Source organism: Pseudomonas ficuserectae (assembly GCF_024584585.1).
Lineage (GTDB): Bacteria > Pseudomonadota > Gammaproteobacteria > Pseudomonadales > Pseudomonadaceae > Aquipseudomonas > Aquipseudomonas amygdali.
In genome coordinates this window covers 3,622,945-3,680,615 of the sequence record NZ_CP085684.1, presented here as the reverse complement: position 1 = coordinate 3,680,615, position 57,671 = coordinate 3,622,945, and the positions used below count along the sequence as shown (strand labels likewise).

Here is a 57,671-nt window from a genome sequence, read left to right as displayed (position 1 = left end):
ATGCCACCGCCTGAAGGTTTTTCGGTAGGGCCTGCGACCATCGCCACCTTGTCCGATGTGCTGAACCTGCTGGAGTTTCGCTTGAGCCTGGAAGTCGAGGCAGCAGGGCTGGCTGCGCAACGACGCAGCCCTGAAGCGTTGCTTGAGCTCAAGCGGGCGTTCGATGCGCTGCTCGAAGGCCCGCAGAAATCCGGAACCACCATCAATGCCGATTTTCAATTTCACCTCAAGATCGCCAAGGCGTCAGGCAATGCCTACCTGATCGACATCATGAAACATCTGGGCACCAAGCTTATTCCCCGCACGCGGATGAACTCGGCCTACACAGGGCAGAGCGATCGCAACGCCTACCTGGCCGGAATCAACACCGAACACCGGCAAATCTACAACGCCATCGCCGAAGGCAACGTCGACGCAGCGCGCTCGGCGATGTACCTGCACCTCAACGGCAGCCGCATGCGCCTGCGTCGCACTCAGGCGCTGTACAGCGACTGAGCGATTCAGGGCCGGATGCGGAGTTTCTGCCAGACAAAGAGGACGCAGAGCGTCCAGAACTGCATGCGACGCGGAGCGTCGCACGATGGTGAGATTATCGCGCGCTACAGGAAGTTGTACTGCACGCCTACGCGCAATCTCAGCTGGCGCTTGTCATCTTCGGAATCGACCTTGATGTCGCCGACTTCAAAGAATGGCACCCAGTGCTTGTCCCATTTGTATTTGAAGGCCGCATTCTGTTCGTAGTCGGTCTTGCCGCTGTCATAGCGAATGTAGTCGGCGTCGAAGTAGGTGAACTGATACTCGTACGCCCACGGGCCTTTGCTGGCGTAGTTGACCCAGACGTCGTAACGATTGATCGACTGATCATCCATCTGGTTGTCAGGCATTTCATGGTTGACCTTGTCCCTGTCCAGCTTGATCGAGTCGTAGCGGTAACGGCCTGATACGCTCAACTGATCGTTTACTTTGTAGCCCAGCTTGAGGCCCATTTTATAGGCCGTCGATTTCTCGATACTTTCCAGTGCAAACGAAGGCGTCAGCAGCCATTTTTCATCGAGGCGGTATTGATAGCTGACCGTCAATTCGTGGCCGTTGCCGACGGTGTTGTCGAACGCTACGTCCTGGCGGTCGCCTGCGGTCTTGTATTTGAGCTCGCCTTCGAAGCCCCAGCCGCTGTCCAGCCGGCTGCCGAATTTGACTCGGTCAGCATGCATACGGGTGCTTTCTGCATATTGGTGACGGTAGTTGATGTACGCGCTGTCGGCATGCGCCCAGGCGCCGGGGAACAGAGCAGTCAGAGAGATCAGTGCGAGTTGTTTTTTCATTTTTTTATTCTTGTTTGATGGCTGTTTTGGGTGTGTTCAGGTAAATCGCAGGCAGCCGGATCCCTTGGCCGAGAGGGCCGGGGATCACAGTGTCGGCAGGGTTCCGGGCTCAGCGCTCATGAGCCCGGCGGCGGGTCATCCTGTCGGGCGCAGGTCCATGTCGCGGCTGGCCTGAATCAGCAGTCGCGAATACTCGTGCCGAGCCTGGTTGTTGATCAACTGGCTGCTATCGAGGGTTTCCAGCACCTGGCCTTGCTGCATGACCGCAACCCGGTCACACAAGTGCGCCACTACGCCGAGATCGTGGGTCACCATGAGGTAGGTCAGGCCTTGCTGATGACGCAAGTCGGCCAGCAGGTTGAGAATTTCGGCCTGCACCGAAACGTCCAGTGCCGAGGTGGGTTCGTCGAGCAGTAGTACGCGCGGTTCGAGAATCAGCGCCCTTGCAATAGCGACGCGCTGGCGCTGGCCGCCGGACAGCTGATGCGGATAACGGAAACGAAAGCTCTCGTTGAGACCGACCTTGTTCAGCACTTCACAGGCGCGACGGTCGCGGTCACCGATCCGGTGGATGCTTAATGGCTCCTTGAGCGCCGCGTCGATGGTGTGGCGCGGATGCAGCGAGGCATAGGGGTCCTGAAAGACCATCTGCACGGTGCGGTAGTGACTGGCATCGAGCTTGCGCTGCATGGTCTGGCCGGCCACGCTCAGTGCGCCGCTCCAGTGATGATATTGTCCTGCCAGGCAGCGCAGCACGGTGGTCTTGCCCGAGCCGGATTCGCCGACCAGGCCGAACGACTGGCCTTGCTCGACCTGCAGGTTGACGTCACGCAGCACCTGATTCAGCGCTGGGCCAGTGCCGAAGCTCAAGTTCAGTGAATCGACTGTGATCATTGCCATGGGAGCATTCTCAGTGAGTGAGCCAAAGGGGATCGCGTTGCAGAACCGGCAGGCTGGCACGCGGGTGATCCAGGCTGCGCAGGGCGGCCAACAGGCCCTGCGTGTAGGGATGACGCGCCTGATCCAGTTCGCTGGCGTTCAGCGATTCCACGACTCGTCCGGCGTACATCACCAGCACCCGGTCGCAGAAGTGACGGACCATATTCAGGTCGTGGCTGATGAAGATCAGGCCCAGATCGCGCTCGCTGACCAGCTCTTTCAGCACGTTGAGCACCTGACGGCGCACCGACACATCCAGTGCGGAAGTCGGCTCGTCGGCGATGATCACTTGCGGGTCGGTGATCACCATCATCGCGATCATGATCCGCTGGCCCATACCGCCCGAAACTTCATGGGGATACAGTTCGTAGACCCGCGCCGGTTCGCGGATGTGCACCTTGGCGAGCATGTCCAGCGTGCGTTCGCGGGCTTCCTTTTTCGAAACCCTGTGATGCGCCAGATAGGCCTCGGCGATCTGTTCGCCTACCTTGATCACCGGGTTCAGCGAGTATTTCGGGTCCTGCATGATCATCGACATGCGCCGCCCGCGAATGCTCTGCATCTGTTTTTCGCTGCATTCAAGCAAGTCGATATCGCCGAAACGCAGGGTTTTTGCCGTCACCCTGGCTGTTGCCGGATGCAGACGCAACAGGCTGCGACCGACCGTGGATTTGCCCGATCCCGATTCGCCAACAATCGCCAGCTTTTCCCGGCCAAGGCTGAATGACACGTCGCGAACGGCTGCCGTGACCTTGCCCGCATGACTGAACTCGACGCGTAAATCTTCTACTGCCAGCTTTATCTGTGGCATGGCTGTCTGTGACATGGTGTTAGCCCCTTTTATTATTGTTCGATGCGTGTCATTCGCTGCGTGGGTCAAGTACATCGCGTAATCCGTCGCCCAACAGGTTGAACGCCAGACTGACCAGCATGATGGTGGCGCCGGGTGCCGCCACCAGCCACCAGCTTTCCAGCATGTAACGACGGCCGCTGGAGATCATCGCACCCCATTCCGGCAACTGCGCCTGTGCGCCCAGGCCGAGAAAGCCCAGTGCGGCGGCGGAGAGAATGATGCTGGCCATGTTCATGGTCAGGCGGATGATCACCGAAGACAGGCACATCGGAATGATGTGACGGCCGATCACCCGCACTGCCGAGGCACCTTGCAGCTTCACCGCGACAACGAAGTCGGCGTTGCGCAGCGACAGGGTTTCGGCCCGCGCCAGGCGGGCGATCGGTGGCCACGCAGTCAGGGCGATGGCGATCACTGCGTGTTCCAGGCCAGGGCCCAGGGCGGCGATGAAGGCCAGTGCCAGCACCAGGCTGGGGAACGAGATGAAGATGTCGGTGATGCGCATGAACAGGCTGTCGACCCAGCCGCCGAAATAACCGGACACAGTGCCGATCAGCAGGCCGATCGGGCCGACGATCACCGTCACCAGCATCACGATGTACAGCGTGATGCGCGAGCCGTAGACCAATCGGCTGAACACGTCGCGGCCGTATTCATCGGTGCCGAACCAGTTCTGTGCACCGGGCATGCGCAGCGCGGCCGACAGGTCCTGAGCCAGCGGGTCATGAGTTGCGATCCATGGCGCGAACAGCGCGACGATCATCAGCGTGCCGATGACGATCAGCCCCGCCAGCGTCATCGGGTTGCGCAACAGAAAACGCATCAGGCGCGCACTGCTGGCGGCCAATGCTGCGAGGCTGGAGGTTGGCGCCTGAACCATGGGCGTGGCGCTGCTTGCAATGGAAGTCGTCATCAGCGGGTTCTCGGGTCGAAGACTTTATAAAGGGCGTCACTGATCTGATTGAGGATCACGAAGATCAACCCGATCAGCAGGACGCAGGCCATTACGGCATTCATGTCGCCCAGCAGCAGGCTGCTGGTCAGGTACTGGCCAAAACCGGGCCAGGCGAACACGGTTTCTATGAGCACCGCGCCCTCCAGCAGGCCGCCGTAGGCAAGGGCAACGATGGTCAGCAGTTGCACGCGAATGTTGCGGAACGCGTGGCCCCAGACGATGCGTCGCTGCGACAGGCCCTTGACCCGGGCGGTGATGATGTATTCCTGCGAGAGCTGTTCGAGCATGAAGCTGCGGGTCATGCGGCTGATATACGCCACCGAATTGAAACTGAGGATTACCGCAGGCAGGAGGATGTGGCGCAGTGCGCTGCGAAAGGCCTCCCAGTCGCCGGACAGCGCGGTATCGATCAGCAACAGGCCGGTGCGGGTTTCGATCAGGCCGTCATAAGCCAGACCGATGCGTCCAACCCCTCCGGCCCAGCCCAGCCAGGCGTAGAACACCAGAAAAGCCATCATGCCCAGCCAGAAGATCGGCGTGGAATAGCCAAACAGGGTAATGACCCGGGCAATATGGTCGCCGCTGCGGCCCTGATGGGTGGCGGCATACACCCCCAATGGCAAGCCCAGCAATACTCCGAACAGGATTGCCAGGGTGGCCAGCTCCAGTGTGGCGGGGAAGACCCGCGCGATGTCGTCTATCACCGGGTGTCCGGTCAGCAGGGCTTTGCCCAGATCACCGTGCAGCAGGTCACTGAGGTACATGACGAACTGGGTGGTCAGCGGCTTGTCCAGGCCCAGTTCCTGATACGCCTGAGCGTAGGCGGCCGCATCTGCGTCAGGGCCGACGATGGCCAGTACCGGGTCCAGCGGCATGACCCGGCCAATGAAGAAAGTGAGCAACAGCAGGCCGAACAGGGTCGCCGCCACTGATCCGCTGCGACGGGTGCCGTGGGCAACCCGACTGCTCCAAATTGAAATCGATGCACTCGACATGGTTATTCCTGCCTTGGCTTGAGCGATTGAACGCATGGGTTCAGCGTTGCTTGTAGACGTCACGCAGGCGCGTGGTCGCGGCGCTGTGACCCAGGTAATCCTGGACATCGGCGTGAATGACCACTTCATCGGTCATCTGCGAAATCGGCATGATCGGCCCGGCTTTCTGGTCATACAGGGTCTGGATGCGTTGGTAGTCGGCCAGTTGCTTACTGGCGTCACGCTCGCGTTCGGCCTGCTCGATCAGTTGGTTGATCTCGGCGTTGTAGAATGAGGTACGCCAGCCCTGAAAGTTGCTCAACCTGGCTTCTTCGCGGTTGTCCGGGTTGTAAATGAGCGCTCGCAGGCTGGAGTGCGGATGGCGCTCGGCACCGCCACCGCCACGCCCGACCAGAATGTCGAAGCGCCGGTCACGCATTGCGCCGTAGATCTGATTGCCGGTGCCGGTAATGATCGACGCCTGAATACCTGCCTGGGCGAGGGTCGATTGCAGGCTGGTGGCGATGTTGATGAAGGGCGAATCGGTCAGCGAACGAATGGTGATCTTGAAGCCATTCGGGTGCCCGGCTTCGGCGAGCAGGCGCCTGGCCTCGGCGACGTTGAGTGCATAGCCCGGATCATCCAGTCTGGCCGCCAGCCCCAGTTGCAGCGGGCGCTGGTTGATCAGCCCGTAATGCGGCATGACCACGGAGTTGATGCCTTGATAGTCGATCAGCGCACGAATCGCCTGGCGCACCCGGATATCCTGAAACAGTGGCTGCTCCATGCTCAGTGCGATGTAGTACAGAGTGCCGCGCGGGATGGTCTGCACATTGACGTCTTTCGAGCGGGTCAGTGCCTTTATATCGGTGGCCGCCATACCGCGCGCCACGTCCAGGTCTCCGCGCTCCACCATCAGGCGCAGCGCCTGGGATTCGGTCATGTTGCGCATGATCACCCGGCGCAGTCTGGCCGGGCCGCGCCAGTATTGCTCGAAGCGGCTCATCAGAATCACGTCGTTGGCACGCCAGATGTCCAGCTTGAATGCGCCGGAGCCCGCTGTGTTGGTGGTCAGCCAGGCGGCGCCCAGATCATCACCCCTGGCATGTTGCAACGCGGTCAGCCGATCAATGACGAAGGCGCTGGGCGAGGTTGCCAGCGTGTTGAGCACCAGCATGGGGTCGGTGGCTTTGGGCAGGTCAAGCACGAAGGTCGATGGTCCTTCGGCGCGCATCAGTTTGCTGACGTTGTCAGCGGTGTAACCGTAGGCTTTCCAGGTGGAAGCCAGGGCCTTGTTGAGTGTGACCACACGTTGCAGCGACCAGGCAACGTCCTGGGCAGTAAGCGGGTTGCCGGAGTGAAATGTCACGCCCGGGCGTAGGTGGAAGGTAAGGCGCATGCGGTCGGAGCTGATTTCCCAGCGCTCGGCCAGTGCCGGAATCAGCTGGTCGGGGCGGGCAGCGTCCTGTTCCAGCAGCATGTCATAGACATTGGCGTTGACCTCGGACACCTCAAGGCCGGTGGCACCTGCCGGGTCCAGGGAAAGCAGGTTGATCATGCTCATGCCGACCACCAGTTGATCGACCGGTGTTTCACCGCGCGCCAGAGCGGGCGGGGTGTGCACGAGTGTCGCCGTCAGGGCGAGGCATAGCAGCCAGGGCAGGCGCTTGAGCCAGAGCTTCATGGGGGCAGTCCTTTTTTATATTTATAAGACGCTGTGTCGGGATGTCGAGCGAAGGGCGCTCGGCGTGCCCTTCGCGATGCTGCCAGTCAGTAACGCTGTTCGGTATGTGTCTCGATATAGCTGAAGTTGATGTCTTCGCCCAGTCCCGGTTGCCCGGAAAGGTGCACGAAACCGTCGCTGTCCATTGGGTCGACCAGCGTATTGAGGTAGGCCGGTACATCGTCGTATTCAAGAAACGGGTGCAGCAGGCCGCGTTCGTACCAGCGGCAGTTGCTGATCGCGCCGACCACGGCGAGGTTGGCAGCGCCGTTGCCGTGGACTTCGCAGTCCATGCCGAACGACTCGGCCAGATGCGCGACTTTCAGGCACGGTCCGATGCCGCCGACGCCAGCCACGCCAGCGCGGAGGATGTCGCAGGCCTTGTTGGTCACCCAGCTGGCGCGGCTGTGGTACTTGCCGGCAATGCTTTCCGGGCCAAGCACCGGAATGTCCAGGTTGGCCGCCAGCCAAGCGTAGGATTCGGCAGAGTCTTCCATCATTGGCTCTTCGAACCAGGCAAAGTCGAGCTTTTGCAGTTCACGCCCGATGTATAGCGCGTCGGTGCGGCTATACCAGTGATACCCGTCGAGCATCAGGGCAACGTCCGGGCCGACCGCTTCACGAACCGCAGCGCAGGCTTGTACATCCATACGCGGGTCAGGCGCGAACGAGATCGGCGGCATCCAGGTGTGCAGTTTGATGCCTTTGTAACCGCGCTTTACCAGCTTTTCGGCAAACTGGCCGTATTCGTCCGGAGTGGACAGGCCGCCGGGCAAGTCGTCACCGCACATGGTCGAGCCGTAGGCCAGTACCTTGTCGCGATAGCCGCCCAACAGTTTGTGCACGGGCAGTTTCAAGGCGCGTCCGGCAAGGTCCCACAGCGCCTGCTCTACCAGTGCCAGCGCACGGTCGGTGAACTGGCTGGCGCTACCGCGTTGCCAGTGGGCCAGTTCCTGCCAGATTTTTTCACGATTCATCGGGTTCTGGCCGATCAGCACCTTTTTCACGAACGACTCGATGATGTGTGGCCGAATCAGTTCGGGCGAGCCAAAGGAAAATCCTTCGCTGCCCTCGTCACAGGCGATACGCAGCATGGCCATTTTGACCGATTTTTCTTCGCCTGGATGGGCATGACCTGCGCTGTCCACAGCGCGGCGTGAAGGGAAGGAAAAAACGTCGACACTGACCGAGGTGATTTTCATGAGGACCTTCATGGATATTGTTGTTATCAGGTTATTAGTATGTCGTCATACAACATTGAGGTGATTATTCGCAGCCTTGTAGGACGATGTCAATAGTCGTATGACGACTATTTCCTGTATTGACGGGCGTTATAGGCAGGTATGAGCGAGTAGCGGTGCCTGCTGTGGGATGTTTGAGCGGCATGACCGCGCTTAAGTCGTTATACCTTTAGCCCCTTAATAGCATTGAGGCCTGCACGGAACCTGTCGTCGCGCCAGGAATGCCGCGTGCAGGGCAGGGCAACGCGCTGAATTTTTCGCAAAACGCTTAAATTATCTTCATGTTCAAATCAGAAAAGCTGCAAACACCCGTTTTCAGGGCGCTTGCAGAAAAACATGGCGCTGGGCCACAACACGTTTTTCACATCTTCTTCACTGCGTCAGCACGATGCTGAACCTATCTTGCCTGCACGGGAGCGGTGAAGACATCGGGCACCTCCCGAGTCAACACCACACATAGGTTCATGGCAGGAGTGGTCACTTGGCTGACACGACAATAAACAAGAATGTGCTTGCCGATTCGGGCATTCAGCAGCGCCACAAAGTGCATCAGCACATCGTCTCGATAACGGTGACTGTCGTATTACTGGCGATCTGCGTCTGGTTTTATACGGCGTTCTCAAGCGTGCATGTAGTGGATCTGGGCGTTGGCAGCAACCTGAAGGTTTCCGGTCTTCGCGAGCATTGGCGGCAAGGTGATGTGGTGGTGATGGTTCGGCACGCCGAACGCTGCGACCGCTCGACCAACCCTTGCATGGGTGATGCTGACGGCATTACTTCCAACGGGCGGGATGCGGCGCTGGCAGTGGGCGCCGGTTTGCAAAAAATGGGCATGGACCATGTGCGCATGATCGCCAGCACCAAGACCCGTACTCAACAGACTGCACAACTTCTGGCAGGCCATTCCGTGGCCGCTCAGGACTGGATCAACGACTGCGACGGCAGTTTCATGAAGGTCGTCGAAGACCACAAGGTCAGTGGCGAGAACCTGGTGCTGGTAACGCACAGCGGCTGTATCGACCAGTTTGAACGCAAGGTCGGCGTGATCGGCGGCGAGCGTTCAAGTGAATACGCTCAGGCATTTTTCGTGCAGATGGATGGTACCCACCGTCCTAAAATTCTCGGCTCCCTGACCTCCGGGCAATGGGCCAACCTCAGCAGCGAGCAATTCAATTGATGACATCCTCCAGCCCCAGGCTGCGGTTTTACGCCGTCAATCTGGGTGTACCCGTTTTTTTCGCTCTACTGGTCTTCGTGACATTCGACCTGACCAGTATTGACCGACAGTTGAGTAATCTGTTTTTTGATTCGGCAGCCGGTGTATTTCCCATCGGGCAGATGCATCTGTTCGAGACCATCACGCACAAGTGGGCGCGAATCATCCCGGACTGGACCGGCGAGTTGGCGATCATTGGAGCAATGCTGTCGTTTGTCTGGCCTTTACTGGAAAAAAAGGCCGGTTCGCGCTTCGTGAGGCGCCTGTCGGGGTCCCGGACAGAGGCGTTTCTGCGCTTTACGCGCAGGCATCGGCTGGACTTCTTTTTCGTGATCGTTGCCTTTGCGTTAAGCACCGGCGTGATCCATTACCTGAAAAGCCACACCAGTGTGTACTGCCCCGTTGAAACCACCTTGTATGGTGGCAGCGAGGCGCACATCGAGTGGTTCCGAAACTTCAATTTTCTGCATGAGGCCGGTGCCGGGCGTTGCTGGCCGGGTGGTCATGCGTCAAGCGCATTCAGTCTGCTGGCCTTGTACTTCGTGGCTCGGCGCTACTGCTGGAAACATACCAACGCCCTGCTGGCGGGCATTCTTGTGCTCGGCATGATCTACGGCACTACGCGGGTGCTGCAAGGCTGGCACTTTATGTCGCACACGTTCTGGGCGGGTATCGTGGTGTGGCTGAGCACGCTGCTGGTCGCACTGTGCTTCTATGGACGATCCAGGTTGCAACAGCCAATTCGTAACGCAGCGGTTTCCGGTCGGCGTGATGAATTTTTTACTCAACCTGCCGATTCAATGGCAACAGGGTCCCGCTCGGCCGGGTAGAAAAACAAGAAGGCGCTGCAATGAACATTCTGGTTATTGAAGATCACCGTGACATTCACGATAACCTGCTGGAATTCTTCGAACTCAGGGGGCACGCGGTCGAAGGTGCGCTGGACGGCCTGAGCGGGCTGCACCTGGCCGCCTCGAAGCGCTTCGATGCAATCATTCTCGACATCATGTTGCCGGGCATTGATGGCAACCAGATCTGCCGCAGTCTGCGCCAGTATTCGAAGTCCGAAGTCGCCATTGTGATGCTCAGTGCGCGGGATGAGCTGGATGACCGTCTCACTGGCTTCAAGGTGGGTGCCGATGATTACATCACCAAGCCGTTTGCAATGTCCGAGGTGCTCGCCCGGGTCGAGGCGGTGGTGGGCCGACGCCAGCGCAAGGATAACCGGGTGATGGTGGTCGCTGACCTGCACTTCGATCTGGATACCCTTGAGATAACCCGCAACGGTGTGCCTTTGAAGCTCAACCCGACCAACATGAAACTGTTGGAATTGCTGATGCGCAAAAGTCCCCATATCGTGAAGCGATCCGAGCTGGAAGAAGTGCTTTGGGGGCGTGATGCCCCGAACAGCAGTAGCCTGCGCAGCAACATTCATATCCTCAGGCGGGTACTGGACGGCGATCACGAGACGCCGTTGCTGCATACCGCTCACTGCCTGGGTTACAAGTTGTGTGTCCAGCGCTGAGGCCTGCTCAGTCGAAATTGAACAGGCGCTGGATCAAGGTCGGTGTACTGCCGGTCCAGCGTTTGAACGAGCGGCGGAAGTTGGCCGGATCGTTGAAGTTCAGGTAGTCCGCCACAGCCTCGTTGCTCAGCCCCTTGATCTGATACAGGTACAGCGCGACATGCTTGCGCGCCAGGTCGTGCTGGGCCTGAAAGCTGGTGCCGTGTTTGTGTAACTTGCGCTTCAGCGTAGCCGGGCTCATGGCGAAGGCATTTGCAACCTGTTCCAGGCTGGTAGCCTGGCGCACGTTATCACGCAGGTGCTGGTGCAACCGGTCCAGCAGGCTGAATGGCATACCCAGCGCAGCGAGTTGCCCGGCGGCTTCCTGTTGTGCGACCTGTACGGCGATGGGTGATGCGCCTGGCCACGCGCGGGTGAGGTAATGCCGGGGCAGACGCATCATGTCCAGCGGGCGCCCAAATGCCGTGTTCTCGCCCAGATGCACCCAGTATTGTTCGATGTAGCGCGGTTCCTCGTGACAGAAACTGCATTCCCACGGCAGCCGTTCCCCGCTGAGCAACTGACTCATCGCGACCAGTGCAGTCATACCGGCCTCCAGCAGGAAGCGTTGCTGTTCGCCAGCGCCGCAACTGTCCAGCCAGTAAAGGTAGGCAAAATGCTCATCCAGCTCCAGACGCGGCGTCAGCAGCGGGCTGAGCAGCGCATGCTGGTGGATCAGGATTTCCAGCGCCTGATGCAGGTTTTGCGCATGACGCAGCGCATGGCTTGCGGCGCCGTAATGGCCGGGAAACAGTCGCTGGCCGAACAGGAAACTGGTGTCGTCGGCTTCCATCTGGCGTTGCGCGTTACCGATCAGAACGAAGAATTGCTGCGCACTGAGCCGCGTCTTGCCCGCAACGATGTCTTCGTAGAACAGGCCTGTGCCTTTGAGCAGGCGATGGCTGTCGATCCCGCGCGACAAGGCCAGATCAATCAGCGTAGCCGGCTGGTAATGGCCGGGGATGAAGCGGCTGTCGGCTTCGTACCAGTCACTTTTGAGAGTCACGGCAGTCGCTCAGGCAGTACGGGTCAGGGGACGTCGGGCGCGGGCCAGCGACAGGTTGAGGCGACGCAGCAGGTTGTCCGGCGTTTCATTGAGGGCCATGACCACCGCCACGCTGGCCGACAGTTGAATGCGTTCACCTTGTTGCCGAGTCTTGTGCGCCAGGCTGGCAACCGCCTGTTGCAGCTCCAGCGCCAGCAGTTTCGCCTGACTCTCTCCAGTATTGGGCAACAACACCACAAACCGGTCGCCCGCCAGACGGCAGAGCAGGTCCTGGCGGCGCAAATTGAGTACCAGCAGATGGCTGAGCGCCGATAGAACCTCATCGCCCTCGGCATGACCGAATGCGTTATTGATCGCGCTGAAGTCATCCACATCCAGTGCCAGCAGCGACAACGGTTGCTGCTGGCAGAGGCTTTCTTCAAGGCTGACGACCAGTTGGCGTTTCAGATAGTCGGCGCTGCCCAGCGGTGTGAGCTTGTCGTAAAGCCGATGCTCACGAAAGCCACGCTCGCGCTTTTCCATCTGCGCGCTGATCGCCAGTTGCTCGCGATGCCAGTGATAGATACCGAGGGTCAGCAGGATAAGGCCGATTGGCATCGGTCCGGATTCCAGCCAGTGACCCCACTGGATGTGGCTGGGCAGGCGAATGAACTCGTCCAGCGCGTCGATCCACCAGGAAAAGAACACACAGCTGAGGCCTGTCGACAGGTAATTGGTGACCCGACCGGCTGGTCGGCTCTTGAACACCAGAAACAGCCAGACCAGCGACAGCAGCGCGGAGCCGCCTTCGCCGACGATGTCCAGCCATTGCCATTCGCTGACCTGTTTGACGTTGCCAAATGCCAGAAAGGCCAGCAGGCCCAGGTTGGAAGCGACCATCAGCGCAGCGAGTTTCCAGCGATGGGGTTGGATGATCCTGAACATGAAAAGACGGCTCCCGAGCTGCTGGTTATCGGCCAGCAGAACAGATGTACATGACACTTCGGTGACGGGTAACGCGGACCGCGAAAGGTCGAATCAGCTCACGTGTGTTGCAGGTTTTTTCTACGCGCCTGACCGCCACCCGGCTGGTTCGCCTGCCAAGCGCATGCGGTTCGTGACGCTTTGCGTCACAAGTCTCCGGAGCTGCACAATGTCATGCTGCGTCTGCAGGAGGTTGCCATACGTGCTTCTCGATCACGGCGGCACTGGCGACGCAGAGCGTCACGAACTGCATTCCAACGCGGAGCGTTGGAACGAGAGTCATACGCACATCGGCTTTTGATTCCGGCCAGCCCCGCCTGAAAGTCAAATCAGCTCATTTGCCTGCCAAATCACCCTCAAACCCGCTGTTTCCAGCCCCTGCGCCCGTTACCTGTCACAGAACGGTCACTGCACGACTCTAGCTTGCGCCTCCAGTTGCCGGGTTATTTGCCTGGCCTGTCGGGATTATGGGGGAGTAATTAACATGCACAGGCGTCGCAGCAGGGCTCAACTGGTCGGCTTCACACTCAGCGCGCTGGCATTTGCCATTGCCAGCGAACGCTTACAGGCGGCCGAAGCCGATACCACCGAGCACGTGCAAGTGGTCGGGCAGGCGGCGAGTATCGACAACGCGCTCAAGGAGCAACGCAGCTCCGACAGCATCAAGAGCGTGGTGCATGCCGACGGTGTTGCGCAGCTACCGGACCAGAACGTCGCCGAAGCAGTGCAACGCATGCCGGGCGTCAGCGTCGAGCGCGATCAGGGCGAGGGGCGCTTTGTCACCGTCAGGGGACTGGCGCCTGACCTCAACAGCGTGACCATCAACGGCACGCTGGTGCCTGCCCCGGAAAGTGGCCGACGCGCCGTGGCGCTGGATGTGCTGCCTGCCGAACTGGTGCAGTCACTGTCAGTGATCAAAACCCTGACCCCGGACATGGACGCCAACTCGCTGGGCGGTACAGTCGATGTCGAAAGCCTCTCTGCCTTCGACCACAAAGGGCTGTTCTACACCGGCAGCAGCGAAGCCAGCTACGACAAGAACACCCACCAGACCAGCCCCAAGTTTTCCGGCGCGGCGAGCAATCGTTTCAGCCTTGGCGACGGCATCGACAACTTCGGTGTGGCGGCAGCACTGAGCTGGCAGAAGCGTGATTTCGGCTCCGACAACGTCGAGACCGGCGGAGACTGGGACGGCTCGCGACTGCAATCGTTTGAACAACGCGACTACGACATCAGCCGCGAGCGCACCGGGGGTGGTCTTAACTTCGATTACAAACCCGATGACCTCAGCAAATACTACCTGCGCACCCTGTACAGCCGTTTCAAGGATGATGAGGTGCGCACCACCAACGGTTTCGAATTTGCCAATGCCCAAAGCGCAGGGCAGACCGGCGATGCCGAAGGCACGCGCAAGCTCAAGGCGCGCACCGAAACTCAGGAAATCCAGTCCTACGTGTTTGGTGGCGAACGTATGGTCGGCCTGTGGACGCTCAGCGGCCAGGCCGGTTACAGCGAGTCCAGTGAAGACAGCCCTAGCCATATTGCCGGGGCCACATTCGTGGGCAACGATGATTTTGCCGACACCGGTTTCTACGACCGCGACAAGCCAAGGCCCATCGTCGATCCCTCGTTCTACGACAATTCGAACTTTACTCTGGACAAGGTCGACCGGGAAAAGCAGTACACCAAAGACACCGAGAAGAACGTGCGCCTCGACCTGGCCCGCGATTACGACTTCAAGGGCTATGCCTCGCAGTTCAAGTTTGGCGGCAAGGTCAGCCGACGCGACAAAAGCAACGATCTGGAAGTCTGGAAATACGACAATTTCGATGACCAGGGTTTCAGCGATCAGCAACTCAACCTGACACAGTTCCAGAAAGGCACCATCGACTATCGACTGGGCAATTTCGGCAGCGGTATCAGTCCCACTGCGGTCAAGGGCCTGATCGGCGGCCTGAACGCCGCCGACGCCTACGACGCGTCGGAAAGCCGGGCCAATGACTTCAAGATCAACGAAGACATCAATGCCGGTTACTTCATGAATACGCTGGATGTCGATAAATGGCGCTTCATCGCCGGTCTGCGTTACGAGGGCACGGAGATGGACGCCAAAGGAACTGGCGTGCGCGATGGGGCATTCGAGTCCAGTACCACCAACCGCCGCTATCACCACTGGTTACCAGGTCTGCATGCCCGTTATCAGATCGACAAGAGCACCCAGTTACGCGCCGCCTGGACCAAAACCGTGGTGCGCCCGACGTTCGGGCAACTGGCGCCGGGCTTTGTGATCGACGATGACGAAGCCTCTTTCGGTAACCCGAATCTGAAGCCGCTGGAGTCGAGCAACCTTGACCTGGGCATCGAACACTTCATGGGCCGAGCGGGGACGGTGTCGGCGTTCGTGTTCTACAAGGACATCCAGAATTTCGTCTACAACACCGACCTGGCGGGCACCGGGCAGTGGGCGAACTTCTCCGAAGCCAACACCTACGCCAACGGCGACAAGGCCAAGCTCTATGGCCTGGAACTGGCCTATTCGCAAAAGCTCGACTGGCTGCCATCGCCATGGAACGGTCTGCTGCTGGGCGCCAACGCCACGTTGAGCCGTTCCGACGCGAGCATCAACGGTTTCGACCAGAGCACCGGCACCAACCGCAAGCGCGACATCGACCTGCCCAGCCAGTCGAAAACCGTCGGTAACGTCATGCTCGGCTGGGAGAACGACAAGCTGAGTCTGCGTCTGTCCGCCAACTACAAATCGGCCTATCTCTACGAGTTGGCGTCGATCGGCGACAAGGACCACGACCAGTACGTGGATGCGCAGACTTTCGTCGATTTCAGCGCCCGCTATTCACTGACCAAGAACCTCAAGGTCAGCTTCGAGGCGCAGAACCTCACCGATCAGCCGTATTTCGTCTACAGCGGTCATCGCGCCTACAACGGCCAGTACGAAGAATACGGCCCGACCTACAAAGTCGGCCTGACCTTCACTCACTTCTGATCGACCTGACGCGCTCATTCAAAGGATTCAACCGTTCATGATCATTTCGTTATCACCCAAGCCAGCGTGCCTGGCGCTACTGCTTTGTCTTGCGGCCGGGGCTGCGCACGCTTCGCCGCCGATGGACCTGAACCTGACACGCTGGGCTGAAAATGCTTCGTTCAAGGCTCAATCGGCGAGCTTTCTGCCGGGCAGTGACGGCACCCGCCGCCTGGCCGCGAGCGTCAAGGCCGGTCTGTTGCTGCTGGATGAGCAGGGCCGCGAGCTGGCGAAAATGCCGGGGTCGTTCCAAGGGCTCGACAGCCGTACTACAGGCTCAATTGTGCTCATTGCAACGCTGGATAATGCCCGCCAGCAGGCCATGCTGACCCAGCTCGATCCGACCGGAGCACACTGGTCAAAGCCGGTTTATCTGCCCGCACGCGATTATTCAGTGGCCGGTCTGTGCCTGTACCGCGATGACGCCAGCAACCTGTTTGTGTTTCTGGTGGGTGAGGAGGGCAAGGGCGAACAATGGCTGATTGGCGCAGATAATCGACTGAACGACGCGCCACGCCTGGTGCGCAACCTGCCGCTACCACCCAAAGCCGAGTTTTGTCAGGTCGATGACGCTGCGCACAGGTTGTTCGTCAATGAACAAAACATCGGTTGGTGGGCTTATTCGGCGCACCCCGAGGCTGAGGTCTCGCGTCAGCCTGTGGCTCTACGCGAACCGTTTGGCGATTTGAAACAGGCGGCGGGGGCAATGGCCATTGTTCCGGGCGGTTTGCTGGCGCTGGACCCGAAAGGCAAGGCGTTGCATCTCTATCAGCAGCAGGATTCGCTGGAGAGCTGGACGCCGGTGGCCGATCTGTCGCTGATGAGCCTGAAAAAGCCGGAAGGGCTTTCTGTGCGTGAGAGCAAGAACAGCTTGCAGGTGTTGGTCAACGACAATGAAGGCGAGCGCCTGTATCAGGGGGAACTGAGCTGGTCGCCCAAACCGGTGAATAACGCCAAGCCGTTGCCGACTGTCATGGCGGCGAGTCAGAGCCAGCCGGTCGGGCGTCAGGGTGACGCCGCCGACGACCCGGCCATTTGGGTCCACCCGAAAAATCCGGCGCTCAGTCGCGTGTTGGGCACCAACAAAAAGCAGGGCCTGCTGGCTTATGACCTGACTGGCAAGCAGTTGCAGGAATTACCGGTAGGCCGCCTGAACAACGTCGATCTACGCCCAGGCTTCATGCTCGGCAAGAAGACTGTCGATCTGGCGGTAGCCAGTAACCGGGATCACAACAGCCTGAGCCTGTTCAGCATCGACCGGGTCAGCGGCGTCATTCGTGAAGCGGGAGAGATCCCCACACCATTGGCGGAAATCTATGGCGTCTGCCTGTTCAAACCTGCCAGTGGCGAGCTATACGCCTTCGCCAACGGTAAAGACGGCAGCTTTCTCCAGTATCGGCTCAGCGCGTCCGACGGTAAGGCAAAAGGCGAGCTGGTACGCCGCTTCAAGGTCGACACCCAGCCGGAAGGCTGCGTGGCCGATGACCAGCGTCAACGCCTGTTTCTCGGTGAAGAGGACGTTGGCGTCTGGGAAGTCGATGCGCGGGCGGATCAGCCTGCGACGCTTTCCAGTGTGATCAAGGTGGGCGAGGCGGTGCATGCCGATGTCGAGGGGCTGGCGCTGTATCAGAGTGACAAGCACGACTATCTGGTGATCTCCAGTCAGGGCAACGACAGCTACGTGGTGGTCGATGCCGAGCCGCCTTACGCACTGCGCGGCGCTTTTCGGGTCGGTCTCAACGCGAACGCGGGGATTGACGGTACCTCGGAAACCGACGGCATCGAAGTGACCTCCATGAACCTCGGCGGCCCTTGGAGCAAAGGCATGCTGGTGGTGCAGGACGGGCGTAAACGCATGCCCGAGCAGGCGCAGAACTTCAAGTTCGTGCCGTGGGCCGAGGTGATGAAAACCTTGAAGCTGCCGTAAGTCGTTTGTCATCAAGCGGTGCTAATCATTCGTTCCATTACAGAGGACTACCACGATGCACGCCACCCTCGAACACATGACTATCTGGGGCCTGATCAGCGATGCCAGCCTGCTGGTCAAGGCCGTGATGCTGATTTTGTTGCTCGCTTCGCTGGTCAGCTGGTACCTGATCATTCAGCGCAGTCTTGCGCTGGGCCATTACGAGCGGACGCTGGATGCATTTCAGCAGCGCTTTCGCGCTGAAGCCGAGCTGGCACCGCTGTACGCCGAAAGCCGTTCGGCTCAGGAGGGCGCTGACGGTATCGAGCGCGTCTTCAACGCCGGTTATGCCGAGTACGTGCAACTCAAGCCACGTCCCGGCATCGAGCCTGACGTAGTGCTGTCAGGCGTCGAACGCGCATTGCAAGTCGCGATCAGCGAGCAGGAGCTGCAACTGGAAAAAGGCCTGCAGTTTCTCGCTACGGTCGGCTCGGTCAGCCCCTACATCGGCCTGTTCGGCACGGTCTGGGGGATCATGAATTCCTTCATCGGCCTGTCTCAAGTGCAGCAGGCCACACTGTCGACGGTCGCGCCGGGTATTGCCGAAGCCTTGATTGCCACGGCCATCGGCCTGTTCGCCGCCATTCCTGCCGTTATCGCCTACAACCGTTTTGCCGCGCGTGGCCAGACGCTCACGGCCCGTTACTACAGCTTCGGCAATGAACTGCAGGTGCGCCTGAACCGCACCCTGCAAGGCCTGACCCGCAACATGGCCGCTGCGGCCTGAGGACTTGTCATGCTGGTCAAACCACAACGCAAACATGGCCCGAAAGCCGAAATGAATGTCGTGCCCTATATCGACGTGATGCTGGTGCTGCTGGTGATTTTCATGGTCACGGCTCCGATGCTGACCCAAGGCGTGAAAATCGAGTTACCCAAAGTGGCCAGCGAAGCACTCGCCACCGATACCCGGCAGCGCATCGTGACCCTGTCCGTCAAGGCGCAGGGCGGCTACTACTGGAACCTGGGCGACACGGTCGATACTCAAACGCAGACCGATCAGGCCGAGAGCCTTGAAGACATGCAGGAGCGCATCGCCCGACTGGTTGCCGAGCGCAAGGACACGCAAGTGTTCATCCGTGCCGATGACAAGGCTGATTATGGCCGGGTAGTCGCCGCCATGGCGGCGCTGCAACGCAGTGGCGTAACGCAATTGGGCTTGGTGACCGAGGCCCCGCAATGAACACCCTGGCCCTCGATTACCACCCGCCGCGCCGCGAATGGGTGAATGGGCCCTGGCTGCGCAGCAATGGCCTGGCCGCTGCCATCGCGCTGGCATTGCATGGCGTGCTGCTGGGCGGTCTTATGTTCGGCTGGAGCCCGCACGAAGCACCGCCCGCACAGAGCAGAACCCTGACCACGCAATTAGTGATTTTGCCGCCAGCGCCTGAGCCGGTTCCAGTCGCCGCTGCGTCGGTTGTCGAGCCTGTTCAGCTGCCGTCACCTGCACCGGCCTCGCTGCCGATCACCCAGCCGGTAGAAGCTGCAAAACCGCAGGCAGAACCGCAGCGCCAGGTCGAACAGGCGGCGTTGGCACGCAAGCGCATTGACGAGCAAAAGCGCGAGCGCGAACAGCAACAGAGCGTTCAGCGCCTGCACGAAGCCGAGCAGCAAAAGCGCCAGGAACAGCAGCGGCTGGCCGAGCAGCAACGTCAGCAGGTTGAGCAACAACGTCAGGCCGAGCAGGCGCGTCAGTCTGCCGAGCGCGCCCGCCAGGCGCAGCAATCAGCACAACAGCAGGCCGCCGCTGACAGCAGCCAGTATCAGCCACTCAGCAAGGAGGCTCCGGACTATCCCGAACGGGCTCTGGACAAAGGCATCGAGGGTGATTGCACGGTGGTCTACGACGTGTCGCCGCAAGGCACGGTGGTCAACCCGCAAGTGCAGGGTGCGTGCCATCCATTGTTCATCCGTCCTTCACTGGCCGCAGCGCAAACCTTTCGTTATCAGCCACGGGTTGTCGAGGGCAGGGCGGTGAGCGTGTCCGGGGTGAAGAATACTTTCCACTACCGGATCAAATAGACAGCGGGCCTGACGCAAGCTGCGGCAGGCCCGCACAGGTTTTAACTGACCTTAAAGCGCCGTACCAGCGCAATCAGGCGAGTGTTGGACTCGGAAAGGGCAGCGGTGCTGCGTTCGTTACTGGAGCCGCCTTCGACCAGCTCTTCGACGATGTGCCGAACGGCAATGATGTTACGGCTGATTTCCTCTGACACCGCGCTTTGCTCCTCGGCCGCTGTGGCGATTTGCGTGCTCAGGTCGTTGATCTGCAGAACCGAGCGAGTCATGTCGTCCAGGCCGCTTGTTACGGCGGTGGTTTTGCCCGCCGTGGTCTGGCAGCTCTGGCGGGTTTTTTCCATTGCGGCTACTGCGGCGCTGACGCCTTGTTGCAGGCTGCCGAGCATTTCGTTGATCTCCGACGTGCTGGCCTGGGTGCGAGCGGCGAGGGCGCGCACCTCATCGGCTACGACCGCAAAGCCACGACCCTGTTCGCCGGCGCGCGCGGCTTCAATGGCGGCGTTAAGCGCGAGCAGGTTGGTCTGCCCGGCGATTTCGCCAATCACCGCCAGCACCGCGTTGATGCGCTTGGCGTCCTGCTCCATCGACTGCACTTTGCTGGTGGCCGAATCGACCTCGCTGATCAGTGCATTCACGCTGTCAGAAGCGTCTGCAACCACGGTTTTCGATACCTGCGCGTTCTCATTGGCCGACTGCGTGAAGCTTGCGGTCTGCGCCGCGCTGCGGGCCACTTCGTCCGCGGTGGAGGACATCTCGATGATCGCAGTAACGGCCTGATCGGTTTCGTTGGCGTGACGGATCAGAATGGCACTGGTAACGCCCGCCTGACTGCGCAGTTGTTCGATACCGCTGGCAATCTCGCTGGTGGAACTGCTGACGTCGAGCATCATGCGTTGCAGGTAGGCAATGAAGTTGTTGACCGACTCACCCACCTGATCCACTTCATCGTGCCCTTTGACAGCAATGCGCCGGGTGAGATCGGCATCACCGGCCGACAGCGTGTCGATATTGGTTTTGAGCACGCCCAGGCGGTTCATCAGCGTGCGCAACGCAACAATCATCAGCACCAGCAGCACCAGAACCATCGGGATCTGCAGCCAGGCCAGGGTCTTGAGGACGGTTTCGCTCTGGCTTTTCAGCAGGTCGGTGTTTTGCGAAACGGCCAGCAACCAAGGCGTTCCAGCAACCGGCATCAGAAACAGCGTCGACTCCTCGCCATCGCTGTTCTGGTAGGTCAGACGCGAGGTGCCAGTACCTTTGACGGCGAGTGCCGACTTGATGCCATTGATGAACGGCGATTGCGCCGCCAGTTCGGAGACATTGCGCAGCACGATCTTGTCGCTGCTGCCCGGTACGTTGGACAGAATCTTGCCATCGGCCTCAATGATCATGATCCGGCCATGGACTTCCTGCTCTTTGGCTTCAACCAGCTTGTTGAAGAAACCCAGCGTCACGTCGATGGTCGACACGCCCCACGGCTGGCCGTCCTTGGTGATGGCCATGGCGCAGTTGGTGCGCGGTTCCGGGCTGGCGGCGTCCTGATAGGCGGGCGCCCAAGCGCATTGGCCAGCAGGCGAGTTCAAGCCGCCTTTGTGCCAGCCCTGTTCGAAATAGTTGAGCGACTCAGGCGAGTTCCAATGGGTGTTGACGATCAATTTTCCCGACGCATCGCGGTGGTAGAAGGTGCTGTGCTTGGCACGACCGGGCGTGCGCACGTTCGGCAAAGGCCAGATCCCGCCGCCAAACACCTTGGCTTCGCCGTACTGGTTGACCATAAACGGTAGCAGGCGGTCGATGTCGTCACTGGACAGTTGCGGCACCAGTTCGGTAATGACCCGCGCCTGCGCCTGTACGCGGGCCAGTTCGGTCTTGATCTCGTTACTGATATCTGCTGCCTTGGCGGTCAGCATGTTTTCATCGTTGGCGGTGAGCCTGGGGGAGACGAACTGACCGATTCCATAAACCGTCAGAACGATGACCAAGGCCATGAACCCCACGAAGGTTGCGGTGTAGCGAGCTTGCACTGTCTTGAGCGAGGCCATTTTTTTGTTATACCTGAGCCGTGGGAAAGGGACTATCTGACCGAGGTGTCGGCTGATGCAGATGTTTCTTGATGTGACATAAACGCCAATTTCAGTACGTTCAAATGGGCTGGGCGATGCCCGCTTGTCCGCGATCTCTCAAGTGTAGGAGCGGACTTGTCCGCGATCTGCCGGGAACCGGCAGCATAAACGGTGCACGTGGTACGTCTGGTACAACCGTAGCCCATTTTGGAACCGCTTCGCAGCCCATCGTAGCCGTCGTAACCTCCTGAAACTCCTACGCCCTTCGGGCAGACGCTCGTTCTATGGCCACTTTGCGACGTGTTCGTAACGCTGGGCGCGCGCAAGCCGCAGCGCCGAAATTTTTTCAGTCCCTCGCTTGACTTCCTTTTCCTAATCAGTAACATAGCGCTCATTCCGCGATAGCTCAGTTGGTAGAGCAAGTGACTGTTAATCACTGGGTCCCTGGTTCGAGTCCAGGTCGTGGAGCCAGACAAGGTTTCAGAGAAGACTTTAAAAATCTTTGAAACACTGAAAACCCGCCTTCTGGCGGGTTTTTAGTTTTGGCGCCGAGCACTGGCAACGCGACAATTCATGGACTTGGCAGAGAAAACACCTTGAGTAGTTTTTAAATCGCCTCCAGTACCAGAAATGAATCTTACGTCTGCACCGAACGCGTCGTTGATCCGCTCGCATCGGAGGACTGCGCTTTAGACCTGCGCTTGTAATCCGCAGGCGTCATCCCGGTAAGTTGAATGAAAGCCCGTCGGAACGAGGTATCCTCGTTGTAGCCGAACTTGAGTGCCACTTGTTTAATGCTGGCTCCCGGTATCTGGAGGAGGACGCAAGCCGTTTCTATCCTCACTCGGGTAATGAGCTCTTCAGGCGACTCATTGGTTAATTTCTTGAATTGTCGATGCATTGTCCGCTCGCTCAGATCCAACATTTTGGCGAGCTCTTCAGCCGTCAGCCCGGGTCTGGCATGGCGAATGATTTGCTCGATTTCCAGAAGCAGCGCATCAGCACTATTTATAAAACTGCGGGGTGCATAAACCAGTTGAGGCAGTGGCAAGACTAGACGGGTAAATCGGCAAGGGTATACGAAGAAAACTAATTAATCGGCTGCTGAACGAGTCTGGAGCAGATTTTCGCGCCAATGCGCAGCATGGGCGCGATAGTCATCAGGACGTGTGTATAACCGTTAGCGATGACTATCACGGCGATAATCAATGCTCAATACGGCGAAATAGTCCCCAGCAAACCCACCGCTATCGCCAGCAACAAAAAACCTATCAATGAAAGTCCGAGCTTGCCCATGAGCGTCTCCTGCTGATCGATCTGTCTGTAACGAGTTGCAGGTTCCGGCTTCTGACGGTTTCCTGCGCGTTTTAATGCGTGGCCATTATCCTGCGCAGGCAGATTCTGGTACAGATTCAGAAACAGCTTAAAAATACGGATCAGTTGTACGTGGGCCGAACGTAAACACTTCAGAACGACGCGATGATTCGTCCAAGCATCGCCATGGCCTGCTCGCTGCGTTCATCCCAAGGCGTGCCGTAGTTCAGGCGTGCGCAGTTCTTGAAGCGCTGCGAGGCCGAGAAGATCGGGCCGGGTGCCAGGCTGATACCTTGGGCCAGGGCCATCTGGAACACCTGCAGCGAGTCCACTTGCTCGGGGAATTCGAACCACAGAAAGTACCCGCCAGCGGGGCGGGTGACGCGTGTCGCTGCCGGGAAATAACGAGCGGCAGCAGCCAGCATCGCGCCTTGTTGCAGTTCGAGGGTGTCGCGCAATTTGCGCAGGTGGCGATCGTAGCCGCCATGTTTGAGGTAGTCGGCAATCGCTGCCTGGGCTGGGACAGAGGGTGAAATGGTGGTCATCAGTTTCAGCCGATTGATCTGTTCGGTATAACGCCCGCCTGCCACCCAGCCGACACGGTAGCCGGGGGCCAGGGTCTTGGAAAACGAGCTGCAGTGCATCACCAGCCCGCTGTGATCCAGGCTTTTGACCGGATGGGGTGCATTGGCGCCGTAATACAGTTCGGCGTACACATCGTCCTCGATCAACGGGATCTGCTGTCGTTCCAGCAGGTTGTAGAGCTTGAGTTTTTTCGCCTGGGTCATGCTCGCGCCCAGCGGGTTCTGGAAGCTGCTCATGAACCAGCAGGCTTTGATCGGCAAGCGTGTCAGGCTGTCCTGCAAAGAGTCCAGATCCACGCCGTCACGCGGATGCACGGGGATTTCGACGGCTTTTAGCTTGAGCCGCTCCAGCACCTGAAGGCAGGCATAGAACGCAGGTGCTTCGATGGCGACCAGGTCGCCGGGCTCGGTGACGCATTGCAGACACAGATTCAGGCCTTCCATCGCGCCGTTGGTGATTACCAGTTCATCGGCGGGCAGGCGCACGCCGCTGATCATGTAGCGCAGAGCAATCTGTCGGCGCAGTTCGGAGTTCCCGGTGGTCATGTCGCTGACAATGCCCGCTGGCGTCATCGCCCGCACCGCTGAAGACATCGACTTGGCCAGGCGCGGCAATGGGTAAAGGTGCGGGCTGGGAAATGCCGAGCCGAAAGGGACGGTGTCCGGGTTCTTGAGCGAGCCAAGCACGGAAAAAATAAGGTCACTGACGCCCAGTTCGGTGCCTTCGCTGGTGTGCCTGATCAGTTCAGGCTCGGTCAGCGCATTGGCAGCATGCTCGCGCACGTAATACCCGGAGCGTGCACGAGCCTGAATCAGGCCTTTGTCTTCCAGTAGGTAATACGCCTTGAAGACGGTGGCGGGGCTCACCGAATAGGTGCGACTGGCAACCCTGACGGAGGGCGCTTTCTCACCGGCGGGCAACACGCCGCTGCGAATCATTTCCGAAATGTCGGCGGCGAATTTTTCGTAGCGTTTCATAGAAGGCATCGGGGGCAAATGATGCCTGCATCATGAGTGAAAACCGCCTTTGCAAACAGGGGCAAGTTATCCTGGAAAAAGCATATCAGCTGCGCTGTGTCGCTGTCGGGCAGGCATCTGCGTCTTGAACCCCTCAAACGTATGGGTCTATGATGCTCACGTCCTGCGACCCATCGAAGGAATCACTTTTGTCCCGTTCCAGCTGGCTGCCTACGCCGCCTTAGCGCTTCGCCCCCTCGCCACACCCTGACTGCCACTGACCGCGGTCACCCGTTGCTGTGTCCGTTTGACGGTCGCCGCCACCTCCATCACTACTCATTCGAAAACCGATGCACACGTACGTCCGGCATTCGCTGCTGCGCGTCCCGCTGTGTTCGACACAGGTATTTCCATGCTCGAAAAAATAAAAGCTACGTGGTTTTCCAGCGTCCGGGCCGATGTTCTGGCCGGGCTTGTCGTTGCACTGGCCCTGATTCCAGAGGCCATTGCGTTCTCCATCATCACGGGGGTAGACCCGAAAGTCGGGCTTTACGCTTCTTTCTGTATTTGTGTGGTCATTGCTTTCGTGGGCGGCCGCCCGGCGATGATTTCCGCCGCCACAGGTGCGATGGCACTGCTGATGGTGAACCTGGTGAAAGAGCACGGTCTTCAGTATTTGCTGGCGGCCACTTTGTTGTGCGGCGTGTTGCAAATCATCGCCGGGTACTTGCGCCTCGGAGAGCTGATGCGCTTTGTTTCACGATCGGTGGTGACCGGCTTTGTGAACGCGCTGGCGATTCTGATTTTCATGGCCCAACTGCCAGAACTGACCCATGCGACCTGGCCGGTCTATGCCATGACGGCGGCGGGCCTGGCAATTATCTATCTGTTCCCGCGCGTGCCGTTGCTGGGCAAGCTGCTGCCGTCGCCGCTGGTGTGCATTCTGCTGCTCACGGCAATGTCCATTTACATGGGCCTTGATGTACGAACAGTTGGTGATATGGGCGCGATGCCTGACAGTCTGCCGGTGTTCATGTGGCCGGACGTTGCGCTGAATCTCGACACGCTGTTGATCATCCTGCCGTACTCCGCGGCTTTGGCGGTGGTGGGCCTGCTTGAGTCGATGATGACCGCAACCATTGTCGACGATCTGACCGATACCACCAGCGACAGGAATCGTGAGTGCAGAGGGCAGGGTATTGCCAATATCGCCAGTGGTCTGATCGGCGGCATGGCCGGTTGCGCGATGATCGGCCAATCAATGATCAACGTGAAGTCGGGGGGCAGAACACGACTCTCGACCCTCAGCGCGGGCTTGCTGCTGTTGATCATGATGCTGTTTCTGGGCGACTGGCTGGCGCGTATTCCGATGGCGGCGCTGGTGGCGGTGATGATCATGGTGTCGATCAGCACGTTCAGCTGGGAGTCGATCCGCAACCTCAGACAGTACCCGCTCTCGACCAATATCGTGATGGTCGTGACGGTGATCGTGGTGGTAGCCACCCATAACCTCGCCTATGGTGTGCTGGTGGGGTCCCTGCTGGCCGCGATGTTCTTTGCCAGCAAGATCGCCCGTTATCTCGACGTCACTTCGCAACGCGACCCCGAGCACAGCCACCGCACTTATTACGTGACCGGTCAGGTGTTTTTTGCTTCTGCCGAGCGCTTCATGGCGTCCTTCGACCTGCGCGAAAACGTCGAAACACTCGCCATTGATCTGCGCGAGGCGCATTTCTGGGACATCACTGCGGTTGCCGCGCTCGACAAGGTGGTGCTCAAGCTGAGGAGGGCGGGTATCAGTGTGGACGTTGTAGGTATGAACCGGGCGACGGCCACGCTGGTGGATCGGTTTGGCGTGCACGACAAACCGGACGCTATCGATTCGTTGATGGGGCATTGATCCGCAGGTTCGGGTCAGCAGGGTCATGCCGGGATTTCCAGGCGGATCACCGACCCGCCGCCAGGCCTGTTGCGCACCCCGATAGTGCCGTCATGCTCGAGGCAAATAGCCCGGGCGATGGACAGGCCAAGGCCGCTGCCTCCCAAATAGCGCGCCCGCGAACGTTCGGCGCGCCAGAAACGGTCGAACACCTGTTCAAGGTTTTCCGAGCCGAAGCCGGGCCCGCGGTCGGAGACGGTCAGTTCCATGCTCCGTGCGCGGGCCCTGCCGACAATCAGCAGTTCACCGCCCATCGCCGAGTAGCGCAGCGCATTATCGACGAGAATATTGACTACTTGGCCGATCCGGTCACGGTCGGCGTTGACGGTCAGTTGTTGAGGGATGTCGATCGTCACGACAACGCCCGCTTCATCGAGCTGTGTGGCAAACCAGCTCAGGCGTTCGGCCACCAGTTTCTCAAGGGAAAATACCGTCTTGTCCAGGGTCAGCTGGCCAGCGCTGGCCAGCGAGAGAAGGTGCAGATCGCTCACCAGTTTGTTCAACTGGTTAAGTTGGCGGTGGACCATTTCCAGTTGTGCCAGATCGCGCGGGAACACTTCATCGATCATGCCCTGAATGCGCCCCATGGCCGCGTTCAGTGGCGTGCGCAGTTCATGGGCGATCATCGCGCTGGACTCGCTGACTTCCAGTTCGTAACGGCCCAGTTGGGTGGTCATGGTGTTGAAGTCGCTGACCAGCGCCTGTAGCTCGTCCGGGTCTTTGTCGCTCATTGGCAGGCGCGTCTTGAAGTCGCCCTGGGCGACCTGACGTGCGCCTCTGGCAATCGAAGAGAACTGGCTGGAAAGCGGGCGGGAGAACAAAAAGCCGAAAAAGATGATGATAGGGATGGCCATCATCACCAGCGCTGCCAATACCCACCATTCCTTGTTGGCGATGCCCGGCAGCAGGTTTTCGATCGGGTAATACTCGAAGAACAGCTCGCGAAGCTTGACCATGTCCATGGCAGGTTCGGCCTGCAATCGTATGAACTCCGTGCGCACATCGGCTGGCATTGCCTGCAGTGTGAGCCAGTCAGACACCGTGACGTGCAGCCACATGCAGAACGCGATCACGATGACCGCACCGACTGCCAGCATGCTCATGCGCATGCCGACCCAGTGCCATAAAGGTTTCTGCCGGTGTCTGAAAAAACGTCGCATGAGGCTCACCTGAATCGATAGCCGACAGAGCGGACTGTCACCAGCACATTATCCACGCCGTGAATTTCGAGTTTGCGACGCAGATTGTGCACGTGCGCATCGACAACCCTGGCCAGCGCCTCGCTGTCGGGCAGGCAGATTTCCAGCAATTCTTCGCGGGTGAAGGCTTTGGAGGGTGTTTTCAGCAAGGTCGAAAGGATCTTGAACTCGGTGGGTGTCAGGTCGAGCAGTGTGTCTGTGCCGTCGTGTCCTTCAATGATGGCGGTGACTGCATCCAGGTCCACCAGCAGGTTCTGGTAACGCAAATGGCGGTCATTACTGGCGTTCTGCTGGGAGCGGCGCAACACCGCGTGCACACGGGCCACTACTTCCTTGGGGTTGTAGGGTTTGACCACGTAATCGTCAGCCCCGTAGCGCAATGCGCCGAGCTTTTCCGGTTCGTCGCCCATGGCCGTGACCATGATCACCGGTGTGTCGCTGCAACGGCGCACTGCCGACAGCACGTCCGTACCACTGACCAGCGGCAGCATGACGTCCAGCAGAATCAGGTCGGGTTTCCACTGGCGATGCATATCGATACCGCGCTGCCCGTTTTCGGCCAGCCCTACGCTGAACCCGTCACGACGCAGATAAGCCTCGAGAATGCTGGCGCTGTCGGCATCGTCTTCGACGATCAGAATGCGTTTTCCTGACACAAGAATGCCTCTTGATCAAATCTTGATAATTCACGAACGGTTTATTGAAAGTCGACGTTCAGGATTGCGTCCAGAGCCCACTGTCGCGGACAGATCCTATGCTGATGAGTACACCGCTGTCCAAGCGTATCCGCAACCTCGGATGCTGTTGCCTGACTATGCTGCTGAGCCTGGTTTTTTCGGGTTGCTCGTTGATTCCCGAGTATCAGCGCCCGGCCTTGCCGGTTCCTGCAGACCAGTTGTCTGCTGTCGTCCCGGCCGGTGATGCGTCCATTGCCATCGCGCTGACCGCTGACGAAGAAGCGCTGGCTGCCGAGCTGTCGCCAAAGGGTGAATTGCGGGTTCTGTTGCAATCAGCCCTGACGTTCAACCGCGATTTTCGCGTGGCGCTGCTGAGAGTGGATGAAGCCAGGGCGATGCGCGGCATAACCCGTGCCGATCGTTTCCCGACGATTGCAGCAGGCGTCCAGCGTAACCGTCAACACTTCGATAATGCGGCTGCCGATGAGCGTTACGGCCAGGACCTTTCCATCGCATCGGTGGGCGTCTCGGACTTTGAGCTGGATTTTTTTGGGCGCGTGCGCAGCCTGTCCGAGGCCGTGCGGCATGATTATCTGGCCAGCACGTATGGCCAGCAGGCGGCGCGCAGTGCGCTGGTTGCCGAAGTGGCTCGCGCCTGGCTGGCCGAGCGTCTGGCCGCCGCCGTGCAGCAGGATGCGCAGACCGTTCATGATGCCCGGCTGATGCTGGTAAAGGCGGCCGAAGAGCAGCAGCGCCAGGGTGCCATTTCACTCGACGATCTGATGGCGCAGCGCCTTGATACCTTGACTGCACAGCAACAGGTGCAGGATGCGCTAAGCGATCACGCGAATGCTTCCCAGGCTTTGCTGCTGCTCACCGGCTACTCGGCAGTTTTGCCAGTCACCACGCCGGATACGCCGGCGCTGACCGCCGCGCTGGTCGAGACCCCGGCCTGGCTGTCGAATCTGCCGTCTCAGCGTTTGCTTGAGCGATTTGATATTCGTCAGCGCGAAGAAGCACTCAAGGCCAGCAACGCCAATATTGGTGCCGCCCGTGCTGCATTCTTTCCGTCCATAAAACTCAGTACCAGCGTAGGTCTGCAAAGCGACAGTCTGCGCACGCTGTTCAGCAATGGCAGCGGTACCTGGCTGTTATCCCCGCAACTGAACCTGCCGTTGTTCGACGGCGGGCGTAATCAGGCCAACCTGGATCTGGCGCATGTGCGCCAGCAGATCGCGGTCGCCGAGTATGAAAAAGCCATTCAGAACGCCTTCCGTGAAATGTCTGGTGTGCTGACCCGTCGTCAGCAGGCCCTGGGCCATGTTCGCAACGAGATCGAGCGCGTCGCGCTGGTCCAGGAAAAAGTGCGCCGCCTGTCCTTCGAACTCAATGCCGGTGCTACTGAACGCACGGCATTGCTGGGCTCCACCATCCGTATCGCCGAAGCCGATGCAGCCGGTCGCAAGTCACTCGATGAGCTGCAACAAAACCGGATCGACCTGTTTCGAGTGCTTCGCGGCGCAGAACCGACAACCCCACCTCAATCCTGAATGAAACCGGAGTATCACCATGAGTCCTGAAATCGCTCGTCCTCACGTTCGTCCTGCACTGCTCAAGCCTGCACTTGGCGTGTTGATCGCCTCAGTGGCCATGACACTGGTCGGTCAGGCCTGTGCTCAGGACAGCGCGTCCACGCAAGGCCAGTCTATTTTCGGCGACAGGTTCAACGTCAATTTCGGCCTCGGCATGGCCTTGCTGCCACGCTACATGGGGGCCGATGAATACCGCAGTCAGGTGTTGCCGATGCTCACTGTCCAGCGCGGTATCTTTTTTGCGGATACCGCACGGGGAGTGGGGCTGCAATGGCAGTCCGATTCCGGATTCGGGGCCAGCGCAGCGCTCAACTACGATTTCGGCCGTACCGAGAAAAACAGTACAAACCGCCCTAGTTCCAATGAGCTCATAGGGATGGGCACCGTCAAGGGGGCAACGGTTGGCGACTTCATGATCTCTCAACAGCTCACGCCATGGTTGTCGGCCAGTGCCGAGGCCGAACTGCGTGTGGCCGGTGAAAAGCGTGGCAACCGTTGCCGCTTGGGTTTTGAGGGCATCGCCTACCACAGCCAGACCGATACGGTGACGCTGGATATCGATGCGCATGCCGGTGACGGCCGTTACAACCAGACCTACTTCGGTGTGAGCCCGATCCAGAGTCAGCGCACCGGCTTTTCCAGATTCACGGCAGACAGCGGGATTTACGCGTACTCGGCTGCGCTCGCCTGGCAGCACGCCTTTGATGCCCACTGGTCAACCGTTGCAAGCGTGGGGGTGACTCACTACACCGATCAGACCCGCGGCAGCCCGCTGGTCGAGACCGATGCTGAAGGCAGCGGTTTGATTGCCTTGAACTACGCCTTCTAAAGGGGTGAAGCCTGCCATGCGATTACATCCCGATGGGTTTCCTGATCTACAGCGATGTGTTTTACACGCTTGCAGTATCGTAATGATCGCCCTGATGGTCAGTGGGTGCAGCGATAAGCATACGGCCAGCGTCTCGGCCGTCCGTGCCGTCAAGGTTGAAGCTGCACGGGCAGGAGAGGGAACCACGGTGCGCTTTATCGGCACCGTTCGGCAGCAGGAGCGCGCCAGTCTGGCGTTTGAATCGGCAGGCACCCTGACAGAGCTGCGAGTCGACATTGGCGATGCCGTTGAAAAGGATCAGGTGCTCGCCAGCGTTGACCGACAGCCTGCGCAGCTGCGTCTGCAAGAAGCGCAGGCCAGTCTGCGTCTGGCCAGAGCGCAGGCGGTTGAGCGTGAGCTTAATTATCAGCGTCAGAAGCGTCTGCTTGCGGCAGGCAGTGTCGCCCAGAGTGTGGTCGAGTCGGCACTGGCATCCAGCGAGCAGGCCAAAGCCGAGCAGGTCCGGGCCCAGGCCGAACAGGCTCTGGCTCATCGCGAACTGGACCGCACCCGTTTGATCGCGCCCTTTGCCGGGCGAGTAGTCGCACGGCATGCACAGCCGCGTACTGTTTTGCCCGCCGGGCAAGTGGTGCTGGACATCGAATCCGCTGCCGGGCAGGAGGTGGTGGCTGCTGTTCCGCTGGCGCTTGCCGAAACCCTCAAACCTGGTGACCTGGCCAGAGCCTCAAGCACGGCAGATGGCACTTCAGGGTTTGATCTGGCACTTGAAGGCATCTCACCCCGTGCCGATGACGGGCTGGTCAGAACGGCTGTGTTTCGTGTGCTGCGACCTGCCAGTAGATTGCCCAGTGGCATCACGCTGCTGGTGCAGATGCATCCCGATACCGGTACACAGCCCTTGTCGGTCCCGGTCCAGGCGTTATGGATGGGCACCGGCAGCAACTCCGCCGAGGTCTTTGTTTACCAGCCAGGCGGAACAGTCGCCCTGCGCTCTGTTTCGCTGGGTACGGTTAAAGATGGCCGGGCGCTGATCGCCAGCGGCCTGGCTGTCGGGGAGCGAGTGGTTACTGCCGGCGCGGCTTTCCTGCAAGACGGCGAGACCGTCACCCTGTTTCAGCCTGGCACACGCTTGAACGGGGGCACGCAATGAGTCTTACCTACCGCGCAATGAGCGCGAGCCGCCTGACCCTGTTTGCGGCCTTCCTGATTTTGCTGGCCGGTGTCGCGACCTTTTTGGGGTTTCCGTCTCAGGAAGAGCCTTCGGTTACGGTTCGCGACGCACTGGTCAGCGTATCCCTGCCAGGACTCTCCACCGAGCGGACGGAAGAGCTGCTTGCCAGGCCACTCGAAGAACGCATCCGTGAACTGGCCGAGATCAAGAACATTGTCACCACGGTCCAGCCAGGCCGGGTGATTGTGCAAGTCACGGCGTATGACACCATCAAGGATCTGGGGCTGCTGTGGCAACGACTCCGGGCGAAGGTCAACGAAACGAACGGCGTTTTCCCGGCTGGTACCCAAGGGCCCTTTGTGGACGATGATTTCGGTCGCGTGGCAGTGGCTTCCGTTGCGTTGACGGCGCCGGGTTTTACCATGAGCGAGATGCGCGCGCCGATAAAACGCCTGCGCAATCAGCTTTATGAGCTCAAGGGTGTCGATCAGGTCGAGCTGTATGGCCTGCAGGACGAGCGAATCTACCTCGACTTCGATCACCAGACCCTGGCGGCAGCCGGACTTTCGCCGCAACAGTTGCTCCAGCAATTGCAAAACCGCAACCTGATCGCGCCGGGAGGCAACCCGGTCATCGGGCAACAGAGCACCACGCTCTCGGTCAGCGGCGAGGTGCTGTCGCTGGATCAGCTTCGTCAGTTTCCCGTGCAGTTGCCTGGCGGACAGATGGTAGCGTTGCATGACCTGACCCGAATATTGGTGAGCCCTGTCGACCCGCCGGAAACCGAAGCGATCTATCAAGGGCAGGATGCTGTGGTGCTGGCCGTTTCGATGCAGCCCGGGCTCAATATCCAGACGTTCGGTGCCGCTCTGCGCAAAAAGCTCGGTGAGCTGGAACAACAACTTCCAGCGGGTTTTACCCTGCACATCGTGACTTTTCAGTCCAGCGTGGTTCAGCACGAAATGAACAAGATGTATCACGTCATGGCCGAAACGGTCGTCATCGTGATGTGTGTGGTCATGCTGTTTCTGGGCTGGCGTACCGGCCTGGTGGTCGGGGTGATTGTGCCCCTGACCATCCTGAGTACATTGCTGGTCATGCGCTCGCTGGGGATCGAGCTGCAGACGGTGTCGATTGCCGCGATCATCCTGGCCCTCGGCTTGCTGGTGGACAATGGCATTGTCATCGCCGAGGACATCGAGCGGCGTCTGCACGCCGGGGAGGACCGACGGCGGGCCTGCGAGGAAGCCGGGCGCACGTTGATGATCCCTTTGCTGACCTCGTCACTGGTCATTGTGCTGGCGTTTTCGCCGTTCTTTCTGGGGCAGACCAGCACTAACGAATACCTGCGTTCGCTGGCGATTGTGCTCGCCACCACGCTGATCAGCTCGTGGCTGCTCAGCATCACCGTGACGCCCCTGTTATGCTTTTACTTCGCCAAGGCACCGGCAGTCTCAGGTGCGACTGACAACGCCGATGAGTATGCATCGGTGTTCTATCGAGGCTATCGAAAAGTCATCGAGAGTCTGCTGAATAACTCCTTGATCTTCATCGCCAGCATGCTGGGATTGCTGACAGTTGCGGTCGTCGTGCTGACCCAGGTGCCTTATGACTTTCTGCCCAAGTCCGACCGCATGCAGTTCCAGATTCCGCTGGTGCTGGAACCCGGCAGCAGCTCGCGTGCCACGTCTCAGGCCGTGCGCGATATCAGTCAGTGGCTGAGCAGCGATCAGGACGTCAAACAGAGCATCGGCTATGTCGCCAATGGCGGGCCGAGAATTGTTCTGGGGCTCAATCCGCCTCTGCCTGCGCCGAATATTGCCTACTTCACGGTCAGCGTGCGTGACGGTGCCAACCTCGATGCAGTCATTGAGCGAACCCGGCATTTCATCCTGACTCAGCACCCCGAAGTCGAAGCGCAGCCCAAGCGGTTTTCCATGGGCACCACCGAAGCCGGGATTGCGGTCTACCGGGTCATTGGTCCTGACGAAAAAGTGCTGCGAAATATTGCCCGCAAGATCGAGCAAGCCTTGTCGGCATTGCCCGGAACTCTGGACGTACGCGATGACTGGCGTACCCGGCTGCTGCGTTACGACGTAGTCGTCGATCAGTACAAGGCGCTGCATGCCGGTGTTTCCACTCAGGACATCGCTTAGGCCCTGCAACTGAGAAACAACGGGCTGTCTGTGTCATCGCTGCAGGATGGCGAAACGGCTGTGGCGATTGTGGCTCGTGAGCAGGGCACACCGATTACGCCTGCCAATGATCTGGACAGCACGTTGATTTACCCGGCTTCCGGGGCGGCACCGCTGATGTTGTCCGCCATCGCGACGGTCGAGCCCCAGGCCGAGGCATCGACCATTCAGCGCCGCAACCTGGAGCGTGCGATTACTGTCGTCGGACACAACCCGTCGTTGACCGCCACCTCGATCATTGAGCATCTGGCACTACAGATTGCGACGCTCAACATGCCAGCGGGGTATCGCATCGAACTGGGTGGCGAAATAGAGGATTCGGCCGAAGCCAACCAGGCGCTTCTGCAATACATGCCGCACGCGCTGGTGGCGATGCTGCTGTTGTTCGTGTGGCAGTTCAATTCGTTTCGCAAGTTGCTGATCGTCATCTCCAGTGTGCCTTTTGTGCTCATCGGCGTGGCGTTGGCCCTGGTGCTCACCGGATACCCGTTCGGCTTCATGGCGACCTTTGGACTGCTGTCGCTGGCCGGCATTATTGTCAACAATGCGGTGTTATTGCTCGAACGTATTGAGGTTGAGCGCGGGCACGGGCTGTCGGTTCGTGAGGCGGTGGTCAACGCAGCGATCAAGCGGTTGCGACCGATCGTGATGACCAAACTGACCTGCATCATCGGCTTGGTCCCACTGATGCTTTTTGCCGGCCCGCTCTGGGAGGGTATGGCGATCACGATCATGGGCGGGCTGGCGTTGGGCACGCTGGTGACGCTGGGGTTGATCCCGATTCTGTATGGGCTGCTGTTTGACACGTTCGAACGCTGGCGTACCGCGAGTTGACTCATTACGGCCGGTGTTTGTGTAAGGTATGGTCCTGAAAACCTCGACGAACCAAACACAAGGACGGAACAACATGCGCTCATTCTCCCGCTCGCCACTGGCAGCTCATCTCGCTTTGGCGCTTGCGCTGACAGCTCTGGCACCAGCGGCCATGGCCGAACCGCATAAGGCGATTCAGGCCGATGCCGAGCAATACAAGGACGAAGCCTTGAAGCTGCTGGAGCGTCTGGTAAACATCGATTCAGGCTCCGGGTACGTACCGGGCCTGACCAAAGTCAGTGACATCGCGATTGAAGAACTGAAAAAGCTCGGTGCCACCATCGAGCTCGTTCCGAATACACCAGAGGCCAGCAATCATGTAGTTGCGACCCTGAAAGGCACCGGCAAGGCGAAGATTCTGCTGATGGCACACATGGATACCGTGTTCAAGGAAGGCTCTGCGGCCGAGCGTCCGTTTCATATCAAGGACGGTCGTGCCTATGGCCCTGGTGTTATGGATGACAAGGACGGCATCGTTGCTGCTATCTATGCTCTGAAGGTGCTGCACAACCTGAAATTCACCGACTACGCACAGATCACAGTGTTGCTCGACGCCAGCGAAGAAACCGGTTCAGGCGTCGCTACCGAGCTGATCAAGAAAACAGCGAAAGAGCACGATGTCACGCTCAATCTGGAGCCGGGTCGTCCTGCTGATGGTCTGGTGGTGTGGCGCAAGGGTTCTGCGACGGCACTGGTCGAAGTCAAGGGCAAAGCCTCGCATGCGGGCGTTGCGCCGGAACTGGGGCGTAACGCTGCCACCGAGGTTGCGCATCAGATCCTGCAACTCGGCAAACTGGGCGACGAGGAGAAGAAAACCACCGTCAACTTCACCGTGCTCAAGGCGGGTGATCGCACCAACGTGATTCCTGATCAGGCCAGCGCCAAGGCCGACGTGCGTGCCGCAGTGCCGGAGGAGTTCGATCGCGTCGAGCAGGACCTGGCCAGGGTGTCGGCCAACAAACTGGTGCCTGACACCGAGGTCAAGACCAGTCTGGTCCGTGGCTTGCCACCTATGCCGCAGACCCCGCAGTCCGATGCTTTGGTCGCTATGGCACAGGGCATCTATGGTGAACTGGGGCGCACCCTGACCATCGAGGGCAGCGGCGGGGCGGCTGATTCAAGTTTGTCTGCCAGCGTAGGAACGCCAACACTGGATGGTTTCGGCATCGTCGGTGGCAACATTCATACGCCTGAAGAGTACGCCGAGGTGGGCAGTGTCGCGCCACGGATCTATCTGCTGTCACGGATGATCATGAAGTTGTCCGGGCAACAGTGATTCGAAAAGCCTCCCGCGCAGGGTAATGAGAAGTGTTTTCCGCACGCTTCTCGTTCCTCGCGCTCCGCATTGGAACAATAAGCAGTTAGATTGTGTATAACGATGAGCGCAAGGCGCGGGAGGCTGTAGAGTCGATGACGCGCTTTTAAACAGATACAAGGCTGCAGAGTCCCGATAGTGCATACAACGGGAGGCGGCTGGAATAGCGGTTCATTGTCGGGTATTTGCCGACAACTAGTTGTCATGACCCATCCCCGTGTTTACTCATGCGTCACATTGCAGGATTTGACCGATAACCTGCAGCCTCTTTATTTACACCTTAGCGATACAGAAAAGCTGTCGTTGCGGCTCCAGAGCCTTGGAGGGTCAGCGTGCTTTCACCTGTTTCCTTTAAACCATGGCCATTTTATCAGTGCGTCCGCGGCCTTGGCGCGAGCCGGTTTTCGCGCGCTGGCCGGTTGGTATTTCTGTATATATTTAATTATGACCTTAATACCATGTCGAAAAGATAGGCTGTCCCCTGTCAAGACTAAGCACACGATCCTTTGACGCGGGCTAGAGGTCGGTACTGTCAAAATCAACTTCAAAAAATTTCAACAAATCGGATACAGGGTCGATACAAATATTTGACGCCATGATGATGGCGTTCTAATATTGCTCACCTTTTGATATCAATATGCTACTGCAAGGACGCACCGTGTACCCTCATGCTCCCAGAGTGGCCCTGCTGCTCATGCTCGCCATCGCGTCTTTCCCCTTGCTTGCAGCCAGCCCTCCCGCCAGTTTGCCAGGCGAACAAGACCTTATTCGTGATCGTCAGGACCGCTTGCTAGAAGAGCAACGCCGTCGTCTTGAAGAACTCAAGGACCTGCCGGGCAAGCAAGCTGTACCCGCGGCACCAGGCGCGCCTGTCGACACCCGCTGCTTCACCATCCAGCGTATAGAGCTCAAGGGCGCTGATTCACTGTCGTCTGCCGAGCGTGATGAGCTGATTGCGCCTTATCAAGGCAAGTGTCTTGGCGTCGCCCAGCTCAACGAGTTGCTGAAAGTCATCACCGATCATTACCTTGAAAAAGGCCTGGTGACGACTCGCGCCTATCTGCCGCAACAGGACCTGTCCACAGGCGACCTGCAAGTGCTGGTCATTGAAGGCAAGCTGGAGCATCTGCGCGGCGATGCTGCCAGCGGCCTGTCGGCGCGTGTGCTGGCCATGACCTTTCCCGGCAGGGAAGGCGAGATGGTCAACCTGCGCGAAATCGAGCAGATGGTCGATCAGCTCAACCGTCTGCCGTCCAATCAGGCGCAGATGGAGCTGACCCCCGGCCAGGTCGTCGGCGGCAGCGATGTGGTGGTCAAGAACACTCCGCAAAAACCGTGGCGGGCTAACCTGTCGCGTACCAACGAGGGGCAGCGCAGCACCGGTGAGCAGCAATGGAACGCCGGGCTTGAATGGGACAATCCGCTGGGGCTGGCCGACCAGTTCAGCCTGCGCGGCGGCCATGATGCGATCAGCGACCGGCAGAAAGCCTCGCGCAATGCCTCGCTTGCCTACAGTTTGCCTTGGGGCTGGTGGACATTCAGCTATCTGTACAACACCAGCGAATACCGCTCGGTGGCCCAGGCCTCGAACATCAACTTCAAGCAGGACGGCGACAGCCAGAACCACCAGTTCAAGGCCGAGCGGGTCGTGTACCGCGACGCGCTGAGCAAGACCTCGCTCAATGCCGGTTTGTCCTACCTGCGCACCAACAATTATGTAGAAGACAGCAAACTGGCGCTTAGCAGTAACCGCATCACCGAGGCGCAGTTCGGCATCAACCACGGTCGGCGGGTCGGTTCGGCGTTCATCAACATCGACCTGGGCATGCAGCAGGGCATCGGCGCGCTGGATGCGCAGGGCAGCCATGATCCTGGCCCGGGCCAGGCCGATGCGCGTTATCGCAAATACACCGGCACCCTCAGCTACCTGCACCCTTTTCAGCTGTGGGGCGAGAACCTGAGCTTCACCAGCCTGGCCACCGGGCAGCGCAGCGAAGATGTGTTGTTCAGCTCGCAACGTACCAGCCTGGGCGGGTCATCGTCGGTGCGCGGTTACAAAGATGAGTTTCTGTCTGGCGACAGCGGCGGTTACTGGCGTAATGAAGTACGCCTGACCCGCCCGGTCACGCTGGACTGGCTGCGCCCGGTGTTCGCCGAGTATGGCGCGGCTGCCGGTTACGACCAGGGTGTTATTCGCAATGACCGTTACAACGGCAATCAGCATGGGCGCTTGTCCAGTAACTCGTTCGAGCTGTTTACGCGTGGCCAGCACGTTGCGGCCTCAGTGACCTTCGCTCATTCCCTGGAACGTCCCGATGTGATCGAGCGCGAAGCGCCGATCTATTTCCGTATGGATTTCTTCCTTTAACAACGCTGTTTTCAATCACACTGTATCGAGGTTGCCTACATGGACGTTCACCAACTGGCTCTGCTTGCTCGTCAGCCTTCTGCTGTGCTGATTGAGCGCCAGTCCTTTTGGGGAATGCCCAAACGCGGTCTCGCGCTGATCCTGGCCAATGCCCTGTTCTGGCAGCCGCTGCTGGTTCAGGCCGAAGGCATCGTGGTCAGTGGGCCGAATACCAGCCTGAATCAGGCCGGCAATGGCGTACCTATCATCAATATTGCCACGCCCAATGCCAGCGGCCTGTCGCACAACCAGTTCCAGCAGTACAACGTCGACAGCCAAGGCGTCATCCTCAACAACTCCACGAATCAGACCCAGAGCACCCAACTGGGCGGAATTATCGTTGGCAACTCCAACCTGCGTGGCACGGCCGCTACCACCATTCTTAACGAAGTGGTCGGGGCCAACGCCAGCCAGCTCAGGGGCTACACAGAAGTGGCCGGGCAAGCGGCGCGGGTCATTGTCGCCAACCCGTATGGCATCAGTTGCAACGGCTGCGGTTTCATCAATACCCCGCAGGTCACGCTGACCACCGGTAAACCGGTGCTGGATGCCAACGGGCAGTTGCAGCGTTTCAATGTGCAGGGCGGCAGCATATCCATTGATGGCGTGGGGCTGAACGCAGACAACGTCGACCAGTTCGACATCATCACCCGCAGCGCGAAGATCAATGCCGAGCTGCACGCCAAGCGCCTCAACATCATTTCCGGTCGTAACGATGTCGACGCGCAGACCCTCAATCCCACAGCCCTGCCTGATGACGGCAGTGCCAAACCGGAACTGGCCGTCGACAGCTCGGCGCTGGGCGGGATGTATGCGGGCGCGATCCGTCTGGTGGGCACCGAGGCAGGCGTCGGGGTCAGGCTTGCGGGAAATCTTGCGGCCAGTGGCGGTGATATCCAGATTGATGCCAACGGCCATTTGAGCATGACGCAGACCGCAGCAAGTGGCGCCGTCACGGCCAGGGCCAACAGTGCCGAAGTCAACGGCCCGGTCTATGCGGGGTCGTCATTGACCATGAGCACCGCGGGCGATCTCACCACCCGGCAGAACGTCGCCGCACGCGATGCGCTGAGCCTTTCCGCAGGCGGACAACTCAACAACTCGGCGGTGATCGAGGCGGGCGTCAATGCCGACAACAGCCGCAATGGTTCGGGTGATGTAACGCTGTCTGCCAACGGGTTGACCAACAGCGGCAGCATAACCGCCAGTCGCGCCTTGCAGGCCACCATTACCCAGACCCTGAACAACCAGGGTGCCACACTGAACGGGCAGTCCAGCACACGCATCGTGGCCACAACCGTCGACAATCGTCAGTCAGGCCGGATTCTGAGCCAGGGCGGCACTGTCGACATCAATGCGTCTCAGGTGCTCAATAGTCAGAGCGGGCTGATCAGCAGCAATGGCGCTATGACCATCGCCGCCGGTTCTCTGGACAACAGCCAGCAAGGCAAACTGTCCAGTAGCAGCGCTTTGTCCGCCCGTATTTCCGGGCCGTTGCTCAACCAGCTGGGGCTTATCAGCGCCAATGGCGATCTGCTGCTCAACGCGGCAAGCGTGGACAACCGCAACGCAGAAATCTCCAGCCTTGGCAGCCTGACCTCGACCGTCAGCCAGTTCGACAATCGCGAAAAAGGCCGCCTGCTGGCCAATGGCGCGTTACAGCTGACGTCCGACCACCTGAACAACCAGAACGGCTCGGTGGCAGGGCAGCAGGGCGTACAGCTGAACTTGGGGCAACTGACCAATACCGCCACCGGCAGCGTTTACGGCAAAAACAGTCTGAACCTGGCTGTCAGCGGCGCGTTGAACAATGACCAGGGCACACTGCGCAGCGATAGCACCCTGGAGGTACGTGCGGCGTCTCTGAGCAACAACACCGGCAGCATCACCAGTGCCAGCACGGCGTCAGTCAGCACGAGCGGTGCGGTGGTCAACCGCGGCGGGCAGATCCTAAGCGATTCAACCCTGACGCTGACCAGCGCCAGCCTGGACAACAGCCAGAGCGGGCGTATCGCCAGTAATGGTCTGACACTCACCACTGGTACCTTCGATAACCATCAGGACGGCCGCCTGACCAGTACCGGCGCACTCCAGCTAAATGCCGGGCTGGTCAACAACAGCGATGCCGGTCGCATTGCCAGCGCCATGGCCCTGACTGCCGTAGTCACCGGCCTGAATCAGACCAACGATGGCCGTCTGTATGGCAACAGCGATGTCAGCCTCGACCTGAGCAACGGCCTGCTGACTAACCAAGGCGGCCTGATCAATGCGCCGGGCCAGTTACTGCTGAAAAACTTGAATGTCGTCAACAACCAGAGCGGCAAGATATCCAGCGCCAACGGTTTCACGCTGGCGGCCACTTCGCTGGACAACACCGAAGGTTCGGTGATCAGCGACAAAGCCTTGATCGTGCGTGTCGCCCAGTTGCTGACCAACCTGCGCGGCCTGATTTCCGCCACCGGTGTCGAGCTGAGTGCCGCGACGCTGGACAACCGCAACGCGGAGCTCTCCAGCCTTGGAGAGCTGACCGCAACCGTCGGCCAGTTCGATAACAGTGGCAAGGGCCGTTTGCTGGCCAAGGGTGCGTTGCTGCTCAATGCCGACAGCCTGAACAACCAGAGCGCTGGTGCCGTTTCCGGCCAGCAGAGCGTGCAGTTGAACGTCGGGCAACTGATCAACACGGGCGGTGGCAGCGTCTACGCCAAAAACAGTCTGTGTCTGAAAGACACGGGCGTCCTCAACAACGATCAAGGGATATTGCGCAGCGATGGCACGCTGGCGTTGAGCGCCGCTTCTCTGGGCAATACTGCCGGTAGTATCACCAGCTCCGGCGTCTCGTCCCTGACGGTCGATGGTGCCGTGGTGAACCGCGGCGGGCAGATTCTCGGCGATTCAACGCTGGTGCTCACCAGTGGCAGTCTCGACAACAGCCAGAACGGTCGCATCGCCGGCAAGGGCGTGAAGCTTGTCACCGGTGCTTTTGACAACCAGCAAGGCGGCCGCCTGACCAGTACCGGAACCCTCCAACTCGATGCAGGGTTGGTCAACAACAGTGACGCCGGTCGTATTGCCAGCGCCATGGCCCTGACCGCCGTGGTCACCGGCCTGAATCAGACCAATGATGGCCGTCTGTACAGCAACAGTGACGTCAGTCTCGATTTGAGCAATGGCGCGCTGGACAACACGGGCGGCCTGCTCAGCAGTGAGTCGGCCATGACGGTCAGCGCTGCTTCCCTGCAAAACGCCTCGGGCAGCCTCTCCAGCGCTGATGCCTTGAGCGTCACCACCACCGGGGCTTTGAACAACCAGGCGGGTTCTGTCACCACCGACGCAACACTGATACTGACCAGCGCAAGCCTGGACAACAGTCAGGCGGGCAAACTGGCTGGCAAGGGTGCCACGCAGGTCACCACCGGCACGTTCGACAACAGCCAGGGCGGTCGTCTGACCAGCAGCGATACCCTGCGATTGACGGCAGGCAAGGTCATCAACCAGAGCGCCGGACGTATTGCCAGTGCGCTGGCGTTGACGGCCAGCGTCACCAGCCTCGACCAGCAGGGTGGTGAGCTGTTCAGCAACACCTCGCTGAGCCTCGACCTGAACAACGGCCAGTTGAACAATCAGGGCGGTTTGATCAACGCCCCCGGCGTGTTGCTGCTGAAGAATCTCAACGGCGTGGCCAACCAGAACGGCGAAATTTCCAGTACACAGGCCTTTACCCTGAACGCCAACAGTCTCGATAACAGTGGCGGCAAACTGCTCAGCAGTCAGGCCCTGACGCTGATCATGAACAAGGCGCTGAGCAACATCAAAGGTACGATTTCCGCCGCCGCGTTGAACACTCGCAGCGACAGCCTGGACAACACCGAAGGCTTGATCAGCAGCCGCGCAGGCCTGGACCTGATGGTCAATACCGCCCTGACCAACGTCAAGGGCACGCTGATTGGCGACGGCGATGTGACGCTGAGTGCCGCGACAGCAGACAACGGTCTCGGCCAGATCGCCAGCAAACAGAACCTCAACGCACAGATCGGCAGCCTTCGGCAACTGGGCGGTCAGATGCTTGCTCAAGGCACATTGACCGTGCGCGGCGACGCGCTGGACAACCGTCAGAACGGTTTCATTGGCGCAACCCAAGCCCTCGATATCAATGTCACTACTGTCGATAACCGTGGCGGTGAACTGTCCAGTCAGGACGTGATTACCCTGACCGGCCAGCAACTGAACAACAGCGACAGCGGTCAGGTGCTGGCACAGAAAGCCCTGACGCTGAACGTTGCGCAGATCACCAACCGAACCAACGGTCTGCTCTCCAGTAAAGCCGGTCTGACGCTGGTGGGCAGTACGCTGGACAACACCGGTGGCGCGATCAGTGCCCTTAACGCTCTGGGTATCGACCTGTCTGCAGCGCTCGATAACACTCAAGGCCTGATCAGTAACGAAGACGTCCTGACGTTGAAGGCCGCCAGCCTGACCAACACCGCAGGCAGCGTTTCCAGCGCTGGAAAACTGACCCTCGACAGCACTGGGGCGATCAGCAACCAGGGCGGCAAGCTGTTGACCGATGGTGCGCTGGACCTGAAAAGTGCCAGTCTTGATAACAGCCAGAAAGGCAATATCAGCGGCAAAGGCCTGCTGACCCTCAAGACCGGGAATTTCGACAACAGCCATAGCGGTCGCGTCAGCAGCAGTGATCGTCTGGACCTGACGACCGCACAACTGACCAACAGCGATGGCGGCAGCATCGGCAGCAGCCAGGCACTGACCGCGAGTGTCAGCCGCCTGAGTCAGCAGGGCGGTAGCCTGTTCAGCAACACCTCCTTGAGCCTGGACCTGAACAACGGCCAGCTCGACAACCAGGGCGGTTTGATCAACGCGCCGGGCGCACTGCTGCTGAAAAACGTCAACGAGGTTCTGAACCAGAACGGCGAAATCTCCAGCGCTCAGGCGTTCACCGTCAACGCGCAACAACTGGATAACAGCGGCGGCAAACTGCTCAGCAACCAATTGCTGACCCTGCGCATCGCCCGTGCGCTGACCAACGTCAAAGGCATGATCGCCGCAGCCGGTGTCGACGCCACCGCCAATACCCTCGATAACACAGGCGGTACGCTGACCAGCCGCAACAATCTGGACCTGGCGGTTACCGGCCTGCTCACCAACCGTGACAAAGGCCTGATCAACGCTGCTCAGGCGCTCAAGGTGGGCGCGGCCAGCCTCGATAACCAGAACGGCCAGGTGCTGGGCGGCACCAGCCTGATCCTCAACGCCACATCGATCAACAACACCGCCAAAGGCCTGATCAACAGTACCGGCACCCTGAACCTGACGGCGGGCAGTCTGGAATCCGGCAACAGCGGCGAAGTGTCGGCCACGCGCGACATGACCCTGGTCCTCAATGCACTGTCGCTCAATGGCGGACGCGTGATGGGCGACGCCGGTTTGTCCATCGACATGCAAGGCAACGACCTCAACAACCTCGGCGGTTTGATCACGGCAGACGGTTCGCTGACCCTTAACCGCATTCGCGACCTGAATAACCAGTCTGGCGAGGTCTCCAGCGCACAGAGTTTCAGGTTCGATGGCCGCACCCTCAACAACAGTAGCGGCAAGCTGATCAGCAGCAACGTGCTGACAGTCAACGCGACCAACCTGCTCAACCAGAACGGCCTGATATCCGGCTGGCAGGGCCTGAACGTCTCTGGCAACCGCCTCGATAACCGTACCAACGGCACCTTGTCCAGCCGCAACGGCAACCTTGTTACAACCCTGACCGGTGAATTGCTCAACGGCGGCAACGGTGCGTTGGTCAGCCAGAACACACTGAGCGTTACCGCTGACAGCCTCGACAACAGCGGCGGCATCCTCTCCAGCGGAACCGGTCAGACCCTGACCGTCGCGGGCCTGCTGAACAACAGCCAGAACGGCCTGATCGACGGTGGTGCAGGGCTGACCATCAAAGCCAATGTCCTGAACAACGCGGCCGGTAACCTGACGGCCCAACAGGGTTTCAGCTTCGAAGGCAGCAGCCTCGACAACAGCGCCGGTAACCTGAGCAGCAAGGCCGATATGACACTCGACCTGCTGGGCAGCCTGACCAACACCAGCGGCAAGCTGGCCAGCGGCGGTAACCTGCTGTTGCGGCGCAGCGCGGCGATCAACAACCAGGCCGGGCAACTGATCAGCCAGAGCCTGATGACCCTCAACACGTCCGGGCAACTGGATAACCGCAATCGCGGCACAATCGCAGCCAACAACACACTGACAGTCGTCGCGGGTGGCAGTGTCCTCAACGATGCTGATGGCTTGATCTATAGCCAGAACGCCGATGCGCATTTGAATGCAGCGAGCCTCTCCAACGTTCGTGGCGCGGTACAGAGCGTCGGCGCACTGGTTGTGGATGTCGCTGATACTGTCGACAACCAGAACGGCCGGATCATCGCCCAGGGCGGCGACCTGAACCTGACCGGTGCCAACCTCTACAGTCAGGGCGGAGTGCTGTCCAGCCTGCAAGGTCTGTTCACCGCGAAACTGGCCGGCGTGCTGAAAAATGGCTATGACGCCAACCGTCAGGGCGGTGTCATCCAGGCGCAACGCCTCAACCTGACCGCGCTGGGCGGCTTCGACAACTACGGCGGGCGAGTCTCCGCACGCACCGGCGAAGCGCTGATCACCACCCCGGGTTTCGACAACCGCAACGGCGGCCTGTACGCCAAAGGTCTGGTGCGGGTCAACGGTGGCAACTTCGACAACAGCGGCGACAACGACGGCCAGATCGCCGGTGGCCAGGTCGAGCTGAACCTGAGCGGCGCACTGAACAACCGCTTTGGCATCATCGAAAGCGACAGCACCCTGGCCGTGACCGCTGCCAGTCTGGACAACCAGACCGGACAACTGCGCGCGCTGGGCGGTGGCGGTGCCACAAACTTCCAGATCGGCAACCTGTTCGACAACCGCAACGGCACCCTGGAAAGCGCCAACAGCGACCTGACTCTCAATGCTGGCAACTTCCTCAATGGTGGCGGTTCGCTGCTGCATACGGGTAATGGCACGTTTAATATTTCTACGGCCAACGTCACCAATGCTGGCGGCAGCATTGTTACCCGTGGTGGTTTGACGCTTAGTGCCGATAGCTGGACCAACAGCAGCGTGATTCAGGCCGGGCGATTGACGGTGAATGTCGGAACCTTGAATCAGACGGCGGGTGGGCAGTTGCTGGCGTCGAATTCGTTTAGTGGGAGTGGGGGGAACTGGACGAATGATGGGTTGATTGCGAGTGATGGAGATGTAAGCGTCAATCTGGGCAGCTATCGCGGTAGTGGTCGCATGAGCAGCGTAGGTACTCTTGGGCTCAGCGCTGCGCAGATTGATCTAAATGCTGCTACCGCAATCACCGCAGGCTCACGTGGAACAGTTACCAGCAGTTCAAGCCTAACCAACCTTGGACGTCTGACGTCAATGGGCGATCTTACAGTCAATGCATTTTCATTGATTAACCAAGGTACATTGGGCAGCACCGGTAATCTGCGAATCAATGCCGATTCATTGAGTAATCAGAATGGATTGTTGTTCAGTGGCGGTGATATGGCCTTGCGCGTTGGTAACTTTACCAATCGCTTTGCAGATGTTTACAGCTTGGGCAATCTCAGTATTGCTCGTGATGATAATAATGGCTGGAGCTCTTCGATAAATAATGTGTCTGCGACTATAGAGAGCGGTGGGGACTTATCACTTGCCGCTGATTATCTTGAAAACCGTAAGGATGTGTTTGAGGCTGTAGGAGGCTTGGTTTCAGGTGCTATTGGCGTTCAATGCTATTCGTGCTCTTCCTATCGCATGAAAGCTGAGTCTAGTCATATGGTTTGGGTCGAGAGCTATTCGTCCAAAATTACAAAGAATTCTGCGTCATCAACTATAACCGCAGGGCGTAATCTGACGGGGGTGGGGCGTGAGTTTGTCAATAATGCGTCAACACTTAATGCTGTAAGAGATTTATATATTGGTGTGCAGAAGTTTACCAATAAAGGCGCTACAACTGGCAATTATACAATACGCCGCTCATTTGCTGCTGGTGATGGTTTACCCTTTTGGGAAACTCTGAAAAAGACTTCCTAATTTGGCAAAATCTCCGGACACCAGTCGCCGAGCTTTTCGATGATGAAACAGATGACCTTCGCCGACGCCGAGTATGCCGGCAAGCGCAAGCAGACCCGTAAGGAATTGTTCCTGATCGAGATGGATCAGGTGGTGCCCTGGAAAGGTTTGATTGCCCTGATTGAGCCCTATTATCCAAAAGGAGAAGGTGGCCGGCCCGCCTACCCACTGATGGCGATGCTGCGTGTTCATCTGATGCAGAACTGGTTCGGCTACAGCGATCCGGCGATGGAAGAAGCGCTGTATGAGACGACCATCCTGCGTCAGTTTTCAGGCCTGAGCCTGGAGCGAATTCCAGACGAAACCACCATTCTCAACTTCCGTCGTCTGCTGGAAAAGCACGAGTTGGCGACCGGGATTCTCGGCGTAATTAATGGTTATCTGGGCGACCGTGGCTTGTCGTTGCGTCAAGGCACCATCGTCGATGCCACGCTGATTCACGCGCCCAGTTCGACCAAGAACAAGGATGGCAAACGCGATCCTGAGATGCATCAAACCAAGAAAGGTAACCAGTACTATTTCGGCGCCAAGGCTCACATCGGCGCCGACGACGAGTCAGGCCTGGTGCACAGCGTGGTAGTAACAGCGGCCAATGTGGCAGACGTCACGCAGGTTGCCAAACTGCTGCACGGCGAGGAAAACGTAGTCTGCGCCGACGCAGGTTACACCGGGGTCGAGAAGCGCGAAGAACACGCTGGGCGCAAGGTCATTTGGCAGATTGCCGCCCGCCGCAGCACTTACAAAAAGCATGGAAAACGCAGTATTTTGTACAAGGCGATCCGCAAAATCGAGAAGGCCAAGGCCCAGGTTCGCGCCAAGGTCGAGCATCCGTTTCGGGTCATCAAACGCCAGTTTGGCTATGAAAAAGTGCGCTTTCGGGGCTTGGCCAAGAACACCGCGCAGATGGTGACGTTGTTCGCCCTGTCAAACCTGTGGATGGCCCGTCGACATTTGTTGGCGAGCGCAGGAGAGGTGCGCGTGTAATGCAGGAAATGGTTACCGCAAAAGGCTTTGCAGCGGCCGAAAGAGCTAAAAAGCGAAGATAATTGAGCAAATTTCGACATGCATCGTTTTTTGAAAAGTGCTGAGGACTCGGTAGCCGGAAAACATCCGGCTACTTCAGACCTTCCTTTGGTACAGCGTGCTGGCGTATAATGCCGCTAATGACCCAAGCTATGAGAGCTCTGATAATTATGTAGGTGGGAAGTTTTCTAGGGCAAATTTACATTTATGGACTGCTGATGGGACAGAGTTTATTCAGGCAACAAGCGGAAATGGTCGGGAATCGAGCCACGTAACTACATTCGGCTGGATCTGGGTTCCCTCTGAAACCGGAGAGCATGCCTTTTCTCCTCCATTGCCGACGTATAGTAATGGGGTTAGAACTGAAGCACCTGATGTAGTGAAGAATGCTAGTTTTTTTGAAAATGTTGTAGTTGCAAATGATGCGTCAAGTTCTGAGAATGCGGTAGTGCAGGCAGGCGGTACTGTTCGCATAAATGCCACCCAGGATTTAAGTAATAGTGTGGTTCGTGAAGGTATTACGTTAGGTACAGGTGCCGCCCGCTTAGGCGTAACGCAACTCAGCGGAAGTGCTTCACCTACGGTAGTGTTAATTAACGCCCAGCTCCCCCCCGACCTGGCCCAACAACAAGTCAACCCACTAAGCCTGCCAGGTTTCAGCCTGCCCACCGGCCAGAACGGACTGTTCCGTCTGAGCGGCCAGACCGGTACCGCAGCCGCTGTTGCCCAACCCATCGGCCTGCCTCAAAGCTGGACAATGGGCGGCGCAGCGGTCTCCGTCGCTCAACGCGAGCAAACCGTTTCCGATGCACAGGCAAGCACCATCCAGATCGGCTCGGTAGGCCAGATATCCAACGCTACTCGTCAGCTTGCTTCGGTTACACGGCAAAGCATAGGCGTGAGCGCCAATGCATCCTCCTTCGACGCCAGCGCGCCAAGTGCCTCGCCTATTGGCGGATTTGTACTACCAGGCCATACGTCTGATTCCACAGGTGTAACCAGCGTCGACAGCGTCACCGGTATGGCGACGGGCAATCAGGGAAGTGGTGCTTTGCTGCCTGTGCAAAATGCAGGTTCGACGGGTCTGCCGGTTATAACCGCCACAGGATCCAGTAGTTCGGCGGTCCAGAATGCCGGCATGGTGCAGGGCACGCGTATCAACAGTGCCGGTCAGGTTGTAACCGACGCTCAGGGCCGCCCGGTAACTGCAACGGTTAGTAGCTCGGTCGCTGCTGCCGCAGCACAAACCGTTACCCGAGTGCAGGGCCTGCCCAGCAGTTCGTTCGTTTCCAAACCGCAAAAATACCTGATCGAAACCAACCCGGTCCTCACCGAACTCAAGCAGTTCATGAGCTCGGACTACCTGTTGGCCGGTCTGGGCTACGACCCGGAAGTCAGCGCTAAGCGTCTGGGTGACGGCTTGTACGAACAGCGCCTCGTTCAGCAGGCAGTAGTGGCCAGAACCGGTCAGGCGTTCATCGACGGGCAAACCTCCAACGAGGCGCAGTTCAAGTACCTGATGAACAACGCCATCGCCAGCAAACAGCAACTGAACCTGGCTGTCGGCGTATCGCTGAGTTCACAACAGGTCGCAGCGCTGACCCACGACATCGTCTGGCTCGAAGAGCACGAAGTGAATGGCGAGAAAGTGCTGGTGCCGGTGCTGTATCTGGCACAGGCCGGCAATCGCCTTGGCCCGACCGGGGCATTGATTGCGGGTAACGACGTCTCACTGATCGCCGGCCAGAACCTCGACAACGTTGGCACCTTGCATGCGGCCAATAACCTGTCAGCGGTTGCCGGTAACAATCTGGTCAACGCCGGCCTGATAGAAGCTGGTAACCGGCTCGATCTGCTCGCGGGCAATGACCTGATCAACACCGCTGGCGGCATCATCAAAGGTCGCGATGTTTCACTGACCGCGATCAACGGCGACGTGATCAACGAACGCAGCATCACCTCGATGGACAACAGTGTGCTCGGTCAGCGCCACAACGAGTTCGCCGACAGCGCCGCGCGCATCGAAGCCGCCAACGACATGAGACTCTCGGCAGGCCGCGACGTCATCAACAAAGGCAGCGTGCTGGAAAGCGGTCGTGACATGAGCATCTAGGCCGGACGCGACGTCACCATCGCCCCGACCGAAGTCACCAACAGCCTGTTCTCGGACAGCAAACACAACAGCAGCGACATCACCCAACTGGGTTCCACTGCCAGTTCCGGACGCGACCTGACCGTTCAGGCCGGACGCGACATCTCCGTCATCGCCAGCCAGATCGATGCCAAACGCGACATCGCCATGGCCGCGACCGAAAACCTCACCATCAGCTCTGCGGCGGACGAAGAACACTCCCTGTCCAAAAGCAAAAAACTGACCCGCCAGGAAGATCACGTCAGCCAGGTTTCTTCTGATCTTGATGCCGGGGGCAGTGTTGCCTTACAGGCCGGGCAGAACCTCGCCGTGATCTCCAGCCGTATTACCGCGGGTAAAGAGGCGTACCTGGTTGCCGGTGAAAACCTGGACATCTTGGCTGCGCAGGACAGTGATTATTCGCTGTATGACAAAAAGAAGAAGGGGAGTTTTGGGGCTAAAAACTTCAAGCGCGATGAAGTGACCGACACGCGCAATATCAGCAGTGAAATCACTACAGGCGGTAACCTGACGTTGGCAAGTGGCGGCGACCAGCGTTATCAGGTTGCCAAACTGAACAGTGGCAACGACCTGTTGATCAACAGTGGCGGCGCAATCGATTTCGAGGGCGTGAAAGACCTCCACGACGAAAGCCACACCAAGAACAAAAGCAGTGCAGCGTGGTTCTCGACAAAAGGCAAAGGGACAACCGACGAGACCTTTCGCCAGAGCGAACTGGTGGCCAAAGGCGAAGTTGCCATTCAGGCCGTTAACGGTCTGCGCATTGATGTGAAACAGGTCAATCAGCAAAGCGTAAGCCAGAGCATCGACGCAATGGTCAAGGCTGATCCGCAACTGGCCTGGATCAAGGATGCCGAGAAACGAGGTGACATCGACTGGCGTCAGGTCAAGGAAATCCACGAAAGCTTCAAGTACGACAACTCGGGCCTTGGGCCTGCTGCGCAGATTGTAGTCGCCATCCTGATGGCGGCGGTGATGGGCCCAGCAGGCTTTGGTTTAAGCGCTGGTATTGGCGGCGCTGTAGCAACCAGCGTTGCGACGACGGCAGTGACGAGCACGATCAACAACAAGGGTGATCTTGGCGCTGTTTTCAAAGACGTCACGTCTTCCAACGCCATCAAGGGATACGCCATGGCGGGCGTCATGGCAGGTTTTGTACCGACCATCAATCCGAAAAATCTGGGCTTGGACCTTGCGAGTGTTCAGACCGTTGCGACTAAGGTGATCACCGAATCTGTAATCAAGACCGCGATCATGGGCGGGAGTTTCAAGGATAACCTTGGCTCTTCCATAGTCACTACGGGAATCGCTACGGGTGGCGCCATTGCCGCAGGCAAGATCGGTGATTTCACTCTGTTCGATGAGGGCAAACTCACCAAAGTTGGCATGCATGCCGTGCTTGGCGGGTTGATGTCCGAGGCCATGGGCGGCGATTTCCGAACGGGTGCCTTGGCCGCCGGCGCGAATGAAATGGTTGTCGATTATCTGGCGGAGAGGATGCTGCCAAGTGATTTAGACAAAAACTCCCAAGCGTATCAGGCAGGTGTCAGCAAGCTGATGACTGCCTCGCAGTTGATCGGTGCTCTGACTGCTGCCACAACGGGCGGGGACGCATCGGCAGCAGCGGCGGTGACGGCTAACAGTACGCAGTACAACTATCTTGCCCATAACCAGTTGAAAGAGGCAGCCGAAAAGTTAAGGAAATGCGCCCCTTCCGAGTGCGATTCGATTGTGGCCGCTTACAAAAAAGTAAGCGAGGATCAAACGATTGAAGCGATCATCAATTGCAGGTTCGACGTATCTCTGTGTAAACCGTCCTCAAGGGATGTTGCTAACACGGTAGCCGATCTTTCGAGTGTCTACGATGCTTTGGGTGATGGTTCTAAGTACGCCAAGGACTCGCTGCAGATCCTGATCAATGAGAACCTGGAGTTTCAGGAGACCTTGGCAGTTGCGACGACCGGTGCTAGCGCGCAGGCCGTGGCAGAAACACTCCAGGCCAAGCTCAAGCTCACGCCCGAAGAAACTGTTGCGTTGGCGGAGGCCATTGGGGGAGGATTAGCAGCCGCTGCTGGGGGGGGGGGTCGCGTTTCGCAAGGTACTTGCGAAAGCTTCAGACCGCCTTGCAAAAAGCGGCGAAACATTGGTAGAAAATCATGTTGATTTGAGCAATCCTGTTATCGAATCCGGAGCGCAAAAAGCGAGGGCTCCTGCAAAAGTTGATTATTCAAGTATTGAGAATCCACCGAACGTAGGACCCGGTAAAGATTTCACATTGCGACAAAAGCAAGAGGCGCTTGAGTTGAATAAGGCAGCTAACGATGGTGTGGTTAGATCAGATGCCAGTGGTATAGAATTAGTTCGGCCGCAAAAAAGCCAGCGTGGAGTAACTCCAGACCCTAACGAGTGGCAGTTTGATCATGTAAAGCCGAAAAGTTGCGACGGTACTAACTGCAGTTCAAATCTTCAAATCTTGTCGCGGCAAGAAAATAGAGCTAAATCTGATAATTAGGAGATAATAGATGAATAACTCCGTGCGGGATATAAATGATCTACCATCTATTGATAATGTTAAACGAGTAGCCCAAGGCTTGGCACTCTTGGATGCCATAATCATGCCTGAGTGGGAGTATAGGTATTTTTCATTTAACTCTAATTGGGATGGGAGTGAGAGAGAAATGATGGCGTCGATGAGAGACGGTTCAGGTAGCGAGTTTTTTTTACACTTTTCTAATGAGGGAGTTGCAGGAAAAGTCCTATTTTCTTCAGCGTTATCTAACGCGCTCGAGCACTTGAGTTTAATTCCTAATGCTTTTGAAAAATTCAAAGATGAGCCTGCTTTTTCTAATAACAATGCTAGCCTGTTTTTTTGGCGAGGCGTCGAGCAGTCAGGGTGGAGCGCGTCTCCTAATAATCTTGAAGAATATCCGTTATTAGGTTTCTTAGTGGGTGGATGCAAGTCGTATAAGTTTTTAGTTGAGAGGTATTATGAAAAAAAAATCGATTACGAAGTGATGGAAGAAGTATTCTTTTCGCTGACGATCACTAAGGATCAGCTTTTCAGTCTTAATCCTGATATGGGGATTCGAGATTTGGCGAATGATTTTCAAGAGATCATTGGTCGGGCGATTTGATTTTAAGAGATAATTGGCGTAGGGGCTTTTCAGTATAAAGCCTCTAAAGTTGGAAGCGATTTTGATGATTTTTTAGCGTGAGAAAGCTCTGAAAGAGATGTGCTGTTTTGGAAAAGCTTCTCGAAAACATCTGCTAAGTTATCCGATGAAGTGCATGGCATTTGCTGGCGCTGAGAACGTCGACAAACGAAAGCATACCCTTGTTTGCTGGAAAAGCACCAGTTGCCTACTATTAGCATTTTAGCCGTAAATAACGGCTACATAGGTAATGCGGCCTGTCGTTATTGCAGATGCCATTGTCGATGCCACGTAAATCAGCGCGCTAAGCTAAACCGAAAACGGGGGCGTCAGCGACTGCCGCAGGCGCCAAGGTTGCTAATACCACGACGGCTGTAGATCCGCTGATTACTTAGGTCGGTCAGGTTGTAACCGACGCTCAGGCTCGTCCGGTAACTACAACGGTCAGTAGCCCGGTCGCTGCTGCAGCAGCACAAGTCGTTACCCGAGTGCAGGGCCTGCCCAGCAGTTCGTTTGTTTCCAAACCGCAAAAATACCTGATCGAAACCAACCCGGTCCTCACCGAACTTAAGCAGTTCATGAGCTCGGACTACCTGTTGGCCGGTCTGGGCTACGACCCGGAAGTCAGCGCCAAGCGCTTGGGCGACGGCTTGTATGAACAACGCCTCGTTCAGCAGGCAGTCGTGGCCCGCACTGGTCAGGCCTTCATCGATGGGCAAACCTCCAACGAGGCGCAGTTCAAGTACCTGATGAACAACGCCATCGCCAGCAAGCAGCAACTGAACCTGGCTGTCGGCGTATCGCTGAGTTCACAACAGGTCGCAGCGCTGACCCACGACATCGTCTGGCTTGAAGAGCATGAAGTGAATGGCGAGAAAGTGCTGGTGCCGGTGCCGGCGCTGTATCTGGCACAGGCCGACAATCGCCTTGGTCCGACCGGGGCATTGATTGCGGGTAACGACGTCTCACTGATCGCAGGCCAGAACCTCGACAACGTCGGTACCTTGCACGCCGCCAACAATCTCTCGGCGGTCGCAGGTAACAACCTGATCAACATCGGTCTGATAGAAGCCGGCAACCGGCTCGATCTGCTCGCGGGCAATGACCTGATCAACACCGCTGGCGGCATCATCAAAGGCCGCGATGTTTCACTGACCGCGATCAACGGCGACGTGATCAACGAACGCAGCATCACCTCGATGGACAACAGTGTGCTCGGTCAGCGCCACAACGAGTTCGCCGACAGTGCCGCGCGCATCGAAGCCGCCAACGACATGAGCATTTCGGCAGGCCGCGACGTCATCAACAAAGGCAGCGTGCTGGAAAGCGGTCGTGACATGACCATCCAGGCCGGACGCGACGTCACCATCGCCCCGACCGAAGTCACCAACAGCCTGTTCTCGGACAGCAAACACAACAGCAGCGACATCACCCAACTGGGCTCCACCGCCAGTTCAGGGCGCGACCTGACCGTTCAGGCCGGACGCGACATCTCCGTCATCGCCAGCCAGATCGACGCCAAACGCGACATCGCCATGGCCGCGACCGAAAACCTCACCATCAGCTCTGCGGCGGACGAAGAGCACTCCCTGTCCAAAAGCAAAAAACTGACCCGTCAGGAAGATCACGTCAGCCAGGTTTCTTCTGATCTTGATGCCGGGGGCAGCGTTGCCTTGCAGGCGGGCCAGAACCTCTCCGTGATCTCCAGCCGTATTACTGCGGGTAAAGAGGCGTACCTGGTTGCCGGTGAAAACCTCGACATCTTGGCTGCGCAGGACAGTGATTATTCCCTGTATGACAAAAAGAAGAAGGGGCGTTTTGGGGCGAAGAAAACCAAGCGTGACGAAGTTACTGATGTGAAAAACATTGGTAGTGAAATCACCACGGGTGGTGATTTGCTGCTGTCGAGCGGAGGCGATCAGAAATATCAAGCTGCGAAGCTGAAGAGTGGCAAGGACCTGACGATTGAAAGTGGTGGTGCGGTTACGTTTGAGGGCGTTAAGGACCTGCATCAGGAGAGTCACGAGAAGAGTGACAACAACGCCTTTTGGGTTTCTTCCAAAGGTAAAGGTAATACCGACGAGACTTTACGCCAGAGCGAACTGGTTGCCGCCGGTGAAGTAACCATTAAAGCCGTCAATGGATTGCAGATCGATATCAGGCAGGTTGATCAGCAAACGGTCACCCAGAGCATCGATGCAATGGTCAAAGCCGATCCACAACTTGCCTGGCTCAAGGATGCTGAAAAACGCGGTGACGTGGACTGGCGGCAAGTGAAGGAGATTCACGACTCCTTCAAGTACAGCAACTCGGGTCTTGGTCCAGCCTCGCAAATTATCATCGCGATTATCATGGCTGCTGTTGTGGGACCTATGGCAATGAGCGCGGTAGGTGCATCCACAGGGGCAGCAGTCACGGCAGGTACGATGAGTGCCAACACGGCAGCGTTCCTCTCTGCGGGTGCGGGCGCTGTTGCAGCGGGTGCCGCTACCAACGCAACGGTCAGCGTTATTAATAACCGTGGAAACCTTGGGGCGGTATTTAAAGATGTAACTTCTTCCGATGCCATAAAAGGGTATGTCATCTCGGGAGTGACGGCGGGTCTGACGGCTGCGTACTTTGATGGTTGGATGGGTACGCATAGTGATCCGAACACCGGCAAGATTGTTGGAGCCAAACTCTCCACTTGGGAAGGCGTGAGTCAGTTTGCCGGTAATCAGGTTCTGCAGAACGGAACGTCTACGTTACTGAGTAATGCTCTTGGTAAGGGCGGCAGTGGCAGTGATGCACTCAAGACTGCGTTGTTCAATACCTTGGCGGCGGCGAGTTTCAATGCAGTGGGTGACTATACCTACGGCAATTTTGCGGAAGGTACACCTCCCAAGGTCATCATTCACGCGATGGTGGGAGGTCTGCTATCAAAGGCCACTGGCGGAGATTTCAGAACGGGAGCGTTGGCTGCAGGAGCTAACGAAGCTTTGGTTGGACACCTGAATAGTCTGGTCAACGGTAATAAAAACCTTCTGACCATGAGTTCTCAGATAGTCGGCGCTCTGGCTGCGGCCACTCAGAAAGACGCTGATGCCAGCTCGATTGAGAAGGGGAGTTGGGTAGCCAGGAACGCTACGCAATACAACAAGGGGTTACATGAACCGGCTGCGATGGAGCTTGAAAAAGCGCGTAATGAAAATCCGGATCGTGCTGAAAGGTTAGATGCCGCTGCGTGCGCCTTGGTCCATTGCAGCGCCTCTGTACCTACTTCGGATAAAAACTACGAAGGACTGAAAGCGCTGGAAGCCAAGGGAGCTGGCTATACCCGTGAGCTGGCTGATCTCAAGGCAACAGGTCAGTTTGACTACGGCTACATTGACAGCGCTGACGACTTTATCACTCGGCATGATGAGGCGGTTACGCGAACCGGTGCTGTCATTGATACCAGCGTGAACACCTACATTGGAGGGACTTCAGCGGTAGGAGCCGTCATAACCCTGCCAGGATGTGCTTCTATCATAGGCTGTCTGGCTCCTGCGGCCCTTGGCGGTCTTGCAACCTTGTCGTTTAACAACGCAGCAGAGTCTGCTGGCGCTATCACTCAGCCTTATGTTTCAACCGAGGGACAACGGGTACTCAGCTCGTTCAACCCGGCGAGCAAAACGCCAGATGAAAGTGCGCTGGCGGCGATGGCCATCAACGCTGCTGCTTCGGTCGCAGAGGCGATTATTTTGCGAGGAGCTGGTAAGCTTCTGTTGGATGCTTTTGGGGCAGGTGCAAAAGCGACAGGAGAATTAGCTAGTTCTGGTGGGAAACCCGCCGTTGAATTATTTGGTGGGAAAAATGCTCAAACTCCTGGTGCTATAAACGTGGATATCCGAGCAGATATTCAGTCTGGTATTCGAGCGGACGCAACGAAACTTCCTTTCAAGGATAGTTCGGTGGGAGAGATTGTTGCTAGTAATCCATTCATTCCCAAGAGTGCAGGTGGTACTAACTCAATGATGGATTTTCTTCCTGAAGCTACTCGCGTGGTTGAACCTGGTGGAAAGATATTTGTCAACGCAAATGCTGCGAACCCTTACGGAAAAATACCAAGTACATCTGAATTAGAGTCTCTAGGGTTGCGAGTTATACAAAATGGCTCTCTTGACTCTCGATTCGCAGGGCAAACATTCCTTCGTACAGATGGAAGTGTAATTACGAATCTAGATAGCATGAAAACTATTGTTCTGGAGAAACTCAAGTGATAGTTTTTGTTGGTTTTGATGATATTGATACATTTAATTGCACATATGGGTTC

33 protein-coding genes, 1 tRNA gene and 6 pseudogenes (2 of these 40 only partly in view) are annotated in these 57,671 nt (G+C 58.2%); 24 read left to right on the top strand and 16 right to left on the bottom strand.

All coding sequences use genetic code 11. From position 1 onward, the window contains the following. Positions 1-495, top strand: the 3' portion of a protein-coding gene (locus LJU29_RS16100; RefSeq protein WP_005755744.1) for a FadR/GntR family transcriptional regulator. It extends 240 nt beyond the left edge of the window; the window shows 495 of its 735 coding nt (coding positions 241-735); its start codon lies off the left edge, out of view; its stop codon occupies positions 493-495. A gap of 104 nt (positions 496-599) precedes the next feature. On the opposite strand, the gene LJU29_RS16095 is transcribed toward LJU29_RS16100, so the two are convergent. The 7 genes from LJU29_RS16095 to LJU29_RS16065 form a co-directional block, all read right to left on the bottom strand. Continuing rightward, positions 600-1,322 carry an oligogalacturonate-specific porin KdgM family protein gene (locus LJU29_RS16095; protein WP_057424075.1) on the bottom strand — a complete coding sequence of 241 codons (723 nt, stop codon included), beginning with the start codon at positions 1,320-1,322 and terminating at the stop codon, positions 600-602. Between the two features lie 135 nt (positions 1,323-1,457). Further along, positions 1,458-2,222 (bottom strand): ABC transporter ATP-binding protein, encoded by a 765-nt coding sequence (locus LJU29_RS16090; protein ID WP_057454223.1) that lies wholly within the window; start codon positions 2,220-2,222, stop codon positions 1,458-1,460. 10 nt (positions 2,223-2,232) lie between these two features. Beyond that, entirely contained in the window at positions 2,233-3,072 is an 840-nt protein-coding gene (locus LJU29_RS16085; protein ID WP_257112772.1) for an ABC transporter ATP-binding protein, read from the bottom strand. A 49-nt stretch (positions 3,073-3,121) separates the two neighbouring features. Next, positions 3,122-4,027 carry an ABC transporter permease gene (locus LJU29_RS16080; protein ID WP_257110930.1) on the bottom strand — a complete coding sequence of 302 codons (906 nt, stop codon included), beginning with the start codon at positions 4,025-4,027 and terminating at the stop codon, positions 3,122-3,124. Next, entirely contained in the window at positions 4,027-5,064 is a 1,038-nt protein-coding gene (locus tag LJU29_RS16075) for an ABC transporter permease (protein ID WP_016981373.1), read from the bottom strand. The genes LJU29_RS16080 and LJU29_RS16075 overlap by 1 nt, the downstream gene beginning before the upstream one ends. A gap of 40 nt (positions 5,065-5,104) precedes the next feature. After that, complete coding sequence (locus LJU29_RS16070) at positions 5,105-6,727, bottom strand: ABC transporter substrate-binding protein (RefSeq protein WP_054995263.1); 1,623 nt, start codon at positions 6,725-6,727, stop codon at positions 5,105-5,107. Positions 6,728-6,813: 86 nt separating this feature from the next. Then, the gene (locus LJU29_RS16065; protein ID WP_257110929.1) at positions 6,814-7,968 is read right to left on the bottom strand and encodes a mandelate racemase family protein; all 1,155 of its coding nucleotides are present in this window, start codon (positions 7,966-7,968) and stop codon (positions 6,814-6,816) included. Between the two features lie 520 nt (positions 7,969-8,488). Between LJU29_RS16065 and pmrG the strand changes: the two genes are divergently transcribed. From pmrG to LJU29_RS16050, 3 genes are read left to right on the top strand one after another with little or no spacing between them, the layout of a single operon-like run. Further along, entirely contained in the window at positions 8,489-9,184 is a 696-nt protein-coding gene (pmrG, locus tag LJU29_RS16060) for a lipopolysaccharide core heptose(II)-phosphate phosphatase PmrG (protein WP_257110928.1), read from the top strand. After that, positions 9,184-10,053, top strand: coding sequence for a phosphatase PAP2 family protein (locus tag LJU29_RS16055; protein WP_005755751.1), 870 nt, complete (start codon positions 9,184-9,186; stop codon positions 10,051-10,053). The genes pmrG and LJU29_RS16055 overlap by 1 nt, the downstream gene beginning before the upstream one ends. Positions 10,054-10,073: 20 nt before the next feature. Continuing rightward, positions 10,074-10,748: a response regulator transcription factor gene (locus tag LJU29_RS16050; protein WP_257110927.1), complete on the top strand. Its 675-nt coding sequence runs from the start codon at positions 10,074-10,076 to the stop codon at positions 10,746-10,748. A gap of 7 nt (positions 10,749-10,755) precedes the next feature. Here LJU29_RS16050 and LJU29_RS16045 read toward each other — a convergent pair whose 3' ends face one another. Both LJU29_RS16045 and LJU29_RS16040 read right to left on the bottom strand, forming a co-directional pair. Then, a complete protein-coding gene (locus tag LJU29_RS16045; RefSeq protein ID WP_005755753.1) occupies positions 10,756-11,793 on the bottom strand; it encodes an AraC family transcriptional regulator in 1,038 nt (345 codons plus the stop codon). A gap of 9 nt (positions 11,794-11,802) precedes the next feature. Next, positions 11,803-12,717: a GGDEF domain-containing protein gene (locus LJU29_RS16040; RefSeq protein ID WP_005755754.1), complete on the bottom strand. Its 915-nt coding sequence runs from the start codon at positions 12,715-12,717 to the stop codon at positions 11,803-11,805. 523 nt (positions 12,718-13,240) lie between these two features. Between LJU29_RS16040 and LJU29_RS16035 the strand changes: the two genes are divergently transcribed. From LJU29_RS16035 to LJU29_RS16015, 5 genes are read left to right on the top strand one after another with little or no spacing between them, the layout of a single operon-like run. Beyond that, a complete protein-coding gene (locus LJU29_RS16035) occupies positions 13,241-15,757 on the top strand; it encodes a TonB-dependent receptor (protein WP_057454226.1) in 2,517 nt (838 codons plus the stop codon). A 37-nt stretch (positions 15,758-15,794) separates the two neighbouring features. Continuing rightward, entirely contained in the window at positions 15,795-17,723 is a 1,929-nt protein-coding gene (locus tag LJU29_RS16030) for a phytase (RefSeq protein ID WP_257110926.1), read from the top strand. A 55-nt stretch (positions 17,724-17,778) separates the two neighbouring features. Further along, complete coding sequence (gene tolQ / locus LJU29_RS16025; RefSeq protein ID WP_004658021.1) at positions 17,779-18,489, top strand: protein TolQ; 711 nt, start codon at positions 17,779-17,781, stop codon at positions 18,487-18,489. A 9-nt stretch (positions 18,490-18,498) separates the two neighbouring features. Beyond that, positions 18,499-18,945 carry a protein TolR gene (gene tolR / locus LJU29_RS16020; protein WP_005755758.1) on the top strand — a complete coding sequence of 149 codons (447 nt, stop codon included), beginning with the start codon at positions 18,499-18,501 and terminating at the stop codon, positions 18,943-18,945. Then, on the top strand, positions 18,942-19,784 hold the full coding sequence (locus LJU29_RS16015) for an energy transducer TonB (RefSeq protein WP_057454229.1): 843 nt from the start codon (positions 18,942-18,944) through the stop codon (positions 19,782-19,784). The genes tolR and LJU29_RS16015 overlap by 4 nt, the downstream gene beginning before the upstream one ends. Positions 19,785-19,825: 41 nt before the next feature. Here LJU29_RS16015 and LJU29_RS29675 read toward each other — a convergent pair. Together LJU29_RS29675 and LJU29_RS29670 are read right to left on the bottom strand one after the other, a co-directional pair. Then, positions 19,826-20,401, bottom strand: a pseudogene (locus tag LJU29_RS29675) (methyl-accepting chemotaxis protein); the annotation flags it as partial. A 285-nt stretch (positions 20,402-20,686) separates the two neighbouring features. Next, a pseudogene (locus LJU29_RS29670) lies at positions 20,687-21,556 on the bottom strand (HAMP domain-containing protein); the annotation flags it as partial. A 683-nt stretch (positions 21,557-22,239) separates the two neighbouring features. Here LJU29_RS29670 and LJU29_RS16005 point away from each other — a divergent pair. After that, positions 22,240-22,315: transfer RNA gene (locus LJU29_RS16005), tRNA-Asn, on the top strand. 166 nt (positions 22,316-22,481) lie between these two features. On the opposite strand, the gene LJU29_RS16000 is transcribed toward LJU29_RS16005, so the two are convergent. The 3 genes from LJU29_RS16000 to mapR all read right to left on the bottom strand — a co-directional run bounded on the left by LJU29_RS16000 (position 22,482) and on the right by mapR (position 24,720). Next, the gene (locus tag LJU29_RS16000) at positions 22,482-22,895 is read right to left on the bottom strand and encodes a helix-turn-helix domain-containing protein (RefSeq protein ID WP_080438864.1); all 414 of its coding nucleotides are present in this window, start codon (positions 22,893-22,895) and stop codon (positions 22,482-22,484) included. Between the two features lie 161 nt (positions 22,896-23,056). Next, positions 23,057-23,242: a hypothetical protein gene (locus LJU29_RS29665; protein ID WP_371217819.1), complete on the bottom strand. Its 186-nt coding sequence runs from the start codon at positions 23,240-23,242 to the stop codon at positions 23,057-23,059. Positions 23,243-23,310: 68 nt separating this feature from the next. Then, complete coding sequence (gene mapR, locus LJU29_RS15995; protein WP_257110924.1) at positions 23,311-24,720, bottom strand: GntR family transcriptional regulator MpaR; 1,410 nt, start codon at positions 24,718-24,720, stop codon at positions 23,311-23,313. A 391-nt stretch (positions 24,721-25,111) separates the two neighbouring features. On the opposite strand from mapR, the gene LJU29_RS15990 reads away from it, so the two are divergent. After that, positions 25,112-26,599 carry a SulP family inorganic anion transporter gene (locus LJU29_RS15990; protein ID WP_054078618.1) on the top strand — a complete coding sequence of 496 codons (1,488 nt, stop codon included), beginning with the start codon at positions 25,112-25,114 and terminating at the stop codon, positions 26,597-26,599. Positions 26,600-26,622: 23 nt separating this feature from the next. Here LJU29_RS15990 and LJU29_RS15985 read toward each other — a convergent pair whose 3' ends face one another. Together LJU29_RS15985 and LJU29_RS15980 are read right to left on the bottom strand one after the other, a co-directional pair. Further along, entirely contained in the window at positions 26,623-27,798 is a 1,176-nt protein-coding gene (locus LJU29_RS15985; protein ID WP_257110923.1) for a sensor histidine kinase, read from the bottom strand. Positions 27,799-27,803: 5 nt separating this feature from the next. Further along, positions 27,804-28,493, bottom strand: a complete 690-nt coding sequence (locus tag LJU29_RS15980; RefSeq protein WP_005780163.1) for a response regulator — start codon at positions 28,491-28,493, stop codon at positions 27,804-27,806. Between the two features lie 98 nt (positions 28,494-28,591). Here LJU29_RS15980 and LJU29_RS15975 point away from each other — a divergent pair, with 98 nt between their 5' ends. From LJU29_RS15975 to LJU29_RS15915, 13 genes and pseudogenes are all read left to right on the top strand, one after another. Beyond that, positions 28,592-30,064: an efflux transporter outer membrane subunit gene (locus LJU29_RS15975; RefSeq protein WP_257110922.1), complete on the top strand. Its 1,473-nt coding sequence runs from the start codon at positions 28,592-28,594 to the stop codon at positions 30,062-30,064. Positions 30,065-30,083: 19 nt separating this feature from the next. Beyond that, complete coding sequence (locus LJU29_RS15970) at positions 30,084-30,935, top strand: MipA/OmpV family protein (RefSeq protein ID WP_257110921.1); 852 nt, start codon at positions 30,084-30,086, stop codon at positions 30,933-30,935. Positions 30,936-31,017: 82 nt separating this feature from the next. Further along, positions 31,018-32,085 (top strand): efflux RND transporter periplasmic adaptor subunit, encoded by a 1,068-nt coding sequence (locus LJU29_RS15965; RefSeq protein ID WP_257110920.1) that lies wholly within the window; start codon positions 31,018-31,020, stop codon positions 32,083-32,085. Further along, positions 32,082-35,135: pseudogene (locus LJU29_RS15960) on the top strand (efflux RND transporter permease subunit). The gene LJU29_RS15965 and the pseudogene LJU29_RS15960 overlap by 4 nt, the downstream one beginning before the upstream one ends. A gap of 73 nt (positions 35,136-35,208) precedes the next feature. Further along, positions 35,209-36,450: a M20/M25/M40 family metallo-hydrolase gene (locus tag LJU29_RS15955; RefSeq protein ID WP_257110919.1), complete on the top strand. Its 1,242-nt coding sequence runs from the start codon at positions 35,209-35,211 to the stop codon at positions 36,448-36,450. 697 nt (positions 36,451-37,147) lie between these two features. After that, complete coding sequence (locus LJU29_RS15950; protein ID WP_306459369.1) at positions 37,148-38,857, top strand: ShlB/FhaC/HecB family hemolysin secretion/activation protein; 1,710 nt, start codon at positions 37,148-37,150, stop codon at positions 38,855-38,857. A gap of 39 nt (positions 38,858-38,896) precedes the next feature. Then, positions 38,897-46,606, top strand: a pseudogene (locus LJU29_RS15945) (two-partner secretion domain-containing protein); the annotation flags it as partial. Positions 46,607-47,053: 447 nt separating this feature from the next. Further along, positions 47,054-48,034 (top strand): IS5-like element ISPsy2 family transposase, encoded by a 981-nt coding sequence (locus tag LJU29_RS15940; protein WP_054078085.1) that lies wholly within the window; start codon positions 47,054-47,056, stop codon positions 48,032-48,034. Between the two features lie 700 nt (positions 48,035-48,734). Beyond that, positions 48,735-52,388, top strand: a pseudogene (locus LJU29_RS15935) (DUF637 domain-containing protein). Next, positions 52,369-52,737, top strand: a complete 369-nt coding sequence (locus LJU29_RS15930; RefSeq protein ID WP_257110918.1) for an HNH endonuclease signature motif containing protein — start codon at positions 52,369-52,371, stop codon at positions 52,735-52,737. Before LJU29_RS15935 ends, LJU29_RS15930 begins: the two are co-directional and overlap by 20 nt. A 10-nt stretch (positions 52,738-52,747) precedes the next feature. After that, complete coding sequence (locus LJU29_RS15925) at positions 52,748-53,359, top strand: hypothetical protein (protein WP_257110917.1); 612 nt, start codon at positions 52,748-52,750, stop codon at positions 53,357-53,359. A 419-nt stretch (positions 53,360-53,778) separates the two neighbouring features. Beyond that, positions 53,779-57,618 (top strand): annotated as a pseudogene (locus LJU29_RS15920) (DUF637 domain-containing protein); the annotation flags it as partial. Further along, positions 57,615-57,671, top strand: partial view of a hypothetical protein gene (locus LJU29_RS15915; RefSeq protein ID WP_257110916.1) — the 5' portion only. Its footprint extends 552 nt past the window's final position; 57 of the gene's 609 nt are visible here — the first part of the coding sequence; the start codon lies at positions 57,615-57,617; its stop codon lies beyond the right edge, outside the window. The pseudogene LJU29_RS15920 and the gene LJU29_RS15915, both read left to right, overlap by 4 nt.

Bases quoted from the DNA above. Each gene is read 5' to 3' on its own strand.
- LJU29_RS15965 (WP_257110920.1), top strand. From the start codon at position 31,018: ATGATCGCCCTGATGGTCAGTGGGTGCAGCGATAAGCATACGGCCAGC.
- LJU29_RS15985 (WP_257110923.1), bottom strand. From the start codon at position 27,798: ATGCGACGTTTTTTCAGACACCGGCAGAAACCTTTATGGCACTGGGTC.
- LJU29_RS15940 (WP_054078085.1), top strand. From the start codon at position 47,054: ATGAAACAGATGACCTTCGCCGACGCCGAGTATGCCGGCAAGCGCAAG.
- LJU29_RS16040 (WP_005755754.1), bottom strand. From the start codon at position 12,717: ATGTTCAGGATCATCCAACCCCATCGCTGGAAACTCGCTGCGCTGATG.
- LJU29_RS15955 (WP_257110919.1), top strand. From the start codon at position 35,209: ATGCGCTCATTCTCCCGCTCGCCACTGGCAGCTCATCTCGCTTTGGCG.
- LJU29_RS15970 (WP_257110921.1), top strand. From the start codon at position 30,084: ATGAGTCCTGAAATCGCTCGTCCTCACGTTCGTCCTGCACTGCTCAAG.
- LJU29_RS15990 (WP_054078618.1), top strand. From the start codon at position 25,112: ATGCTCGAAAAAATAAAAGCTACGTGGTTTTCCAGCGTCCGGGCCGAT.
- LJU29_RS16090 (WP_057454223.1), bottom strand. From the start codon at position 2,222: ATGGCAATGATCACAGTCGATTCACTGAACTTGAGCTTCGGCACTGGC.
- LJU29_RS16030 (WP_257110926.1), top strand. From the start codon at position 15,795: ATGATCATTTCGTTATCACCCAAGCCAGCGTGCCTGGCGCTACTGCTT.
- LJU29_RS15925 (WP_257110917.1), top strand. From the start codon at position 52,748: ATGAATAACTCCGTGCGGGATATAAATGATCTACCATCTATTGATAAT.
- LJU29_RS16070 (WP_054995263.1), bottom strand. From the start codon at position 6,727: ATGAAGCTCTGGCTCAAGCGCCTGCCCTGGCTGCTATGCCTCGCCCTG.
- tolR (WP_005755758.1), top strand. From the start codon at position 18,499: ATGCTGGTCAAACCACAACGCAAACATGGCCCGAAAGCCGAAATGAAT.
- LJU29_RS16095 (WP_057424075.1), bottom strand. From the start codon at position 1,322: ATGAAAAAACAACTCGCACTGATCTCTCTGACTGCTCTGTTCCCCGGC.
- LJU29_RS16080 (WP_257110930.1), bottom strand. From the start codon at position 4,027: ATGACGACTTCCATTGCAAGCAGCGCCACGCCCATGGTTCAGGCGCCA.
- LJU29_RS15975 (WP_257110922.1), top strand. From the start codon at position 28,592: ATGCTGATGAGTACACCGCTGTCCAAGCGTATCCGCAACCTCGGATGC.
- LJU29_RS16065 (WP_257110929.1), bottom strand. From the start codon at position 7,968: ATGAAAATCACCTCGGTCAGTGTCGACGTTTTTTCCTTCCCTTCACGC.
- LJU29_RS16075 (WP_016981373.1), bottom strand. From the start codon at position 5,064: ATGTCGAGTGCATCGATTTCAATTTGGAGCAGTCGGGTTGCCCACGGC.
- LJU29_RS16085 (WP_257112772.1), bottom strand. From the start codon at position 3,072: ATGCCACAGATAAAGCTGGCAGTAGAAGATTTACGCGTCGAGTTCAGT.
- LJU29_RS16050 (WP_257110927.1), top strand. From the start codon at position 10,074: ATGAACATTCTGGTTATTGAAGATCACCGTGACATTCACGATAACCTG.
- tolQ (WP_004658021.1), top strand. From the start codon at position 17,779: ATGCACGCCACCCTCGAACACATGACTATCTGGGGCCTGATCAGCGAT.
- LJU29_RS16055 (WP_005755751.1), top strand. From the start codon at position 9,184: ATGACATCCTCCAGCCCCAGGCTGCGGTTTTACGCCGTCAATCTGGGT.
- mapR (WP_257110924.1), bottom strand. From the start codon at position 24,720: ATGAAACGCTACGAAAAATTCGCCGCCGACATTTCGGAAATGATTCGC.
- LJU29_RS16035 (WP_057454226.1), top strand. From the start codon at position 13,241: ATGCACAGGCGTCGCAGCAGGGCTCAACTGGTCGGCTTCACACTCAGC.
- LJU29_RS16015 (WP_057454229.1), top strand. From the start codon at position 18,942: ATGAACACCCTGGCCCTCGATTACCACCCGCCGCGCCGCGAATGGGTG.